46 protein-coding genes, 1 tRNA gene and 1 pseudogene (1 of these 48 running past the window's edge) are annotated in these 57,671 nt (G+C 46.2%); 25 read left to right on the forward strand and 23 right to left on the reverse strand.

What is annotated here, in order from left to right:
- Positions 1-100: 100 nt before the first annotated feature.
- Positions 101-700 (forward strand): hypothetical protein, encoded by a 600-nt coding sequence (locus NDI48_12410; GenBank protein ID MEP0832007.1) that lies wholly within the window; start codon positions 101-103, stop codon positions 698-700.
- Between the two features lie 24 nt (positions 701-724).
- Here NDI48_12410 and NDI48_12415 read toward each other — a convergent pair whose 3' ends face one another.
- Positions 725-2,839, reverse strand: coding sequence for an ATP-binding protein (locus tag NDI48_12415; protein ID MEP0832008.1), 2,115 nt, complete (start codon positions 2,837-2,839; stop codon positions 725-727).
- A 504-nt stretch (positions 2,840-3,343) separates the two neighbouring features.
- Here NDI48_12415 and NDI48_12420 point away from each other — a divergent pair.
- From NDI48_12420 to NDI48_12430, 3 genes are all read left to right on the forward strand, one after another.
- Positions 3,344-4,234 carry a pentapeptide repeat-containing protein gene (locus NDI48_12420; protein MEP0832009.1) on the forward strand — a complete coding sequence of 297 codons (891 nt, stop codon included), beginning with the start codon at positions 3,344-3,346 and terminating at the stop codon, positions 4,232-4,234.
- Between the two features lie 271 nt (positions 4,235-4,505).
- Positions 4,506-7,664, forward strand: coding sequence for a PAS domain S-box protein (locus NDI48_12425; protein MEP0832010.1), 3,159 nt, complete (start codon positions 4,506-4,508; stop codon positions 7,662-7,664).
- A 292-nt stretch (positions 7,665-7,956) separates the two neighbouring features.
- Entirely contained in the window at positions 7,957-8,592 is a 636-nt protein-coding gene (locus NDI48_12430) for a rhomboid family intramembrane serine protease (protein ID MEP0832011.1), read from the forward strand.
- A gap of 217 nt (positions 8,593-8,809) precedes the next feature.
- On the opposite strand, the gene NDI48_12435 is transcribed toward NDI48_12430, so the two are convergent.
- Together NDI48_12435 and NDI48_12440 are read right to left on the reverse strand one after the other, a co-directional pair.
- Complete coding sequence (locus tag NDI48_12435) at positions 8,810-9,844, reverse strand: hemerythrin domain-containing protein (GenBank protein MEP0832012.1); 1,035 nt, start codon at positions 9,842-9,844, stop codon at positions 8,810-8,812.
- A gap of 387 nt (positions 9,845-10,231) precedes the next feature.
- Positions 10,232-10,600: a DUF2993 domain-containing protein gene (locus NDI48_12440; protein MEP0832013.1), complete on the reverse strand. Its 369-nt coding sequence runs from the start codon at positions 10,598-10,600 to the stop codon at positions 10,232-10,234.
- 197 nt (positions 10,601-10,797) lie between these two features.
- On the opposite strand from NDI48_12440, the gene NDI48_12445 reads away from it, so the two are divergent.
- From NDI48_12445 to NDI48_12465, 5 genes are all read left to right on the forward strand, one after another.
- The gene (locus NDI48_12445; protein ID MEP0832014.1) at positions 10,798-11,433 is read left to right on the forward strand and encodes a DUF1003 domain-containing protein; all 636 of its coding nucleotides are present in this window, start codon (positions 10,798-10,800) and stop codon (positions 11,431-11,433) included.
- Positions 11,434-11,554: 121 nt separating this feature from the next.
- The gene (locus NDI48_12450; protein MEP0832015.1) at positions 11,555-12,298 is read left to right on the forward strand and encodes a DUF2993 domain-containing protein; all 744 of its coding nucleotides are present in this window, start codon (positions 11,555-11,557) and stop codon (positions 12,296-12,298) included.
- A 483-nt stretch (positions 12,299-12,781) separates the two neighbouring features.
- A complete protein-coding gene (locus tag NDI48_12455) occupies positions 12,782-13,303 on the forward strand; it encodes a DUF2231 domain-containing protein (GenBank protein ID MEP0832016.1) in 522 nt (173 codons plus the stop codon).
- Positions 13,304-13,700: 397 nt separating this feature from the next.
- Complete coding sequence (locus NDI48_12460) at positions 13,701-14,129, forward strand: peptidase (GenBank protein MEP0832017.1); 429 nt, start codon at positions 13,701-13,703, stop codon at positions 14,127-14,129.
- 155 nt (positions 14,130-14,284) lie between these two features.
- Positions 14,285-14,632 carry a DUF3082 domain-containing protein gene (locus tag NDI48_12465; protein ID MEP0832018.1) on the forward strand — a complete coding sequence of 116 codons (348 nt, stop codon included), beginning with the start codon at positions 14,285-14,287 and terminating at the stop codon, positions 14,630-14,632.
- An 88-nt stretch (positions 14,633-14,720) separates the two neighbouring features.
- Here the strand turns inward: NDI48_12465 and NDI48_12470 are convergent, their stop codons facing one another.
- A complete protein-coding gene (locus NDI48_12470) occupies positions 14,721-15,137 on the reverse strand; it encodes a hypothetical protein (GenBank protein MEP0832019.1) in 417 nt (138 codons plus the stop codon).
- A gap of 492 nt (positions 15,138-15,629) precedes the next feature.
- Between NDI48_12470 and NDI48_12475 the strand changes: the two genes are divergently transcribed.
- Positions 15,630-17,027: a TldD/PmbA family protein gene (locus tag NDI48_12475; protein MEP0832020.1), complete on the forward strand. Its 1,398-nt coding sequence runs from the start codon at positions 15,630-15,632 to the stop codon at positions 17,025-17,027.
- Positions 17,028-17,393: 366 nt separating this feature from the next.
- Here NDI48_12475 and NDI48_12480 read toward each other — a convergent pair whose 3' ends face one another.
- The 6 genes from NDI48_12480 to NDI48_12505 form a co-directional block, all read right to left on the reverse strand.
- Positions 17,394-18,179, reverse strand: a complete 786-nt coding sequence (locus NDI48_12480) for an ABC transporter ATP-binding protein (GenBank protein MEP0832021.1) — start codon at positions 18,177-18,179, stop codon at positions 17,394-17,396.
- 43 nt (positions 18,180-18,222) lie between these two features.
- Positions 18,223-19,284, reverse strand: a complete 1,062-nt coding sequence (locus NDI48_12485; protein MEP0832022.1) for an ABC transporter substrate-binding protein — start codon at positions 19,282-19,284, stop codon at positions 18,223-18,225.
- A gap of 260 nt (positions 19,285-19,544) precedes the next feature.
- Positions 19,545-19,745 (reverse strand): hypothetical protein, encoded by a 201-nt coding sequence (locus tag NDI48_12490; GenBank protein ID MEP0832023.1) that lies wholly within the window; start codon positions 19,743-19,745, stop codon positions 19,545-19,547.
- 201 nt (positions 19,746-19,946) lie between these two features.
- Positions 19,947-20,192 (reverse strand): DUF4278 domain-containing protein, encoded by a 246-nt coding sequence (locus NDI48_12495; GenBank protein MEP0832024.1) that lies wholly within the window; start codon positions 20,190-20,192, stop codon positions 19,947-19,949.
- Between the two features lie 248 nt (positions 20,193-20,440).
- Positions 20,441-21,361: a response regulator gene (locus NDI48_12500; GenBank protein MEP0832025.1), complete on the reverse strand. Its 921-nt coding sequence runs from the start codon at positions 21,359-21,361 to the stop codon at positions 20,441-20,443.
- Positions 21,358-25,665 carry a PAS domain S-box protein gene (locus tag NDI48_12505; GenBank protein ID MEP0832026.1) on the reverse strand — a complete coding sequence of 1,436 codons (4,308 nt, stop codon included), beginning with the start codon at positions 25,663-25,665 and terminating at the stop codon, positions 21,358-21,360. Before NDI48_12505 ends, NDI48_12500 begins: the two co-directional genes overlap by 4 nt.
- Before the next feature lie 236 nt (positions 25,666-25,901).
- On the opposite strand from NDI48_12505, the gene NDI48_12510 reads away from it, so the two are divergent.
- Positions 25,902-28,289: an NACHT domain-containing NTPase gene (locus tag NDI48_12510; GenBank protein ID MEP0832027.1), complete on the forward strand. Its 2,388-nt coding sequence runs from the start codon at positions 25,902-25,904 to the stop codon at positions 28,287-28,289.
- Positions 28,290-28,381: 92 nt separating this feature from the next.
- Here NDI48_12510 and NDI48_12515 read toward each other — a convergent pair whose 3' ends face one another.
- Entirely contained in the window at positions 28,382-29,563 is a 1,182-nt protein-coding gene (locus NDI48_12515; GenBank protein MEP0832028.1) for a DNA cytosine methyltransferase, read from the reverse strand.
- A 200-nt stretch (positions 29,564-29,763) separates the two neighbouring features.
- Here NDI48_12515 and NDI48_12520 point away from each other — a divergent pair, with 200 nt between their 5' ends.
- On the forward strand, positions 29,764-30,261 hold the full coding sequence (locus tag NDI48_12520; GenBank protein ID MEP0832029.1) for an ureidoglycolate lyase: 498 nt from the start codon (positions 29,764-29,766) through the stop codon (positions 30,259-30,261).
- Positions 30,262-30,318: 57 nt separating this feature from the next.
- On the opposite strand, the gene NDI48_12525 is transcribed toward NDI48_12520, so the two are convergent.
- Positions 30,319-30,975, reverse strand: coding sequence for a hypothetical protein (locus NDI48_12525; GenBank protein MEP0832030.1), 657 nt, complete (start codon positions 30,973-30,975; stop codon positions 30,319-30,321).
- Positions 30,976-31,312: 337 nt separating this feature from the next.
- Here NDI48_12525 and NDI48_12530 point away from each other — a divergent pair, with 337 nt between their 5' ends.
- Positions 31,313-31,501 carry a DUF4089 domain-containing protein gene (locus NDI48_12530; GenBank protein ID MEP0832031.1) on the forward strand — a complete coding sequence of 63 codons (189 nt, stop codon included), beginning with the start codon at positions 31,313-31,315 and terminating at the stop codon, positions 31,499-31,501.
- Positions 31,502-31,749: 248 nt separating this feature from the next.
- Entirely contained in the window at positions 31,750-32,136 is a 387-nt protein-coding gene (locus NDI48_12535) for a response regulator (protein ID MEP0832032.1), read from the forward strand.
- A 32-nt stretch (positions 32,137-32,168) separates the two neighbouring features.
- On the opposite strand, the gene NDI48_12540 is transcribed toward NDI48_12535, so the two are convergent.
- Positions 32,169-32,241, reverse strand: a tRNA-Ala gene (locus NDI48_12540).
- Positions 32,242-32,408: 167 nt separating this feature from the next.
- Between NDI48_12540 and NDI48_12545 the strand changes: the two genes are divergently transcribed.
- Together NDI48_12545 and NDI48_12550 are read left to right on the forward strand one after the other, a co-directional pair.
- Positions 32,409-33,317, forward strand: coding sequence for a rhodanese-related sulfurtransferase (locus NDI48_12545; protein MEP0832033.1), 909 nt, complete (start codon positions 32,409-32,411; stop codon positions 33,315-33,317).
- Positions 33,318-33,333: 16 nt separating this feature from the next.
- Positions 33,334-33,744, forward strand: coding sequence for an ester cyclase (locus NDI48_12550; protein ID MEP0832034.1), 411 nt, complete (start codon positions 33,334-33,336; stop codon positions 33,742-33,744).
- Between the two features lie 18 nt (positions 33,745-33,762).
- Here the strand turns inward: NDI48_12550 and NDI48_12555 are convergent, their stop codons facing one another.
- From NDI48_12555 to NDI48_12565, 3 genes are all read right to left on the reverse strand, one after another.
- A complete protein-coding gene (locus tag NDI48_12555; protein MEP0832035.1) occupies positions 33,763-34,551 on the reverse strand; it encodes an EcsC family protein in 789 nt (262 codons plus the stop codon).
- A 253-nt stretch (positions 34,552-34,804) separates the two neighbouring features.
- Entirely contained in the window at positions 34,805-35,002 is a 198-nt protein-coding gene (locus tag NDI48_12560) for a hypothetical protein (protein MEP0832036.1), read from the reverse strand.
- 2 nt (positions 35,003-35,004) lie between these two features.
- Positions 35,005-36,288 (reverse strand): DUF4231 domain-containing protein, encoded by a 1,284-nt coding sequence (locus tag NDI48_12565; protein ID MEP0832037.1) that lies wholly within the window; start codon positions 36,286-36,288, stop codon positions 35,005-35,007.
- Between the two features lie 1,044 nt (positions 36,289-37,332).
- Between NDI48_12565 and NDI48_12570 the strand changes: the two genes are divergently transcribed.
- From NDI48_12570 to NDI48_12590, 5 genes and pseudogenes are all read left to right on the forward strand, one after another.
- Positions 37,333-38,079 (forward strand): D-Ala-D-Ala carboxypeptidase family metallohydrolase, encoded by a 747-nt coding sequence (locus NDI48_12570; protein ID MEP0832038.1) that lies wholly within the window; start codon positions 37,333-37,335, stop codon positions 38,077-38,079.
- Between the two features lie 42 nt (positions 38,080-38,121).
- Positions 38,122-39,045: pseudogene (locus tag NDI48_12575) on the forward strand (transposase).
- Between the two features lie 743 nt (positions 39,046-39,788).
- Entirely contained in the window at positions 39,789-41,654 is a 1,866-nt protein-coding gene (gene ltrA, locus NDI48_12580; GenBank protein ID MEP0832039.1) for a group II intron reverse transcriptase/maturase, read from the forward strand.
- Positions 41,655-41,990: 336 nt separating this feature from the next.
- Positions 41,991-42,686 (forward strand): 3-oxoacyl-ACP reductase FabG, encoded by a 696-nt coding sequence (gene fabG / locus NDI48_12585; protein MEP0832040.1) that lies wholly within the window; start codon positions 41,991-41,993, stop codon positions 42,684-42,686.
- Positions 42,687-43,044: 358 nt separating this feature from the next.
- Positions 43,045-45,381: a PAS domain S-box protein gene (locus NDI48_12590; GenBank protein ID MEP0832041.1), complete on the forward strand. Its 2,337-nt coding sequence runs from the start codon at positions 43,045-43,047 to the stop codon at positions 45,379-45,381.
- Positions 45,382-45,387: 6 nt separating this feature from the next.
- On the opposite strand, the gene NDI48_12595 is transcribed toward NDI48_12590, so the two are convergent.
- Positions 45,388-46,080, reverse strand: a complete 693-nt coding sequence (locus NDI48_12595) for a hypothetical protein (GenBank protein MEP0832042.1) — start codon at positions 46,078-46,080, stop codon at positions 45,388-45,390.
- Positions 46,081-46,428: 348 nt separating this feature from the next.
- On the opposite strand from NDI48_12595, the gene NDI48_12600 reads away from it, so the two are divergent.
- Both NDI48_12600 and NDI48_12605 read left to right on the forward strand, forming a co-directional pair.
- A complete protein-coding gene (locus NDI48_12600; protein MEP0832043.1) occupies positions 46,429-47,379 on the forward strand; it encodes an ABC transporter ATP-binding protein in 951 nt (316 codons plus the stop codon).
- 83 nt (positions 47,380-47,462) lie between these two features.
- Entirely contained in the window at positions 47,463-49,334 is a 1,872-nt protein-coding gene (locus NDI48_12605) for an ABC transporter permease (protein ID MEP0832044.1), read from the forward strand.
- Between the two features lie 13 nt (positions 49,335-49,347).
- Here NDI48_12605 and NDI48_12610 read toward each other — a convergent pair whose 3' ends face one another.
- Positions 49,348-49,533, reverse strand: a complete 186-nt coding sequence (locus NDI48_12610) for a hypothetical protein (GenBank protein MEP0832045.1) — start codon at positions 49,531-49,533, stop codon at positions 49,348-49,350.
- Positions 49,534-49,559: 26 nt separating this feature from the next.
- On the opposite strand from NDI48_12610, the gene NDI48_12615 reads away from it, so the two are divergent.
- Complete coding sequence (locus NDI48_12615; GenBank protein ID MEP0832046.1) at positions 49,560-50,246, forward strand: phosphoribosyltransferase; 687 nt, start codon at positions 49,560-49,562, stop codon at positions 50,244-50,246.
- Positions 50,247-50,341: 95 nt separating this feature from the next.
- Here the strand turns inward: NDI48_12615 and NDI48_12620 are convergent, their stop codons facing one another.
- Positions 50,342-51,193: a DUF72 domain-containing protein gene (locus NDI48_12620; protein ID MEP0832047.1), complete on the reverse strand. Its 852-nt coding sequence runs from the start codon at positions 51,191-51,193 to the stop codon at positions 50,342-50,344.
- 315 nt (positions 51,194-51,508) lie between these two features.
- The gene (locus tag NDI48_12625) at positions 51,509-54,136 is read right to left on the reverse strand and encodes a PAS domain-containing protein (protein MEP0832048.1); all 2,628 of its coding nucleotides are present in this window, start codon (positions 54,134-54,136) and stop codon (positions 51,509-51,511) included.
- 650 nt (positions 54,137-54,786) lie between these two features.
- Here NDI48_12625 and NDI48_12630 point away from each other — a divergent pair.
- Positions 54,787-55,095, forward strand: a complete 309-nt coding sequence (locus tag NDI48_12630) for a dienelactone hydrolase family protein (protein ID MEP0832049.1) — start codon at positions 54,787-54,789, stop codon at positions 55,093-55,095.
- Between the two features lie 134 nt (positions 55,096-55,229).
- On the opposite strand, the gene NDI48_12635 is transcribed toward NDI48_12630, so the two are convergent.
- The 3 genes in view from NDI48_12635 to NDI48_12645 are tightly spaced (at most 8 nt apart) and all read right to left on the reverse strand, a layout consistent with a single transcriptional unit that may run on beyond the window.
- Positions 55,230-56,039, reverse strand: a complete 810-nt coding sequence (locus tag NDI48_12635; protein MEP0832050.1) for an ABC transporter ATP-binding protein — start codon at positions 56,037-56,039, stop codon at positions 55,230-55,232.
- An 8-nt stretch (positions 56,040-56,047) separates the two neighbouring features.
- Complete coding sequence (locus tag NDI48_12640; GenBank protein MEP0832051.1) at positions 56,048-57,094, reverse strand: iron ABC transporter permease; 1,047 nt, start codon at positions 57,092-57,094, stop codon at positions 56,048-56,050.
- Positions 57,091-57,671 carry the 3' portion of an iron ABC transporter permease gene (locus tag NDI48_12645; protein ID MEP0832052.1) on the reverse strand. Its footprint extends 454 nt past the window's final position, so only the last 581 of its 1,035 coding nucleotides appear in the window; its start codon lies beyond the right edge, outside the window; it ends in the stop codon at positions 57,091-57,093. The genes NDI48_12640 and NDI48_12645 overlap by 4 nt, the downstream gene beginning before the upstream one ends.

Below are 57,671 nucleotides of genomic sequence, written 5' to 3' on the forward strand. Positions count from 1 at the left end.
CTTTTAAAGTTTCTTCCGGTTCTATTATGTCAATTTTGACGACCCCTGACATGGAAAACTTATTCTCCTTAATTCTCATAACTAAGTGTAGCAATGTTTAATGAAGTTGGTATTAGGGGCGCAAGGCTTTGCACCCCTACCGGATAATATTCCCGATCTGATGCTGAGTTACTTAAACGAACTCAACCGCGATGTAAACACCGATAAACTCGACAATCGCATGATTCAGGAAGATGCTAAAGCACTCGCCTGGGAATGCTTGAAGGGAACCTATCGTCCTGCCACTGCCAAACGCAAAGATGCGTTAGCGAAGCTTGCCGAAGGCATCGCCATCTTAAGCGGAGACGATGCAGAAGCTCGCCTAAAATATTTAGAACACCGTCTGCGTCTAATCCAAACCATTGGCCCTGCTCAAGACCAAATCCGCTTTGCCCTCGATCCCCTCGCCGAATACCTCGCGGCTTTGCAGTTGATTGAGAATTACGGCAAAAATCAGGGACAGTGGCGCAAATTCCTCAGCCAAGCTGCAACCCTGCCGGGAGCACCCGCTGCCATTCAAGGCTTCCTACTTGCCGTGCACGATTGCTGTTTACGTCAGGGGGCAGAGGTTAAGGTACCTGACTTTGTTGCCCAGGAACTCAAGAAACAGGCGGGTTTAGCCAGTCCCACAGGACAAACTCAGATGGCACAACGCCCCTAAAAATCGGACTAACAGTACTAGGACTTAGCTTGAGCAAAGCTGCCAATTTTTCGCAGACAATTTGTGTGGTTCTGAAGTCTCTTGACGGCTAGTACAGCACTTTCGATGGCACTGCTGAATGGGAATCTCAATAATAAACTCCGTACCTTCTCCGGGTGCGGATACACATCGTAATTGCCCCCCGTGTTTCGCCACAATAATTTGATAGCTAATCGACAACCCAAGGCCCGTTCCCTGACCGATAGGTTTGGTTGTAAAAAAAGGATCAAAAAGCAGAAGCTTCACCCGTTCGGTCATGCCGGGGCCGTTGTCGATGATCCGGATAACGATACTCGCTGAGTTTGAAGGGCATTGCCTCACATTTAGCAGTTCTGTGTGAATCTGAATCTGAGGATAAGGATGAGCCATGAGCCTCTCACTTTCGCTATTTTCACTGCTAATTATCATCGAGTCCAAAGCATCAATGGCATTCGCCAAAATATTCATAATGACTTGATTTATCTGCCCAGAATAACACTCAACAGAGGTTATTTTCCCGTAATTTTTTATTACCTCAATGGCAGGGCGTCCCGGCTTTTCCTTCAATCGATGCTGCAAAATTTGTAAGGTTGTATCGAGACCTTCGTGAATATTAACTTGCTTCATTTCTCCTTGATCGATGCGCGAGAATGTCCGCAGAGAGGCGACAATATCACGAAGTCGCTCGGCTCCCACTTTCATCGATTGCAATAGCTTAGGCAAATCGTCCATGACAAAGTCCAAATCTATCGTCTCTGCATACTCCTGAATCACAGATACCGGATTTGGATAATGCTCTCGATAGAGATTGACCAGCTCCAGCAGGTCTTGGATCGATTCGCTGGCTGGGGTAATATTCCCGTAAACAAAACCGACTGGATTATTAATTTCATGGGCAATGCCAGCCACCATCATGCCCAAGCTATACATTTTTTCACTCTGTACTAGCTGGGTTTGTGTTTCCTTAATCTTGTTCAGCGCTTGCTCCAGTTGAGTCGCTTGTTCTCTAAGTTGAGCTTCCGATCGCCGCAGAGCCACCTCCGCTTTAGAGCGCTCGTGCTGGAGAGAGAGTGCTGCCGCCGCTGCCCTTAACAAGTCCACTGCCGATGCTGACCATACCTTTGCTGTTGTACAGTTGTCGAAGACAATGAACCCGAAGAACTGATCGTTCACGGATAGGGGCAAAACTAATAGAGATAAAATCCCCATTTGCTCCAAAATAAAACGCTCTTGTTCAGGAAAGTCGCTGACGAGTCCCATAATGGTTTCACCCCGTGCCAAAATCTGAGTCCATCGGGGTAAACAGGTTTCATAAGGCAAATACGGACATTTGGCACTGTCGCTTTCATCGTAGAGGTGAGGAACATACCATTGGGCGCAGGGACGACTCCACAACTCGCCCCTACTATCGTAAAAATTCTCAAACACATAAACGTGACTGGCTTTAGCTGATTGTCCCAGCAGCTCCAGAATTGAGGTGTAGTAGTTTTTATCCCCTTTGAGAGATAACAAGCGGTGCTGCACTTCGGCTAAGGCCGCCAAATATCGTTCGCGCTCTGCCAACGCTGACTCGGCTAACTGGCGCTCCATGATTTCAGCTTGCAAAACTTCATTGGCTCTTGCCAGTTCTCTCGTCCGTTCGTCCACTCGTTGTTCTAACTCTTGTTTCGCTCGGCGCAAGGCATACTCCGCTTCCTTACGCTCAACAATTTGTTTTTCCAGAGCAACGTTCGCGGCTTCGAGTTCGGCTGGACTGGGTAATGCTAAAGCCTTTGGGATCAGAGGCACTAATTCTGAAGCCGTATACAGGGAAACTATCGCGGTAATTCCTTTCATCAGACCCGAAAGCCAATAAACGGGGTGCCAAAGTGTCCATATTTCTAGTAAGTGACCCGTGCCACAGGACAAAATAAAGGCACTAAAGAGTAGGAAAATTCCTTGGAAAGGCACATCCTGACGCTGACGCACAAAATAGAGCAGCATCAGAGGAATCGAATAGTAGGCGAGGCCAATCAAGAAGTCCGAGCCGGCGTGCAACCACACTAATTCTGGCTTCCAGAGGAAGCAGTAGCCGTGTGCCATGAAATTTCCAGAGAAAAAGTCTTGTACAGATTGCAGCATGGGCTATTCAAAAGTAGCAGAGTTGCAAAGGAGCCGATTAGTGATTGTTGAGGTTGCAAGCTAAGGACAGGAAGAAAGTTGGGATACTTGGGGTGACCTGTTTTGTGAATTTTTATTGAGTTATTTTGAGGAAAGATTAAGTTTGTCGAATAGACCGTTTAGAACATAAGGGTTTACACCCATTGTTCTCGAATTCTCGCCTCGCGAGATCGGAGTAAATACGGAACTTTTCCAGCTCTGAGAAATTACTGAAGCTTTATGAATTTTTGATGAAGATTTAAATGGGAGCGCTTCTTGAAGGACATGAGAGATAGAAGGCTAATGACGAATAGCTGTTAAAACTGAGTGGAGCAAGTGAAGGCAAATAAACTTAAGATATGTAAAGCAGACTCCTCCATGACCCTCTGGGTAAGGGCGGATCACAAGGGTGCATCAGGTTTCGGATCTTTACAGTAAATAAACTCATTCGACTGTTGGCAATTAGAACACAACAGATATAAACCCATGAATCCTGATGAACTCTTGAGGAAATATGCCGCGGGAGAAAGAGACTTTTCTCTAGCCAACCTAGGTGGAATCAACCTTAAACAAACGAACCTCAGGGGAATAGATTTCTCTCACGCCAATCTGAGCCAAGCCAACCTATCACAGGTAAATTTAATCCGCGCTACTTTGGGGACAGCGGATTTACAAGGCTCAGACCTAGAGGGCGCTAACCTGCAAAACTCAGACCTGAGCGGTGCTGATTTGATGGGTGCTAACCTGAATGCCGCTAACCTAAGTTTTGCGGATTTAACAGGTGCAGATTTAACGGGAGCCAATTTGATGATTGCTGGATTGGTTGGCGCAGATCTCAATGCAGCCAATCTGTATGAAGCGAAATTAATTGGCGCTCACCTCCAGGGAGCGTCGCTGATTGGAGCCAATCTGTCTCGAGCCAATCTCTATGCCAGTTACTTATATGAAACAGATTTGAGTGAAGCCAACCTCCATCAGGTCAACTTGCAACGAACTCTCTATAACCCAAGAACCCAGTTTCCTCCATCGTTTGACCCAGTTGAGGCGGGAGCCTACTTGATTGCGCCTCAGGTATCGCTGTCAGGGGTCAATTTGAGAGGCGTGTTGCTTTCGGGTGTCAACCTTCATCGAGCCAATCTGAGTCGGACAGACCTAAGTGAGGCCAACTTAATTTGGGCTGACTTGAGTGAGGCCGATTTGAGTGGAGCCAATCTCAGTGGAGCGAACTTGAGTGGAGCCAATCTCAGTGGAGCGAACTTGAGTGGAGCCAACCTCGATGATGCTAACCTGAGTGGTACGACAATGCCCAATGGTGAATTGCACAACGTCCAAAGAATCGGGCGAGCTGCGACAAATTCTTCCTCGAAGTGTAGTTAGAACATCGGTTCAGTAATATTCCATAAAGGTGATTCCCTTGCGGTGGATGCAGTTGCGTACTCTCAGGCATTGCCGATATGAGTAACCGCCGAGCCAAGACTTCAAGGTCAGCCGCCATCGGCTTGCAAATATTTCATGCTTATGTGTATGACTTAAGATAGATGCGACACGAGCATCTTGTGTCACTCTTACGGATTGAGCCTTTGTTGGAATGAATGCTCCTAAGTTCCCTATCGAAGATAATGAATATTCTGCAAAGGCAGAATCTGCTTTGAATAGATTTCTGACCTTATCATTCGACTTATTCTGCATCACCCAGGACAATGGCTATTTCCAGCAGATCAATCCAGCGTGGGAAAATGTGCTGGGATGGACGGTATCTGAGTTACAAAACAGCCCTTGGCTTGAACTTGTTCATCCCGATGATGTGGAGTTGACGCTGAATAGCGAAAAGCTGTATTTCCAAAACAGCTTCGTCGAATATGAAAATCGCTATCGCCACAAAGATGGAAGTTATCGTTGGCTATCTTGGCGGGTATCCAATACAGAAGATGGACTCGTCTATAGAGTAGCGAAGGACATTACTGCGGCAAAACAAGTAGAAGAGGTAGCTGTTTCCAGTGCTGAAGGTCGTAACGATTGTACACTTCAGCCAGCGGAATTGGATTTGCAACGAGCCGTTGCAGAATTAACCGAATGGAAAAATCGCTATGAAGCAGCCGGTCAAATTAATGGTTTGTTGCTTTATGAATGGAATAGTCAGACAGAGGAAATTATTTGGGGTTCTAATGTTGAACAAGTCTTTGGTTATGCCGAGGAAGAACTCTCAGGCTCTTTAGAATTGTGGATGGAGTTAATTCATCCCGATGACCTAGAAAAAGTTATCCAAGAGCTTAACCGAGTTATTGCCACTAAAGAACGACTCCATGTTGAATATCGGATGCGTCAAAAGGACGGTAGTTACATCATCCTGGAAGACAATGGAAGGTTTTACCCCGATAGTGCGGGTCAGCTCAATCGCATGGTGGGATTTATTGCTAATATCACGGAGCGCAGGCGGGCACAAATAGAGCTAAAAAAAGCCTATCAGCAATTGGAACTTTTAGTCGATAATTCGCCTTTAGCCATTCTGGAGTGGGACAAGGACTTTCGCTTGCAGCGTTGGTCGAAGCAGGCAGAAAAAATATTTGGCTGGAATGCCACTGAGGTTCTCAATCACCATCCCCAAGAATGGCAGTTCGTCTATGAAGAAGACGCTCCAAGGGTCGATCATATCCTGGGTCAATTACTGGATGGAACTCTACAACGCACCGTAGACGAAAATCGCAACTATACCAAAGAGGGAAAAATCGTTTATTGCGAATGGTACAACTCTGTACTCTTCGATGAGTCGAGCAATTTGGTGTCAATTTTATCCCTAGTCTTGGATATTAGCGATCGCAAACAGACTGAAGCCGTACTGCAACAGGTGATGACTGACTTAGAAACGAGAGTCGAGGAGCGTACAGCGGAACTTCAGCAGATTAATGGGCAACTGAGTGCAGAGATTACTGAGCGCCTGCGGACAGAAGCAGCTCTTCGTCACAGCGAAGAACAATTCCGCCGGGTGTTTGAAGAAGCCCCCATCGGTATGGCACTCGCCAGTAAAGACAAGCGCTTTTTAAAAGTAAATCAAGCCTTACTTGAAATGCTGGGGTATAGTGAGTCGGAATTCATGAGTCTAAGCTGTGAGGCTATCACCCATCCCGAAGACTGGGAGCGAATACCCCCCTATCTTGAGCAGATCAATCAAGGAGAAATTGACGGCTTTCAGGTAGAAGAACGTTTCCTAACCAATCATCAAGAAATTGTTTGGGGAAATTTAACCTCGATGGTGTTGCGGGATGCATCGGGAGACATCCTTTACAGGCTAGAAATGGTTGAGGACATCACGGAACGTCGGCAAGCAGAAGCGGCGGTTCGCCAGAGTGAAGAACAATTCCGCCGTGTGTTTGACAAAGCACCGATTGGCATGTCTTTAGCTAGCTTGGATAATCGTTATCTCAGAATCAATCGCTCCTTTTTTGAGATGCTGGGGTACACCGAATCTGAACTCATGGCGCTTAGCTTTATGGATATTACCCATGGGGAAGATTTAGAGTTGGAAATTCCCTTTATGGAGCAACTCATCAACGGGGAAATTGACCGCTTTGCCTTAGAAAAGCGTTACCTCAAAAAGAATCAAGAGATTGTCTGGGTGAATTTAACGTTGATTGCTTTGCGCGATCAAGCTGGGTTTATCCTTTATACATTAGCCATGATCGAGGACATCACAGTCCGCAAGCAAGCCCAGGAAGCTTTGCAACAAAGTGAGGCTCGCTACCGCGCCATTATTGAAGATCAAACCGAATTGATCTGTCGATATCAGCCGGACGGCAGTCTGACATTTGTCAATGATGCTTACTGCCGCTATTTCCATAAGCAGCGTTCTGAGCTGATGGGTTACAGCTTTATGCCAGTGATTCCTGAAGATGACCAACCATTGGTTACCCAGAATATTAGTTCTCTATGTGTAGAACAACCTATCGTGGCTCACGAACACCGAATTATTCTTCCTGGTGGAGAGATTCGTTGGCAACAGTGGACGAACCGAGCCTTGTTTGATGAGTCTGGCAATATCCTAGAGCTTCAGGGTGTGGGACGGGACATTACAGAACTCAAGCAAGCTGAAGCTGAAATTGTTAAAGCCTTGGAAAGAGAAAGAGAACTGAGCGAATTGCGATCGCAATTCGTGTCTTTAGTGTCCCACGAGTTTCGCACGCCCCTAACTACAATTCAATCCTCAGCGGAACTGCTTGAACGCTACAACAACAGATTATCTGAGGAGAAGAAACAAAATCACTATCGGCGCATTCAACATGCCGTGCAACGAATGACTCAGTTGTTAGAGGATGTTCTGACGATTGGCAAAGCTGAAGCGGGAAAACTCAAGTTCACGCCGTCCCCCATGGATTTAGTCGTTTTTTGCCGTGACTTAGTTGAAAGTTTGCAAATGAGTGCAAAGCCGCAACACCAGCTTAACTTTGTGGTGATTGGCGATGGTAGTGGTGCCCAAATGGACGAAAAACTCTTGGGTCATATTTTGACGAATTTACTCACTAATGCGATTAAATATTCCCCGGATGGAGGGACTGTTCAATTCGATTTAATTTGCGATCGCACTTGGGCTATTTTCCGCATTGAAGATAGTGGAATTGGCATTCCCCACGAAGATTTAGAGCGTTTATTTGAATCTTTTGGGCGAGCGAGCAATGTGGGTGCCATTCCTGGGACGGGACTAGGGCTAGCCATTGTCAAACGGTGTGTGGATTTACACAAGGGTGAGATTACTGTAAAGAGTGAAATTGGAGTAGGAACAACCTTTACGGTTACGCTGCCGTTACAGCCTTAATCATCCATAGATGTTATAGAGAGTTGTGAAGATCAGGCATGTTGAAGGTTCGCGCTTAGCTGAGCGACTCTTGTGCCAGGGGCAATCATCCTTAGTTGAGATTTTGCATAAGTGGTATGAGTACAAGCAATACATACCTATAGCTACGCTGCCTCCCCTAAGCTTCGCAGTCAAATGAAGGGGAAAAGTGCGATCGCCTAACGGGCATCGGCGAAACGAATTACCTTAAATTTGCACAAATCTTGGTAGGCGTCGTGGCAGAAATTCTTACGCAAGAGTCCTATCAACACTTATGAATCGCATCGAAATTTTTATTTATACGCTATGCCTTAGTTTAATCCTTAAAGGCGGCATCACTCCTGAATTTGAAACTCAATTCAGAATTTTATGTGAGTTAATTGTCTACACTTGGAGCTTGGGAATTGTTAATTGGGTCTTCTGCGGCGGAGCGCTCAGAAAGCTGGGTATTCGTCCTCGCACCTCCCTCGGATTATTAGGTATCTTGACTTCGCCTTTCCTGCATAGCAGTTGGGAACACTTAGTAGGAAACACCATTCCTTTCTTCATCCTGGGTTCGTTTGTCATGTTAGGAGGAATTCGGGACTTTTTCATCCTTACAGTGTTTACACCGCTTTTTAGTGGGCTGGGAATCTGGCTGTTCGGTCAACCCTACACGAACCACATTGGTGCTTCAGATATTATTTTTGGCTATTTAGGTTTCCTGCTGGTACGCAGCTATTTTGCCAATGATGCCCTGTCAATTGTCTTGACAATAGTTGTCGGCTTTATGTACGGGAAGATTCTCTGGGGTATTTTTCCTGGAGAGGAGGGCGTATCCTGGGAAGGACATTTTTTTGGCTTGATAGCCGGTGTACTCGTTGCCAGTTTTCTAGATGTGTTTCGGATGATGTTACCTACGTCAATGTAATAGAAAGTTTTAGCTAGTTCCCACGAGCGCATTAAAAAAATTATGTCGGCCTATTAGCATTACACAAGACTAGGACATGGATTTAATCGATTTGTTTGTCAAAAAAATCTTGGAAGGGTCTTCTGCTGAAAAAACTCCCACCATTCAGATGGTGGGAGTCTCTTCGTTCACCTAATTATTTACAGCTATTGGATTGTCGCTGAAAGTTAACAGGCTACTACTTTGCAGAAGCTGCCATTTGGTCTTGCAACTGGCTTTTAACGGATTTGAATTCAGTCGCCATTTGCTTCTGCTGCTCGTGGCTGAAGTTGTCGCGCAGTTTGGGGAACATTTCGTTCTCTTCTTGCTGCACATGAGACTGAACAGCTATCATCAATTGCTCAACGTTAGCTTTGAAGTTGTCAATTGAAGAAGGATCTAAAGACTTAATGTGCTCCAGCATTTGCTTCATTTCAGCTTGCTCAGAATAAAGCTCCTGAGTGTCTTGGTAGTAAGAGCGGATTGCTGGGTAAACAACTTGTTCTTCGGCAGCGGAGTGGGCGCTTAAATCTTTGTAGATTTGACCGAAATACTCTTGTATTTTTTGAGGATCATTGGTGCCCTGAACTTCCATGAACAGGGTATTGACTTTGGTGTGATCCATGCGGAGGAGAGCACGGATGTCCATCTCATCATCGCTACGAGTGACGGCGCTTCCAACTACACCACTCAATGCGGCAACAGCATCTTGAACGCGGCCCCACAGGCTTTGATCTGGCTCTTGCCCAGTCAATTCACGGGTGCCCAAAATTTCTAGAACTCCTTTGAGTTGCTCTTGATGAGCGCGGTTATCAAAGTTAACCGCATTCAATGGCCCGATCGCGGCCATAACGTCAGCACCAACAACCTGTGCACACTTGTGGATCAGGAGTCCAGCCATTGTTTGTTTATGCTTGAGCAGTTCGTGCTGAGCTACTTTTTCATATAAAGTCAACTCAGAACCTTCCATGAGTTTCTGAACTTGCTCAATCAGCATCTGAGTGGTTTCTTTTGGCTCTCCTTTGACACCATACTGAACCATCACTGTGTCCAGAACGCCTAGGTTTTTCTGATCGTCTTGGATAAAATCTTGCAGACGCTTCCGAATCTCTTCATCCGTGCAGGCTTGTATTAGTCTCTGCTCATTGGCAATAAGCAGATTCTGAAGCGCTTTCATGTCAGCGAGTTTCTGGGCGATCGCAATACGTTTGGTATCATCAAGTGTTACTGGCATTTGTTGTTCTCTCTTTTAAGGATATTTACAAAATTCAACTCTTTCAGTTTGTCGCAGTGATTGAATTGCTTCATCCTTCTCTTGATGGATTCACGATCTAAGTAGCCAAAAACACCCAAATATTGAAAGCTTCTACTATTGACCGTTTTTTTGCTTTTTCTTATTGTTCATATAATTTAATACCTGAGGTAGATGATTTTTAAGTTTTATTAATTACGCCTAAAATAAATTGAATTCAAGTTAATCTCAGCCAATTAATATTGGCTTTCCCTTCTTTTTAAACCATCTCAATTCGGTTCAAAATTGTATGGAAATAGTCTTTGGTTGCGAAAAATCTTATGAATTCCCAAAGAGTAGCTAGAACAAGTAACTTAATTCATCGCCTACTTAAGAAGGGGTTTCGGGAAGTTGGCGGATGTAGTCTGAGTCTAAGGCACGGTTGAGGTCTTGTTCTGTGAGTACCACACGCGCAGTGGCATCCAGGGGTTTTTCCAGTTCAACCTGACCGAAAATCGTGCGAAGGAGATCGATGGCAATGCGATCTGTATGTACTTCCATCTCCTGCACGCGGATGTCTTTCTGCATGACCACACCCTGAGCCGCGATCGAGACAGAATCCGCTTGTCCCTGAACCATTTTCAGCAAATCGGTGTGGACTTCTACGTCTATATTTTCGACCTCATCGAGTTGCGCCGTGATCGCCATCTCAGCCGCTTCGGAGAGCGCCTGTTCCTCCAACCGTGGCTCATCTGGCATGACTCGTAAGCTCCTCGCGTGCTGCTACTGCTTACTCTAGACCTTGAGTATGAGGCCGGGAATCTGTATCAAGGAATACGCAAATTGGCAGACAAGCGAGCTGTGTACAGCACCGTTAACCACTATGCGATTTAATTGGTTGCTAAACATCTTTACAGTAGTGAGTAAAACCCAAAAGGTCATTAGTACTACCCGTTATGAAAAGCAACCGCACAGGAAAGCCTGAAAACGCACTCGAAGAAATCCAGACAGTACTTCACACCACCAAAGTTGTTATCCCTTCGGTTCCCTTACCTGACCCCCTTGCTCAAAATATTGAGGCAATTATCGCCTTGCAAGCGAAAGCAGAAAAAGACTTGTCCCGAACTCAGCGAATCGTAGAAGCTATAACCGCTTTTTTCGCTGATCCGAAATTTCTGTACTGCATCCTGCTGGGTGTGACGCTGTGGATGGTGGTCAATCTCTTACCTCACGGCTTCGGCATCCCGGCATTTGACCCACCACCGTTTGAATGGCTGGAGCATTTACTCGGTCTAGGTAGTTTGCTAATCTCAACAGGAGTGCTGATTACGCAAAATCGGCAAGAAAAGCTGACGGAACAGCGTATGCAACTGAGCTTGCAACTCAACCTACTGTCTGAGCAAAAAATTGCCAAGCTGATTGCCTTGGTTGAGGAACTGCGCCGCGATCTTCCCAATGTTAGAGATCGACATGACCCGGAAGCGGAGGTGATGAAGCAACCCGCCGATCCCCACCTTGTTCTGGAAGTGCTGGAAAAGACCTTAACTGAAGAACTGGAACAGCTTCAGCAAAAAAATTCATCCGATTCCTGAGGGAATAAAAGTCTATATACCTTAAGGCATCCCACCAATTCCTTATGTCGTCAGGTAGATTCACGGCTCAGAAGCGATCGCCTAGATTGTGTGAAGAATATTTAAGACAGGACACTAAATCGTGACACTAGGCAAACCCGATATTGGCGAACAAGCACTGAGTAAAGCCGCAGAAATTGGACTATCAACCCAACTGGATGAAGTGGAAAATCTGGACGTTGATATCCGTACTGACCCAGGTAAACTCCTTCAAGGACAATTAGATTCCGTTGCCATTGAAGGCAAAGGTCTGGTGATGCAGAAAGACCTTCGTGCCGAGGAATTGCAGATCAAAACCAGCAACATTGCGATCAATCCGCTGAGCGCGGCTTTTGGGAAAATTGAATTGACGCGTCCCACAGATGCTGACGCTCATGTTGTTCTCACCGAACAAGATATTGAACGTGCTTTTAACTCTGAATATATCCATAACAAGCTGCAAAACCTTACGGTGCATGTCAATGGTCAACCGTTGGTAATCGACACACGTCAGGTACAATTGCGCCTACCCGGTGACGGAAAAATTGTACTTACCGCTGAAATTCTCTCGAAGGAAACCGGAGAAACTCAGCAAATCTCCTTCTCGACTGTACCGCACCTGACTCCGGGCGGAGAACGGATCGCATTAGAGGACATTCAGTATGCCCAAGGCAAAGAGTTATCGCCAGAACTGACTACGGCACTCTTAGAGAGGGCAAGCGAATTGCTGAATTTACGTAACTTTGAACTAGAAGGGATGTCACTGCGCCTCAAAGGAATGGATGTGCAAAAGGGCAAACTAACCCTTCAAGCTACAGCTCGTGTCGAGCAATTTCCTGATTCTTAATGGCATTGCTCCTAACAAGGGCGGTACGGGGAGAGCCACGAGAGAGAGCAGAGAATAGGCAGCTAATAATTTCTCAAAAAGACAACAATTAATCTCCCTTCCTGGCTCCTGACTCCTGTTTTAATTTTTGAGTTTTCAGGTCTTCTGTTCGCTTATGACGACCTAAATCTCCCTTTTGGAAGACGTTTCATAAATGCCTTTCCGTCAAAATTCCTGTAAGAAACCGCCACGCGACTTTCACAAAGAAAGGCAGAGAGCAGGAGGCAGAGGGCAGAAGGTAAGAAGAAAAAAGAACTCTCTTTCGTGGAGAGAGAAGCCCACGATTGAAAGAACAAAGTTGGGAAAAAGGGACGATTATCGTCTCTTGAATCCTAATATCCTTTTTCCATCCCCCGCTTGTTAAACGTGGGAACATCAAAACCCTCTGCCCTTGTACTTCGGCCTTCTGAACTATAGAAATCTGAAAAATTAAGCAGACGAATTATGACACAGACTCCCAATATCCCGCCCATAATTGAAAGTGAAGAGAGTAATTATCGAGATACTGGTGTGCCCAGTACAGTAGCGGTTGCAGGGCATCCGCTCCATCCCGCCATCATCACTTTACCCATTGGTCTTCTGGTCAGTGCACCTGTAACAGATATAGCCTACTGGTTTCTGGGTGACGTTTTTTGGGCACGCGCTTCATTTTGGCTAATCGTGGCTGGGTTGGTCACGGGTCTAGTTGCTGCCATTACCGGTCTGCTAGACTTCATCAGAATTGGTCGGGTTCGTAAGCACACAGCCGGTTGGGCGCATATGTATGCTAACGTCACTGCACTTGTTGTTACAGCAATCAACCTGGGGTTAAGAGTAGGCGACCCCGTTGAAAATCTTTTGTTCACAGGATTAGTGCTCTCGGTAATTGTGGCAACACTGCTTGGCATTTCGGGTTGGTATGGAGGCGAACTGGTCTACCGTCATAAAATTGCCGTGATTGGCTACGGTGACAAAGATGAACGCTAGACGATAGCAAGGGGTCAAGAACACGCGTAAACCAGTCAGGAGCGATCGCGCCAAGCACAGCGCCAAAACCTAACTTGCCTAAGGGGAGCGACGGCGTAGGAATTAAGGCGGCGCTAGAGGTGAGTTTACGCCTGCTGTCTGATTGTCACTTGTGCGTCACAAACACACACTAATCTCTTTTTTGTACTGGTAAAAAGAAGATCTGTCTTGCTACTGGCACTCCTGGCAATTAGGCTCTCTCGACGGACAGGCGGGAGAGTATTTTTGTTGCTAACATAGGCTAAAAGAAATTCGCCTAAGCCGTTTCACATAGTTGGCTGTCGCAAAAACACCGATAAAGCCCTAGAAAACGATTAGGAAAGAAGGCGCGTTGACTCAGTTACAGTTTTTTCACACCATGAGCGCTATCTCCATTGCTCCCATCACTATGTTTGCTGTTGGTTTGAGTGCTGTAGTAGCTACCGCACAAGTTCAGCTCTACCAACCGATTCCTCTATCCATTGGTAATTCAATTAAAGATGCTCTTTCAGACAAAGATATTCCCACGGGCAAAAAGGGATTTGCCAAAGACTACATCGTGAAGTTGGCGGCAGGAGACCAAGTGGAGATCGCAGCCTCATCTGATAACTTTGATACTTTTGTCTCACTCATAGCGGCTGATGGTTCTGTCCTTGAAGAGAACGATGATGACCCCGAAGGCAGTACCAATTCGCTACTGGTTGTTAAAATTACCAAAACAGAAAATTACATTATTCGAGTACGAGCTTCGGGTGAAAATAAGGCTCATGGATCTTTTACCCTCAACGTTAAGAAATCATCGTCTTAAGTACACTTCGCCTGAAACAGGGATGGAATTCAGCGGATTGTGCGATAACACTCTCGGTGGGCAACGCTTCTCTTTTTTGTTCCTCAGCACTTGGGTTGTGTAATTTTTCATAGCGATCGCGTTTTTATTAGATTGAATCTGATTAATATAAATTTATGACAAATCCAACTCCCACACCCAACACAGACCTCCAGTCCACTGAGGGGCAAGAAACACTACCGAATCCACTGCAATGTTTGAGTGGCGCGTTAATTTCGGGAGGATTTGCGATCGCGCTTTACTTCCTAACGTCCTCGATTGGTAACACCTTTGCCGGTAAGCCTCTTCCCTCTTCTAACCAGACAGCGATTCAGATTTCAATTGCGGTTCGTACTCTAGTTGTGGGCATTAGTACGCTGGCAACTGCCCTTTTTACGATCATCGGCGTTGGTTTAATGGGTGTAACCATTTATCTGTTCGTTCAACAGCTCAAAAATCGCACCTCTCCCCCCTCTAAGGTGTAGTACGTTAACAGGCAATGATTTGAGCCTCAACAGGGAGAATGGTTAATCCCTTGAACAACCTCTGTAGAGGTAGAAGGCGGTTGGCAAATTACCAGAGAACTCTGACGCCACCCTCTCCCGTATCCTCTGTGTTAACACTATTCGTATCTATTTGTTGAGTACCGGGAGTGTTGCGATTATCTATTTGTTGACCGCCCGTAGTACTGCGATTATTGAACTGTTGAGTACCGGGAGTGTTGCGATTATCTATTTGTTGACTCTCGCTGGTGTCACCCTCCTCCATTCGCTGACGGTTGATGGTACCATCATTTCTCAATTGCTGCTCACTGACGGAACCACGATTATCCCATTGGGGGCCTTCGGTAAAACCACCATTATTCGTTGAGCCATCATTCTGTGTTGTCTGTGCTGAGACAGGTAAACTTAGGCAAAAACTAGTAATCGCAACTCCTGCTAAACTTGTCAGCATTTTAATTGACCATTTTTTATTATTCTGTGCGCTCATGATTATCCCTTTGATTTGAATGAGAAGTATTCTGAATTTCTATGCCATTTTTATGAAAACCGCTCAAAATTCGGTTATTTTTAGGGCTAGGCATAAAGGCTTCAACAACCGAAATTTAGAGACCTATTTTTAGAACTCACTATTTAAACTAAAAGGATTAATTTTTCTGATCTTCCCTCTAAAGATCCATCTTATATTAATTTTTTTGTCACAATAAACAGAGGAATGTTTTGAAAAAATGTCCTGAATCCAAAAAAATTGAATACTTCATGCTGGAGAAATAGGCAAGAAGATAGATAAGACAAAAAATAAAGAAAGAACTCAGAAAACTATCTAGAGTTTGGATGAATCTTGGTAATCAAAGCATTCGCCGACAAGCCGGGATTCGGAAAGAGCTGTAAATGGGTATCAAGAAACAAACGTTGTCAACTGTGGCGCTCAAAGCCCGACTCATTGCACAATAAAGGCAGTTCCTTGAGCGGATTAACTCTTATGTCGACTGTACTCGCTGATGCCAAAAATCTGCTGTCTGACCTGATGGTTCGCTATGGCTCCCGCGTGGATTACTTAGCGATTCGTCTTGAGGAATCAGAAGGAACCAGTATTTTGTTGCGGGGTGACAAGATAGAAACCCTGAGTGAGGGTTTAGCCATGGGTGGGCAGGTACGGGCTTGTTATAAAGGGGGCTGGGGATTTGCCAGTTTTAACCAGCTTTCGACGCTAATCGAGCGAGTTGAAGAAGCGATCGCGGCAGCCCGAATTGTTGGGGATGAGGAAACCATACTCGCTCCCGTTAAGCCCGTGGAGGCGATTTGCCAACTGCCCCTGATTGGCACGAACCCCCGCCATGTTCCGATCGCTCACAAAAAACAATTGTGCGATCGCTACAACGACATCCTCAAAAGCATTGACCCCCGAATCACCAGCACCTCTGTGCGCTATGGTGATAGTACCCAGCGAGTGATTATTGCCACGTCCGAAGGCACTTTGATCGAGCAATCCTGGGCGGATATGGAAATGCGTTTCTCTGCTACCGCCCGGAACGGTGAAATTGTGCAAACGGGACGGGAAACCACCGGCTCTCGCAAGGCTTACGAAGACCTAAGCAATCTTGACGAACAGGTACGAAATGCTGCTCAACGCGCCGTAACCGCCCTCTCCCTGCCTCCAGTCAAGGGAGGTGCCTATACAGTCGTGATTGACCCAATTCTCACAGGTTTGTTTGTTCACGAAGCCTTCGGGCACCTTTCCGAAGCCGATATGGCCTACGAAAACCCTGACTTATTAGAAGTGATGAGCATGGGGCGTCGATTTGGCCCGGAAGAGTTACAAATCTTTGATGGTGCAGCACCGCCGGGACATCGGGGTAGCTATTTCTACGATGATGAAGGCACCCCCGCCACCACCACTCAGCTTATTAAAGATGGCATTTTAGTGGGGCGTCTCCACTCACGGGAAACTGCTGGCAAGTTAGAAGAGAGTCCGACCGGTAACGCCCGTTGCCTCAACTACCACTATCCCCCCATCGTCCGCATGACCAATACCTGGATTGAGCGGGGAGAAACGCCAGTACAGGACTTATTCAACGGGATTAAAGAGGGGGTTTATGCCCGCAACTGGACGGGTGGCATGACGAATGGCGAAATGTTCACCTTCAGCGCTGGGGAAGCGTGGATGATTCGCAACGGCAAGATGGCTGAACCCGTGCGGGATGTTACGCTTTCGGGTAATGTCTTCAAAACTTTAGAAGATATTGAAGGGGTTGGGGATGACTTCTACTGGGATGAATCCGGCGGTTGTGGTAAGGGAGGACAAAGCGGTTTACCGGTAGGTTGTGGCGGGCCGAGTTTGCGGATTCGCGATGTGGTTGTTGGCGGCGAAGCGGCTTAAGCTGATGTGGCTTCAGGTTTCATCAGACTTGCAGAAATACTCAGAATCCCTCCCCGTTTCGGGGAGGGATTCAAATTGATTTGATCTGTTCATACCAAATTGCATTCAAACAGATAACTCTCTCTTTCTCTTACCTCAGCGTACTCAGTGCCTCTGTGGTACGTTAAATTCTACCTTATACCAAATCCGTTTTGATGACCCCCAAATTGTTTAACTGCTAATTGGTAATTGGTAATTGGTTGGGAGTTCTCATTACCCATTACCCATTACCGATTACCCATTACAGAAGGATTAAAGGGGTGTACGTGCCGGATTTAGTATTAGACAGCAACTCGGTATCACGTCCTACAGCACACCTGCGCTTTCTCAAGGAACACTCGTCATCGCTGCCATCAAACGCGCAGAGACTTCACGGCAATACTCATTACACAAGCGAGAGGTGCGAAATTCCTCATTGCGAGGATAAGAAGCGTCAATGGTAATATCCGCTACCACTCGCCCTGGACGAGGAGCCATCACAATCACGCGATTCGACAAGTACACCGCTTCGTAGATATTGTGAGTGACAAACACAACCGTCCAGCGTTTTTGCTGCCATAGATTCAGTAAATCGCTGTTCAATTTACTGCGAGTCATCTCATCGAGTGCACCGAACGGCTCATCCATCAGCATGATATCTGGCTTCGTCACCAGTGCCCTCGCGATGGATACCCGCATTTTCATGCCGCCGGATAACTCGCGAGGATAGCTGTGTTCAAATCCCGCCAAATCTACTAAGTTAATTGCCTCTTGCACGGCGGCACGGGACTGATGTTTCGCGACACCCGCTAATTTCAAAGGCAGACGCACATTCTCAACCACATTCGCCCAAGGCATCAACGCCGCTTCTTGAAACACGAAAGCCAGTTCGGGTTTTTGTGTACCTTTCCCCAGTTGAATGTGACCAGAACTAATTTTGCCTAACCCTGCAATCAGCCGTAGTACCGTACTTTTACCACATCCTGATGACCCAACCAAACTCACAAATTCACCTTCGCCGATGCTCAGGTTCATGTCTTGTAAGGCTAGAGTTCCATTGGAGTAAAGCTTGTTGACCTGATCAAGGGCGATCGCGCAGCGCTGCGTGGCATAATTCGCAGGGTGAGAGTTCATAGCTTGAGGCAGTGGGTAGGGAAATCTCAGGAATAGACAATTCTCAATTTTTGTAAGCTGCAACACCCTGATTGACAAATTTCAGACTAAACGCATTTTGAGCCTTGGTATCTGACTTAAACATGCCGCCCTTTGCCATCGTATCGAACAAGGACTGCCAGCGAGCTTCTGTCATTGCTCCAATTCCCAATTTTTCAGCGTCTCCAGAGGTAAGAATGCCATACTCTTTCAACTTTTGCAGCCCATAAGCGAGTTGTTCATCCGTCATTTCTGGGTTATCTTTCTTAATCAGCTCATTCCCAGGCGCAGGATTTTCTAAATAGCTGTACCAACCTTTAATTGAAGCATCGACAAACCGCTGTACCAAATCTGGATTTTTCTCAACGAGTTCTCGTTTGGCTTCAATAGTCGTGGCGTAAGGAGTGTAACCGTAATCCGCCAACAGAAACACAACCGGCTCAAACCCGGCTTGCTTGCTAATGATTCGGGGTTCAGAAGTGAGGTAACCCTGTTGAGCAGAAGTCTTATCCGCCAGGAAGGGACCCGGATTAAAATTATAAGGACGCTTTTGATCATCAGTAAAGCCATACTTGCCCTTGAGGAAAGGCCAATAAGTCGTATTCGCCGCTGCCGAAACAAAAATTGGTTTACCTTTGAGGTCTTCTAAGGTTTTGACGCCTGTATTCGGATGAGCAATCAGTACCACGGGGTCTTTTTGGAAGATAGCCGCTACAGTAACTTTAGGAATTCCTGCTTCTACAGCTTTGATGGCATCCGCGCCATACCCCATGAATAAATCTACAGCACCCCCCATGAGTAACTGAGTACCATTAACCTGAGGCCCTCCAGTTTTAATCGTGACATCTAAACCATGTTTTTGATATATTCCTGTGGCAATGGCTTGGTAGAAGCCGCCATGTTCGGCTTGAGCATACCAGTTAGTGCCATAAGTCACTTTATCGAGTTTGTCACGAGAAGCTGGGGAAGTCTGCGGTGAGGGAGCTTGATTGCTAATATTAGTACAAGCAGCAACAATTCCCGACCCAAGTGTCAGGGAACTGTATTGGAGAAACTGGCGGCGATTAATTCGATAAATTTTACTCATAACCTTACATGAATCTAACCCTGAAAATATCAGGAACACTTGTTAGAATCAAGGCTCAGTAAACCATAATTTTAGGCTTATATTCTGCTGAATAGAGGAAGTATCCTTTTATTTAAATCTTTTATAAAAATACTCGCGGTGCCAACTTCATGCCACCGAATCTGATATCCCAGAAAAGTCTACAGCCATCCCTATCCTGCTCTGATCAAGATGGCTGTAGCGCTCACCCCTAGGATCTGCCTGTTTGCACTGGGTTAAAATTACATCCCTGCCTGGATTTGAAATCTCCAATTTAAGGTACGCGGCGGACAGTACATGGGGATGTATTGAGATGTAGAAGTAGGCTGAAAACTTTCACCCGTCATTTGCCTGCGCCAATTTAAGGCATTCGGCTGACGATAGGCTGGGATAGGACGAGGAGTGTAGTTAATAGCGTATCCCCGGTAAATTAATTGCATCATCTGAACCTCTAGATTTAATTATTGTGATTAATTAAAAACTTGCGGTAATTTAGGGGTGTAATGAAGCGCTCACATTCCAGGTTGCCAGGAAATCGCCTACTATCCCTTGGGGAAAAATCGGTTTTATTTTGTACTGTAAACAGGATTCATTCGCTCATTCTGTCACCTTGCATGACCTGCTCAAATCTGATCTAAATCTTTTTAGAAAGAGCCTGCGGTGTTGGGTTCGGTAACAGGAATTCCCCTGGGTTGGCTAGCCTGCTTACGCTTAGGAGAAACACCTCGATAATACAGGTTGTACATGGCTTTAACCGCTAGCCCCTTCTTCGGTTCCACATGAGTGTGTCTCCAAGGCAAGCCCCGATATTTGCCACCTACTTCACCCTCAAAGATTTCGGCAGGAATAGGGTCATAGTCGTAGAATACGCCGCGATAGCACAGTTGCATAGCCTTCAAGTCCTCTGTTGTTCAATCTTGTTCGGCTGTCTATATTTCTAGTATTAGAGTCTGATGTTTGCGATCGCGTTCAACTTCTGTTCAACTTGTGTATAAGCTATTTACACTTCGTTACATTTTGGGAGACATCTCTCATCTGGAATCTGCATGAGCAAAACGAGCCTACGAGTGTCTACGGACGAACAGATCAAGCTCTCACGGCATCGAGGGTTGGAGTTGTTAGCCAGAACCTGAGACTCTCATTTATCGCGGTAGCCAAGTGTGAGCGCTATCAGATTTGCCACATCAACCAAAACATCTACCATTTCCCCTTGCCAATCCCTAGAGTCCGAGTCAGCCGCTTCTAGCAGTCCCCACCACTCTCCTCGGACAAAAACGGGTACCATCAGCACAGCCTTCATCCTTACCTGCTTCAGACGCTGGACAACAGTAGCAGATACTTCTGGCTGCTGGATATCCGAAATAGCGACAATCCTCCCAGCCTCAAACTCTTGAGCATATTCCATCTCCCAACCCGACTCTTGACCAGAGGGTTGAAACCGAGAAGTTCCGTTCTCGGAGAGAGACTTTACCGCCAAATTTCCATTTTTGTGATATAATGCAAGACTATCTACATCTAAAAACTCTCGAATTTCATTGACACAGGGGTTGAGAATTTCCTCCAAAGTCAGAACCTGAGCCAGACGTTGAGTAAGGCTTCGGAATAATATCTCCCGCTGGAGCTGCCTTTGCAACGCCTCGGTGACTTGTTGAACTTGGGTGAGCGACCGATTCGCTTCCAAAAGACGGGCAACACGCTGACGCAGCACGGCCCAATGGATGGGTTTCGTGACATAATCCGTCGCACCAGCCGCAAAAGCCTGATCGACCGACTCTTGATCGTCAAGTACCGTAATCATCAGTACAGGCGTGTACTCCGCCGTGGGAAGAGTACGCAATTGGCTACAGCAGGTAAAGCCATCCATCACCGGCATCACGGCATCGAGCAACACAATATCCGGTGTGAGGCGTGCAAATTGAGCCAAGCAGTTCTCTCCATTATTCGCTTCTGCCACTTGATATCCTTCTTCTTCCATCGCAAAGCGAAGCAGCGTTCTGAGGGAGCGGTCATCATCAACGACCAGAACCAGGGAAGAATCTGGGTGAGATGGAAGGTTCATGCAGAAATTTGCTTATATTCCAATTGCAAAGCCACTTTTACTTTCTCATACTCTGCCTCTACCTGCGCTAACCACTCCGGCCCACCCGTAGTGGTACCAGCACGCCCGATCATTTCTAACTCTTTGCAGAGATGGGAGAGATTCATTGCGCCCAGATTGGCACTACTGGAACGGAGGCTATGGGCGGACTGGCGCAAGGATTGAGCATCCCCAGCCGCCACAGCATCCCGGATGTCTTGCAGCTGTTGAGGAGCCTCTTCTCGGTAATGTTCGATGATTTGGCGTAAGAGCGTGGCGGCTTTAGTACCCGCCATCTGCCGCAGGGAGTTGAGTACCCGGCGATCGAGTACGGGTGGAGCATCAACATTCACAGGAACTACCCAGCGTTCCTGTGTGGGCGGCTTTCTGGGCTCACAGACTGCCGACTGGCACAACTGTAAGGCTCGAATCAGCTCCTGCTCTTGGATGGGTTTACTGATATAGTCATCCATCCCAGCTTCAAGGCACTTCTGGCGATCGCCCGCCATGGCATAAGCCGTCATGGCAATAATTCGGGGACGCGGGGATTTTGCAGGAGTGGTTAATACATCTGTTTGAGTAACTCGTGATTCTTTGCCAGCATCCTCTATCATTAGGTCGGCAGTCCATTCTTGGCAGATCAGACGGGTAGCCGTCAATCCATCCATTTGGGGCATTTCCACATCCATCAATACCACGTCATAGGGCTGACGACGCAAGGTTTCGAGGACTTCTCGACCATTACTGACCACATCGGCTTGATATCCCAACTGTTTCAAGGTGAGTAGGGCAACCTGCTGGTTTACACGATTATCCTCCGCCAGTAGAATCCGTAACGGCATCAATTGTGAGGGTTGAGGGATCTGGGGGGTTAGTTCAGGGAGTAAGCGATCGCCTAAAGGGCGCTGCCAAATGCTATCGCCCAGATCACGAAAGCGGGTGAAGGGATAACCAGGGGCAACGATGGTGAAATAGAACGTAGACCCTGAGGATGTTGGAGGCAGAGAGAACTTGTCAAATTCAACTGTATCTAAGCCCTGCTCATTTCCCAGGCGATTGCCCAAGGGGCAGTAGCGTTCCCGGATCGTCTCGTAGAGAAGCCGATCACGATTTTTCCAGCCCAAATCGTCAGGCGGATTTCCAGCACACACCCCCTGACTTTCAACCCACATCCGACCCCCCATCAGTTCGCACAACCGTTGGCTAATCGCCAAACCTAACCCTGTACCTCCATAACGTCGGCTGGTTGAAGCATCCACTTGGCTAAACGGCTTAAACAGGCGATTCATTTGCTCTGGGGAAATGCCGATGCCTGTATCTTGGACGGCAAACTGGATCTCATAAAGCCTGGGGAATGGGGGATGGGGGCTTAAGACTAAGTTCGATGGTTCGTTATTTCCCAATGCCTGGGCGGTGACTGAAACCTTGACTTGACCCGCATCCGTGAATTTGACAGCATTACTCAGGAGATTCAGTAGGATTTGGTGCAACCGGGTCACATCTCCCACCAGAGTGAGCGGAGTTTGTGCATCAATTTGGTAAGTCAAATCTAAGCGTTGATCAACGGCCTTCGGAGTCAGCAGATTCACCGCCGCCTCAATACAAGAAAGCAGCTCGAACGGTTGATCCTCCCACTCCAGCTTACCGGACTCGATTTTAGAAAGGTCTAAAATATCGTTAATAATCCGCAGTAAAGCATCGCTGCTGCTGCTGATTGTTCGCGCAAATTCTTGTTGGTCTTCTGTGAGTGAACTATTGAGCAGCAGATTCTTCATGCCAATAATCCCGTTCATCGGTGTGCGGATTTCATGGCTCATCATCGCCAGAAATTCACTTTTGGCTTGGTTGGCGACTTCTGCTGCCTGCTTGGCCTGCTCTAGTGCTACATTTTGTTCAGCCAGTTGCTCACGCTGCTGCTTTTCTTGTTCTAAAAGGCAAGCTTGGGCAAGGGCAATTCCCACCTGATCGGCTACGGCTTCGAGCAGCTCGATTTCATCCTCACTCCAGCAGCGGGTAGCGTCACACTGGTGTACATTAATCACACCGTTTGGTTGACCCTGATAGGAGGTGCGAACCGTTAACAAGGATGGCACACCTAGGCGATGAAACAGGCGGAGAAAGGGTTGCAACAATTGATGATCATCGACATGAGTAACGGGGATTGCTCGGTCTTGAGCCAATATCTCCTCTAGGTAAGGATTGCCATTTACTGCAAGCTCTAATAAATCGAGGAGTGATGTATGCTTTCCCGCTAAATACTCCGCCACACAGACTAAGCGAGAGGGTTGCATCGCCTCATATCTAAACAATAAACAGCGATTGACGCGCAGTGCCCGTCCCACTTGCATGGCTGTCGTCTGTAAAATTTGTTGAGTATCTAAACTTTGGCGAATTTCCTGGGTAATTTGTTTGAGCAGTAACGCACGATGGAACTGTTGTTGCAAGGCATCGGCGGCTTGTTGCCGTTCAATTTCACCCCCAATCCAGCGCGCCATCAGCTTCAACAATTCCCGTTCCACCGCTTTGAAGTTGCGGTTGCGTTTGCGACAACTCCAAAAGCCGAGGGTGCCGTAAACCTGACCGGCGACAGTCACTGGGATACGCAGATAAGCCTCCATCGTCGCGATGGACTGTGCTGGATCGGCGTACCATTGAGCCGCCACAGCCGACTCCAGGTTCACCAACCCTGCGGCTTGCCAAATCTGCTGGCAATTGTTCGGCTTCCAATCAAAAACGCCTCCTTTGGCAAGTATGGGTGTGGGCAAAGCTGGGTTGGAGGTGGAGAGACAAGCGTGATGGTGTCCAGGCTGATTCCCTACTGCTAAATCAGTGGTTATAGCCTTGGGCACCGCTGCAAAAGCAGCGATGGCTTGATAACAATTTTCGTCTAAGCGTCCCAAAAGCCCAATATCAAGGCCAAACCATCCACATCCAAGTTCTAATAACCTCTGGAGGCGTTGGTCAAAGGTCAAGTCTTGAGCGGCTGTCACTTCATACAACGCTCGAATGCAGGCTTCACTGTAGCGCAGCTCTTGCTCGGCTTGCTTGCGCCGAGTAATGTCAAACCCAGCACAGACAGCGGCTTGGCCTTGCAGGTACTTTTGGGCAACAATTAGATAATGGGAAGGAACACCATCGACTTGCCAGTCTAATTCCAGTGAGGCTTCTGACTCCGAACTCGCAAAAAATTCACGCAAGAACTCGCTAACTTGTGAACCGGGCTGGAGAAAGCCTATGGGTTTACCCACAAAAAATTCTGGGGGTTGGTTGAAGCTTTTAGCTAAATAGCGATTAACGCCCAGGTAGTTCAAATCGGAACTAATCCAACTAATACTCCCAGGTACGGCATCCAAAACGGCTCGTAGCTGGTCTCTGGCCTGCCGCAACTCCTTTTCTATCTGTTGGCGACGGGATATATCCCGAATGGCCACGACCCGCACGAGGCGATTGTGGTAAGGAATCAGTTTGGCTTGAATTTCAACGGGAAATTTAGAGCCGTCTTTGCTCAAACCAACGACTTCGTAAGGTTCTACATAAGCGGCCTGAATCTGCTTCAAGGCGATATCTCGCGATTCGGGAGCCAGCAGTTCAAAGCCACTCATCCCAATCAGCTCATCGGTTTCGTATCCAAACGTGTGAGCGATCGCTTGGTTCGCGTCGATAATCATGCCGTGATCATGGATTAAAATTCCTTCATAAGTGGCTTCTGATAGACGACGGAACCGTTCCTCGCTCTCCTGCAAAGACTGTTCAAATTGCTGGCGCTGTGTAATATCAGTAATGAAGCCTTCGATGGCTAGCACTTCCCCTTGGGGAGAAAACACTCCACATCCCTGTTCCCAAACCCACTTTTCTTCGCCTGTCGCGGTGATCATGCGGTAGGTCAATTGGAAGGGTCGGGACTCTTGCAAGGCGGCTTGAATCTCGTTCCATACCCAGTTGCCATCATCTAGATGGATGAGTTGCCCGTAGGAGACTGTTCGGTTCCCCATCAAGTCGGTGGGGTGATAGCCTGTCAGTGGATAGCAGCCCTCACTGACAAATTCTATTGTCCAATTGCAGTCGTTCTTACATCGGTAGACCATGCCCGGTAGGTTGCTCATTAGGGTCACTAATGTGCGCTGGCTCTCCCGTAGGGACTCCTCGGCTTGTTGGCACTCTTGGAGATTGTGTGAACAAACGTTCTGACTCTCTTGAGGGGAGGCTTTTTTGCCCCTGCCCCAGAAATAGCCAACGAGCAAGCCTGTTGTTGCTGCACTGATGATCTGGAAAACAATGTCCCACATGATTTAAGCCGTTTTCCCAAGTCTTTTAATAAGAATTTTTTCAGAAAACTATTTTTTCAATTTCTCTTCTTATCCTTTCATTTTCCCCTTTGGGAAAAGTTAAAGAAATGTGACTAATGAATCGTGATCAACACAGAGAGATAGGACACAATTTTGGATATAGTTGTTAAGGGACTCCCAGAAAAATGTAGCGATACATACCATAATTGACCCAAAAGTGGAAACAATTGTGACCAATGGTAAAGCGATCGCTCCGAGCATCTACAGTAGGCATTGAGCAGGCCAAAAAAGCCTTCCAGCGTAAAGGATGGACGCAAGAGTATCTCGCGGGTGAAGTGGGGTTAGAGACGCGCCAGTCGGTTTGGAAGTTCTTCAAAGGTCAGCCAATTGAGCGCCATATTTTTATCGATATCTGTTTGAGCCTGGATCTGGATTGGCAAGAGATTGCCGACTTACAGTTGGACTCAGCACCACCCGCTCAAAAGATAGCACCGATTGTACAGAAATTAACGGTGGAATCTGATGTGGATGCATTAGTGGCACAGGTGCGATCGCTCCTCGATTCCCCCATTCTCGCCCAGTGTGGTACCTTGCGGTTACTCGATATCGCTTACTCCATACCACTAGATGACATTTATGTCAATGTCAGCATTCTCGAACAACTGAGCTGTCAACAATGGCTAGAGGTGTCTGACTTACAATCAGCGACAGTCAACCCGTTTGACCGCTTAGGCTTGACTCAATCGAGACAGAAGAAAGTTCCAGCGCTGGATACAAGCAGCTTGGCGGATGCCCAAAGGATAATCTCGACTTACCCCAAACTGATGGTGATGGGCAAGCCGGGAGCCGGGAAAACAACCTTTTTACAAAAAGTCGCACTTCAGTGCATTCGAGGGGAGTTACCTTTACCTAGAATTCCTATTTTTATTCAACTGAGAAACTTAGCGGAGGAAACGCTAGGTAACAATATCACGACTGGGGATGATTTTAGTTTATTAGATTATATTAATCAAAAATTAAATGATTTTGGTATTTCGGTACAGCATGTAGAAACCTTGCTCAAACACGGCAAGGTGTTAATCTTGCTGGATGGGTTAGACGAAGTCCGAGCCGATCATATCGATACGCTGCTCAAACAAATCACTAAATTCTCTGAAACCTATTATCAAAATTCGTTTATTATCACCTGTCGTTTTGCCGCTCAACCGTATCGTTTTCCTGGCTTTACTTATGTTGAGCTTGCCGATTTTGACCAAACTCAAATCGAAGCCTTTGCCAAAAAATGGTTTAGGACAGCAACGTCTAAACCGAACGAAGAGAAAGGTTTAAATCTAGCCACTCAGTTTATTGACAAACTAAAACTACCAGAAAACCAACCAATTCGAGAATTGGCGAGAACACCAATTTTACTGAATTTAACCGTAAGTGTATTTCAGGCTAAGGCAGATTTCCCCAAAAAACGCTCCAAGCTCTATGAAGCGGGATTAGATATTTTATTGGTGCGCTGGGATGAAGCGCGAGGCATTCAACGAGATGAAATTTATCGAAATTTGTCGTTACCTCACAAAATTAAACTCTTGAGCCATATTGCGGCTACGACGTTTGAAGAAGGAAATTACTTCTTTGAACAAACTGAAATTGAGCAACACATTGCTGACTATCTAACAACTTTACCAGAAGCCAATATAGACCCAGAAACGCTACGCCTGAATAGCGAGGGTGTATTGAAAGCGATTGAAGCACAACATGGTTTATTAGTAGAACGAGCGTTAGGGGTTTACTCATTCTCTCATTTGACATTTCAAGAGTATTTAACCGCCAGAAACATTGTCGCTAGTCCGGATACGGCAACACTCAGGGAAGCGTTGCAACGGTTGAGTACTCACATCCGGGAACCCCAGTGGCGGGAAGTTTTTTTACTAACCGCTGGATTGTTGAGGAATGCAGAACTCTTGCTCAAGCTAATGAAGCAGCAAATTGATAGATTGGTGGCAGAAGATTGTCAGTTGCAGGAATTCTTGGCGGGTATTAGTCAAAAATGCTATTTGCTGCAAACCCCTTACAAACCAGCGGCAGTACGTGCCTTTTACTTTACTCTGTTTTTAGACCGTGATTTGGGATTGGCGGTGGCGCTGGATCGGAACCTCGCTCGCGATTTGACACCGGAGTTAGCTTTGGATTTAGAGTTAGCGCGTGCTTTCTCTTTAGTGCAGAGTCTGACACACAATCCTGAGATTCAACAAATTTTGGCGCTGGGTTTTGCTTTAAACTTGGAGAGACTTTTGGAAAGAGAATCTGAGTTAGGAGGGAAAGAAAAGCGAGCGCTATTGAGCCAATGTTTCCAGCAGCTCAAAGAGCAATTACCTGATTTAGGAAAAGGTCGCGATTACTCGCTCCAATGGTGGAAGGCTTATGGTCAGGTGTGGGCAGAGCAATTTCATTCTATGCTTATAGAGTATCGCCACATTGGTCACGGTTGGCAGTTAACAGCTTTGCAACTACAATTACTCAAGCAGTATTACCAAGCCAATCAGTTATTGGTGGATTGTCTTAATAGTGACTGTCGATATAGTTCTACCATGCGAACCGATATTGAGGCGACTTTATTAAAATATGAAGGATGAAGGATGAAATTTAGTATATTTTTAAATATTAATTGATTAGCTTTAGTTGGGTTAACGTAAAAGTAAACGCTTCTTGTAGTTATTTGTATTGTTTATATCAAGGAATGACAAGATAAATAATAAGACATCTGCCATTCAGTTGTCTCCAGAAAGTCAATGATGGTTAAGGCAATCGCCTTCGAGGCTAGATAAGGAACACCATTGCCAATCGTCTTAAACATATTACTTAAAGATAGATGAGCGGGCAAAACAAAGTCTTTCGGTAAAGATTGTATGGCTAGCGCTTCTGCAACTGAAAGTCTACGGGCTTTATAGGGATGTAAATGAACTTCATTGTTTCCATAACAAGCCGTAGGGGAATAACGCCATCGGTGCAGACGCTTGTATGATTTTTTAGAATCATCTCCCTCATCCACAGACTCAAATCGCTTGAGCCCAGCTCTAGGTGTAAAACAATGTTGAGCATTAGGATGGTTGAGGACATCATTTTTTTGAAACCAGTACTCAACGGTTAATTCTTGAGGAATATGCTCAGGGCAAGGAATGATAGAATTTTCTTGAAATAAGTTAGTCGTAGGCCAAGGGTAAGAAAAAACTTTATTTTTAGGATATATGACATACTTATCCCAAGGAAAACAGTCAAATAATAAATTATGTTTATTTGTAAACTTTATTCCTAAGTCTTGAATCACATTATTCCGAAATCCAATCAGAATAATCCTATCTCTATTTTGAGGTAGCCCATATTCTAAGGAATTAATTAGGCGCTCTGTTAAAATATAACCTGCCTCGCTCAGTTGGCCTTTAAGCTGCTCAAAAAAACTACGATGTTTTTGGGTACTCCATAAGCCTTTGACATTCTCAAACAAGAAAAAATCAGGCTGATGCTGACAAATTAATTGAATGTAGGAGGCGGAAAGCTTGCCGTTATCTCCTTCTTGCCCTCGGTTTTTTCCACCTATAGAAAAATCGGGACAGGGAGGGCCGCCGATAAATCCAACAAGCTCATTGCTCCAACGACAATCTTTGATTAAATCCCCCAGACGGAGTGCTGTTTCTCCCCTAGTTAGGTTAATGATATCTGCTTCTTGTCCTTCATGGTATCCATATCTAGGTGCAGGTAGGTTAAGACATTGCCTAGAGTAGCGATAGGCTGCCAAGAAAGGGGAGTGAATTTCGCTTACATAAGCTATGTTAAAACCACTGAATTCAAATCCTAAATCAAGAAAACCAGCTCCAGAGAAAAAGGAAAAAATACTGATGTTTTGAGCCATGCGACAGTGTTTCTACAACAAGCTGCATTATTCTACAAATTATTGCCATTAATTGTACAGTGAATGTTTCAGCGATAGCCGTCATACACCTGCCAATGGCGATGAGATTTTCCCTGTATTCAACGTTTAGTCTGGTGAGTTATCCTCTTTGTAAGGCCATATTCAGAAGATAATAAACTGTAACTAACAGAGGTCAACCCATGAGTACAGCCAAGACCATTCAACAGTTACCTGCCGAATGGATTACGCCAGAAAGATTCCGACCTTATGGTCAAGTCATTTTTGCTAGTCAAGATGGCAAATCTTACGATGCTGATGATGCTCAGTTAAACCTCCAGAATGGAACACCTCGATTCTATATTATGCGCCTGCATCACAAAGGCCGTAAGTTTCACAAAATTACTCGCCATATCCAATGCACTCAATGTTTAGGTTCTCTGGAAGGAAAAGACTGGTTAATTGCAGTTGCCCCGCCGAATCCTGAAGCTGACAAACCAGCCTTAGGAGATATCGTCGCATTCCACCTTCCCGGCAATTGCTTTATCAAGTTAGAGATGGGGACTTGGCACGCAGGCCCCTATTTTAATCATGATTTTGTTGATTTCTACAATCTAGAACTCAATAATACTAATGTTGTCGACCATTTTACACATGATTTTCTCAAAAGCCATCAGCTACAATTTGAGATTCAAGTATGAAGAATGAAGTCAGAGAGAAAATGTTTTTGATTCTTCAGACTTCATTCTTCATCGTAGTTAATTCTTGGCTTGTAATTCTCTTAGAAGGATGCTGGCTCTAGGAGCAAATCCATCTCCGTAATCGGCGGGGAAATGCTCGGTAACGCGAAAAGCTTTACCCTTATATTCGCCAATATAGACAGTTCCCATAATGCTTTTATTGCCTTGCTTTTGATCGAAATCAATTCTTTCTTTAGCCCAGCGATAGGGAACATTTTGAGTGCGGCGCTTCACCGTCCATTTATTGGTTTCCATCAAACCACGTTTTCCAACAACTGATCTTCTCATCCCTTCTAGGTTTGGAGACTTAGCTGGAAAGAAAAAGTGCACGTAAGCTGACTGATATTTTTTACCACTTGCCTTGGAATAAAACCAAACACCCATACCTTCATCCGATGCCGCAGATTCAACAATAAAGTCATTTTCAGGAAAGTAAGTGGTAAAGGGAAATCCGTTTTGGTTAAAAAGCTTGACTGGAATTTGTCTCTGCGTCCATTCATCAGTGACGGTTTTCTTATTCGGTCTAGATTTTGACGCTGTACTTGAATCTATAAATGTAACTGTTGGAGTATTGGGATTGGTAGCCCTGTTTCCTTGTTTCTCGGTTTGAGATAGACAAGCCGTGGATGTACTCAAAACCAGTATGCCACTCAGTAAGTAAAGTAAGTTTCCCATGATCAGAAGTAATTCTATATTCTATGTTCACAACATAGAGCTACAAGAGCCATCAAGATTTTTCCGGTTATGTTTAATAATTTATGTATTGTTGTTGGGAATACTATTTTTAATTAAAATACGCTTCACCCAGTGGATTCACCCAACTGGGTGATTTGAAAATACAGCGTAACCACCAAAGGTTATAAACTACTAAAAGTTAACTACAAAACTATGCGATACCCGTAAAACCGAGCTATCCGCATTAGATAAATCACCTTCAGAATGATTTTCTTCCCTCATTTTTGTGGGTAGAGTAAAATTGTCACAACTCTTTGACCTAGGAAGCTAGCCATTCATGCCTGAAGAAAGCCTAAATATAGCTGACTATGTGGAGCAAACCGCTCAACTGATTGATTTACCACTTGCTCCAGAATATCGCCTCAGCGTAGTAGAGAATTTTGCCAAAATTGCTGCGATCGCAACTCTGGTGGTAGAATTTCCTCTACCTGAAGATCTTGAGAGCGCCCCAGTATTTGAACCCTGAAGTCTATCTGTTCCTCAGACTGAGTAAAAACACTGAAGCCACTGTAACTCTGCTGACAATTACGTATTTTCTCGGTAGCCAGAGCAATCGTTACCCAGTAATTTGGAGGAAGACTCCATCAAGTTAATCGTTAATGAGCCGTGAGAAACACCGTTTAGCGATTGAACTAAAGGCTACGCAGTAACTTTCCTGAAGCTGGAAGGTATTCAATAGTTTTCCAGGGTGACAGCTAAAAATTTTATTGACTTATGAACCAGAATTCCGCAAAAATCCTAGTCATTGAAGACGAAAAAGAAATTAGAGAAAATCTGGAAGACCTGCTTTCAGATAAATATGAAGTGCTTGTTGCTTCCGGCGGAAGAGAGGGGCTGGAAATAGCGTTACGAGAATTGCCAAATATTGTACTTTGTGATGTAACAATGGCGGGAGTAACGGGTCATAATGTCCTCACAGCCTTACGCTCTAATCCAACCACTGCCAACATTCCTTTTATTTTTCTGACAGCCAAAGTCTCTAAAGATGATATGCGATTGGGGATGGAACTAGGAGCCGACGATTATTTAACTAAACCTTTTACTCGAAAAGAATTGCTCAGTGCGATCACAGCTCGGCTCAAACGGTTTGAGAGGATTTAAATTAAAGTAAGTTGTAACTTGTTGTACAGAAATGGAGGTTAGCGGACTCGAACCGCTGACATCCTGCTTGCAAAGCAGGCGCTCTACCAACTGAGCTAAACCCCCATAGCCAGGAATGAACTGTTTAGTCACCTTCGTTATTGTAGCTTCTACCGATGAATTTAAAAAGGGGGTCAACCCAAAAATTTCTAAATTCATCTAAAAGTTGGCGTTTGTCAGGTTAAGTTGTAAACCAGAGCAAAACCTTGCTACACATCTAGTTGAGTGGGGAAATGACCCAAGTTGTTGCAACATTCTATAAATTCGTCAAGTTGCCGGACTTCGCACAGAAGCAAGCCCCCCTGTTGGCTTATTGCCAAGCACAGAGCATCCGAGGCACAATTTTGCTTGCCGCAGAGGGCATTAATGGCACGATCGCAGGTTCCCGTCAGGCGATTGACTCCGTATTATGCTTTTTGCGCTCCGATCCACGTCTAATTGACCTAGAACATAAAGAGTCTCATGCCGATTCTCCCCCGTTCGAGCGCCTAAAAGTGCGGTTGAAGAAAGAAATCGTCACTCTAGGATTGCCCGAAATCGATCCGAGCGATCGCGTCGGCACCTACGTCAGTCCTCAGGAGTGGAATGCGCTAATTTCCGATCCCGAAGTAACCCTAATCGACACCCGCAATGACTATGAGGTGAGTATTGGCACCTTCAAAGGAGCGCAAAATCCCAAAACGGCTTCATTCCGCCAATTTCCCGACTATGTTCGCACCCACCTTGACCCCAGCAAGCATAAAAAGGTGGCGATGTTCTGTACTGGCGGTATTCGCTGTGAAAAAGCAACATCATTAATGATGGCTCAAGGGTTCCAAGAGGTTTATCATCTCCAAGGCGGCATTCTCAAATATTTAGAAGAAGTTCCACCAGAAGAAAGCCTGTGGCAAGGAGAATGTTTTGTCTTCGATCAACGAGTCGCTGTAGAGCATGGGTTGGAGACAGGAACTCATGAGATGTGCCGCAGTTGTGGGCATCCGATTGCTGAATCCGATAAAACCTCACCCCATTATCAGGAAGGCATTTCCTGTCCCCATTGCTTTGATAGCCTCACTGAGGAGAAACGCGCACGACAGCAAGCCAGACAACGACAAATTGAGCCTCGTAGAGTAGGCTATACCCATCCTACACGACCTTCTTAATTTCTCTGAGAGGTACATGAAAACACCGAAAGAAGTCCTTCAGCTTTGGGTCGATGCACTCAACACTCGCGATGCCCAGGCCGCCGCTGCACTTTATCATGATGATGCAACTAACATTCAGGTAGCGGCTGATCACCCCGTTCAGGGAAGACAGGCAATCTTTGAGGATTTTGTAAAGTTCTTCCAGGCTTTTCCCGACAACTACACTCACATCGAAAATCTCTTTGAAGATGGAGAGTGGGCGATTATCGAGTGGTCAGGTGGGGGAACCTTTCTGGGTGAATTTGCTGGAATTCCCCCCTCCGGGAAGAGTTTTAGTTTACGGGGTTGTGGCTTTTTTCAGATTATAGAAGAAAAGATTCGTTTCCAACGGGGCTACTGGGATAAGGCTACATGGTTTGGACAAATCGGTATTCCACTCCAGTGATATCCTCTCCCGCTCACGCTAGGAGTTAGCCCCATTCCCTACTACACTCACCTCTACTGGTCTAGTAGAATTTTTCTTAGCATCATAAAATTGGCAAGCAACGTGTCCGAGGGAGTAAAGCAGAGCAGCGTTGCTCGACGCTCCAACCCCAGCACCAATGATAGGTAGGAGTTCCACAAAGCTCAGTCCACCTTTCAGGACTCCTGAGCCTCCCACGGATAACCCAAAAATAGCAAGAACCTCACCTCGCCGCGCTGGATCTTTCAGCGAAAATCCGTAGGCTGCTGCAATGCGATAGATCATCTCAGATTGGAGTGCTGTAACCGCCGCGAGTTCAATTCCAAATAGAGCGAGTGCCAAAGGAGGGACAAAGTTAGTGAGTAATCCAATGCCACCGCCTTTCAACGCCGTATCGACAATGATGCGGTGAGCAATCTGAGCGGCTGATTCTAGAGGATAGTCCTGGCGCAGCTTGTCTACCTCAGCCTGAGCCTTCTCCAGATCAACCTGACCGAGTGCAGCCATGAGTACGTTGATGCCCGGAACTTTTGCAGCATATTTAATCAGGGGATTTTCCGCGATGGGAGTAACGATTTTTCCTACCGTTTCCGTTCCCTGTTCCACGAATTGCTGAGCCGCCGGTACAACTGTCTTGCCTACAGCAGCCGTCGTATTGGCAACGTTGTCAGCCGCAACTTGGGCTACGGCAGTAGCCAATTGACGCGCTGAATTAGCCATTTGATTGGCTGTCGCCATGGCTTCACGCATGGGGTCCGTGCCTGAACGTTCTTTACCTTGTACTGCCATAGGTCTTTCTTGACTTCTACAGGGGTTATTCATTTAACCCTTACTGTAAAAGAGCAAAAACTTTATATCCTCTATCCACTGACAGTGATTGGCTGATCTGAAAGTTAGAGGCTGATATTTCATCCGGATTTGGTATCACTGGTTCGGAATAAGAAAGTAAGAACAAAGGTGAGCCATGCCCACCTTTTACCTTAGATACAGATATAGCCTGTCTGGATATCCCCCAAAAGAATGGAGCGCCACCAAAAATCCACTACCGAAGCAACAGCCGCTCAATCACGGTCATCTGGCGCTCAAGTAGACTCATCAGTCGGTCATGGTTTTCGTGCTGCTTCTCCAGAGTCATGGTAAGCTTGTCCAATCGCTCGATGAGTACTTCAGTCTCTGAGCGGGGAACTCTGTAAGAGTCTGAATAGGGTTCTGAATAGCGCTCGGAATAATCTTGTTCCATTGTTAAACCTCACTTAGAAACAGCTTTTTCTCCATCTCTCGGCGCTTCACCAACCCGGGCAGCACGCGCCCGCCTCCCTTGTTCCACAAGAGAAATCCCTCAGCCGCCCCCCGATAATCTCTAGCTTCTAGCTTGCGTCGGATGGTCATGCCTTCTGTGATCGGCTCCATTCCGCAATTGTAAGTTAAGCTAACCAACGCACTAAACTGATTTTCGTTAAGAGGAATGTGGCTGAGGATTCGCTCAACTCCCTTCTCAAACTCGGTCAGTTCTTTCCTGAGCATCTCTTCCGCTTCGGCTTCACTAATGGTCATACCGGGACGGATTCCCTTGGTGCAACCATAGCCAATCGTCCACACTCCTGCGGGACACTTGTATGAATTTAGATACAGTCCCTCACATTCCTTCAGGATTCTCATTCCCGCCGCATTCATTTTTCGCCCCGTCGGGTTCCCGTTGGTCGAGCCATTTTGAGGTTGCAGCTTGGGTTCTGGCTTGGTTTCCGCCGGTAAATCGATCACGTTCTCCCAGATGCTGAGATCCACTTTGGGCAGACCATTGCCATTCGTCTCTTTCACCACCACTGTAGACGTTACGGAGACGAGTTCGGGTTCTCCTTGAGGTGTTGATGTTACCTCTTGCGGTGGTGGAGGGGGGGCTAATTGGCGTTCTTTTTCTCTCTCTTCCAGAATCTGATTGAGCCGTTCCACGGTAATGGCAGTCGTTGTAGTCGCCATTTCTTTTGCTTCCTGCCTAGCTTGCCGTGAAGCTTCATCAGCAAGCTGTACCTGAGTGAGATATCCATCGATATCTTGCTGAATCAGCCCTTCTACGCGACCGGCAAACTCTACGTAGGCACCTGAGTGAGAGCGGTAGCGATTGTAGTGTCCGGTGAGCTGAAAATACTGCCACCCTTCTACCTTCAGACCCTCAGCCGTGTTTCGGAAGGTACGGTAACGAATATTAAAGCCAAAAAGCTCCTCAACGGCGGCGGAGATGGCAACCGCTTGAGCCATTCCGAACGCCGTCCAGGTAAACACCTCCCGGATTTTGAGTTGACCATGATTGAGAGATACAAGCGCAGGAGTGATGACCCCGCCGACAATGGTGATCAGTCTCAGCGTATAGAACCGTGTCTTCGCTTTGGCTGCGCTACTCTCTAGCCACAGGAGTTGATCTAGCCATCGGGATTTCAGGGCATCCTTGCGAAATTCGTCCAGGTCGAGGCGATCTATCATGCCCGATAGGTTACGCTTGAGGAATTGCTTATAAGACTCTTTCGCCATATAACCAAAAGTTTTTTATTGGAACACAATGCGGACTAACACAAACAAATAACTAGACAAAAAATGAATCTACGACGTAAGAATTGACCAATAGAGCGAAATCTGTAGTGGAAGAGATTGTCACCCCAATGAACTCTACTACCTATCTCATGGGTGAACCCACGTTTATTCATACAAGAATCAGGCGAGTGTCAGGTAAAAATTTAAGAGATGCACAATCTAGAAGTTTGACGTATCACAATTAGGTCTTTTTGTACAGTATTAAACGAGCTGACCTTCGAGTGATACGGGTAGCCTAGGGACACTCAGACCAATCGACTTTATAAAAATGGTTCCAGCGAACAACGGAAATCCCTGGTTCCTCCCTTGCACCCTTTTGCCCCTTCTTCCCCGGCAAAAGCTAAATTTTAATATCTACCTTTAGGGGGTTGGTAAAACTGCCACTAGAGATATTCTGTCATAGTTTTTCATGGAGGAAGATAATTAATGTTTTTTTACAAGTCTAGCGGCATCGGCAAATGGTGCACAAGAGCTGAAAACCCTTGAGCTACTGTAGTGAATAGCGGCAGAAATCCCGATGGGAGAGTGTTTGTCAACAAAAGCACCCTTGACACGAATTGTTTTCTGGGAAAACATCAGTGAACAGTCCGAGTTTTATTCTCTGTAGGAAGTATTTCGAGATTTGCGCTCGCCTTGGGCACGAGCGTACAGCCCTTCGGGCATGAAAACCGCGTAGCGTCTCGCAGAGAAGCTGATCGCCCCTTGACACTTTTCTCCTCAAAGGTCAAAACAGAGTTGTAACGCTATTTCAATGAACGCAAGGGTCACAGTTTCCCAAACGTGAGTGATCTGCGCTACGCCGCAGCGCCCTTGCTAACGCCTCGCTGACGCTCCTTCGTCGCGATCGCTTCGCTAACGCTAACGCTATCGCGCCATGAGTCAGCCTTAATTTCACCGATTAAATTGGAAACAAGAGAGTGAGCCTTCAAGGATATCTCTCCTCGTTGAAAGTTTTATCGTGGTCACCTACCAAATTTGAAGAGTATGCAATTCCCCAAACTTACTGGATTGAACGGCACAATCGAGCTTGAGCGGATTAACGACAGAGAACTGGCGCAGGAGATACAGACTCTACTGGTCAAAGGTAAATTCCTCAATCCTGGAAAGCTGACATTTGAGCAAACTAAACAGGCGTTTGACCAGTTTAAGCAATACTTTCATTTGGATTGTCCGGGTCTGTTAGGCGAGTCTACCGCCAAAATCCTACTCGATCTGTATGACCCCGTAGATGAGGACAGCCCAAACAACAGGCCACAAGATATGCCGGTGCCACCAGAAACGAAAATTAGCGCACCGGATCGAGGCAGACCCATTACTATTCCCAAGTTGGAGGTTGTGTACTTAGGTGAACCCATCCTTAAAGGCGGACACTTTAGTTGGGCAGAAGCAACCAAGAACGGAACCCGAATTCCTGCATCCGTGGGAGTCGTAGACGGAATTCTCAAGGTAGCTGAGGCAATGGAGGAAGTCCGGGACTATATGGGCGGCAAATCCATTACGATCAATTCCTGGTACCGCGACCCCGCCAGCAATCGAGCGGCTGGGGGTGCGACTAAATCGCGCCACTTGTCTGGTGATGCGGTTGATTTCGTCGTCAGTGGGGTACATCCCAAGGAAGCCCATCGTCGATTGGAGTCGTGGTGGGGCAATCGAGGAGGCATTGCCTCCGCGTCCTGTTTCACCCATCTAGACTGTCGAGGTTATGCCGCCCGTTGGAGTTATGGGTTTTAACTCTTCCGTGCGGGAAGTCCCTCCTCGTATGAACTCCGGGTGCAACTCAAATCAAAGCATGGCAGGCAGTCTATTCAATACCCTCAAAACGTTCAGGTGATAGGTAATGCTGTCAAACTACCAGGAACGGTTGGCACAGTAAAAGCCAAGCTTCATAGAACTATTGAGGGAACAATCAAGACGGTCACTGTCACCGCATACCCGTCGGGAAAATACTATGCGTCTATCTTGTCCGAAGTAGAAGGGGAGAATCCCGCTCCTTCAACAGAAGGTAAGGTAATTGGTATTGACCTGGGGTTAAAGCACTTTGCTGTTGCTAGTGACGGCAACAAAGTGTCTAAGTATGACAATCCTAGACATTTAGCAAAGCATGAAAAAAACCTCAAACGCAAACACCAGAAGCTAGCGAGAAAGGATAAGGGAAGCAAATCTAGGAATAAATACAGAAAAGTTGTTGCTAGAGTTTACGAACGAGTGAGCAACTCAAGAGCGGATTTTCTACACAAGCTTTCACGAAAGCTCGTCAACGAAAACCAAGTTGTCGTAGTAGAGAATCTTCATGTCAAGGGCATGGTTCGTAACCACAATCTAGCCAAGGCAATATCTGATGCTGGATGGGGAATGTTCATCAACTTCTTGGCTTATAAGCAAGAGTTGAAAGGTGGGAAGTTAGTTGAAATTGACCGATGGTTCCCTAGCTCCAAACTTTGTTCTAATTGTTACCACCAAGTCGAAGAGATGCCTTTAGATGTGCGGGAATGGACTTGCCCTCACTGCGGCACTCACCACGACAGGGATGGTAACGCCGCAACGAACATTAGAGCAGAAGGCATCAGAATGCAACTATTGGTGGATGGAACGTCCATCTCTGCCAGTGGAGGGGAAGTAAGACCGAAGGGTGGACGCAAGTCCGTTCTGAGGCATTCCCCCATGAGACTGGGTGCGATTCGTTCTGGAGAAACCTAGAAATGGGGGGATTCCAGGCTTCAGTAGAGTAACCCACCAGGGTAGAGTTCGCACTTTAATCCTCTGCTGATGACAACTTACTATCCATGCAGGTGAAGACACCTAGCCGAGCAAAAGCAAAGACAGCTAGGGGAAAACGGGAAAGATGAAAGGGTCACGCCGACATCATAACCTAATCCAGAAAACACTAAATCCTACCGTCCGGGTGCGGGACTGAAAGCACACAAACTACCAGATAACTGGTAGCCCCTATAGAGGAGACTGACCATCAAATCTATAAAGCGGGGGTGAAAGCAGGAATAGGTGGTAATAGCTGAAAGCACCTACTGCAAAGCAAGAGTTCTATGGGTAGAACAAACGAAGTATCGATGACCCATCGAAACATGGGAACAGGGGACATAAGCTAGTAGACTCTATCTACCTCCTGTGTTGGAAACATCTGGCAAGGGTAAGGTCTATCAGGATGCCGATACCGAGATAGCGCACTACCTATAACCCCGGTGGATAGATACGCCCTAAAGACTCACACAATGGATAGTAGGAACGAAGTAACCTCCTAAAAGCTCCTCACCAAGGTTTATTGATGAGGTAGGCAGTCAAGCCAGAAGCCAAGGGTAGGTGGGATGGTTTAAGAAGCAAAAGCCCAACCCGAATCAACGGGTAAAGCCTGAAAAGGGATGGCGTAATTGCCGGGATAAGCAGACGTAAACCGCAATGTGTGAAAGCTAGAGTCAGGAGTAGTAATGAAAAAGCCTAAATCTGATTCACAACTGAATACAGAGGGATGGAAGGCGATTGATTGGCGCATAGCCGAAAGGTATGTCTTCAAGTTACAAAAGCGAATCTACGCTGCTTCACGTCACGGCGATGTCAAACGAGTACGCAAACTCCAAAAGACGTTGATGAGGTCTTGGTATAACAGGGTCTTATCGGTACGACGGGTAACACAGGACAACACTGGCAAGAAAACAGCAGGAGTGGATGGAAAAAAATCTCTGTCCCCAGCAGCACGTTTAGAGCTAGCAGGTCAACTCAAACTAACAGGAAAATCCCGCCCTACTCGTAGGGTGTGGATTCCTAAACCTGGAAAAGAAGAGAAACGACCATTAGGCATCCCCACAATGTACGACCGAGCTTTGCAAGCGGTAGTTAAAGCTGCCCTTGAACCGGAATGGGAAGCGGTTTTTGAACCTAATTCCTACGGTTTTAGACCAGGGAGGTCATGTCACGATGCGATAAAGCACATCAAAAATTGTATTCAAAGCAAGGCTAAATTTGTGCTAGACGCAGATATAGCAAAATGCTTTGACCGCATCAACCATGAGGCATTGCTCCGAAAGATAAAAACAAAAGGTAAGGTCAGGCAACAAATCAAAGCTTGGCTGAAATCTGGAGTAATAGACCAAGGAGCATTTACTGCTACATCTGAGGGAACACCGCAGGGTGGGGTCATCTCCCCATTACTTGCAAATATAGCCCTCCACGGCTTAGAACAACACATAGAAAAACAATTCCCAAAGGATTCGTCTAACCGAATTCGCAACTCAATATCACTATTTGGGAGAACAGTCGGAAGCCCTACTTTAATTAGGTACGCTGACGACTTCGTGCTTCTATGTGAAGAGAAAGCTATAGTCCAAAGATGCCGAGAACTAATCTCGGACTGGTTAGTTGACATAGGCTTGGAATTGAAACCTGAAAAGACGAGGCTAACTCACACACACTATCCAGAGTTAAGTGAGGATGGTAAAGCTGGTTTTGACTTTCTAGGTCATCACATCCAGCAATACCCTGCTGGTAAATACCAAAGTGCAAAAGACACCAAAGGTAGGATATTAGGCTTCAATACACTCATCACCCCATCGAAGAAGGCGAGTAAGGCTCATCAAGAGGAAATCGGAAGGCTCATCACAAAACATAGGTCATTGCCTCAAGCGGTTCTCATAAAAAACCTTAACCCTGTCATAAGGGGATGGTCTTCTTACTATCAAAACTCCGATGCTCAATTGGGCGGAGAACTATCAAGACAAGATTACCTCACATACCTGAAACTCCGACGATGGGCAAAACGCCGCTGTGGAAACATCAGTCATGGTCACACCAAATACTGGACAACCATCGGCGGTAATAACTGGGCATTCGCAACCAGTTCAGGGGAAGCGAACCCTCTGTGGTTACTAAAACATAGTGAATTCAGTAGCAGTAGTACTGACTATGTGAAGGTTAAAGGCGATAAAAGCCCGTTCGACGGCGATTCAGTTTACTGGAGTTCAAGACTAGGGACACACCCTGAAATGCCTAGTCGAAAGGCTAAGTTGCTTAATCAACAAAAGGGCAAGTGTTCTTGGTGCGAATTACACTTCCAAGAATGGGATGTGATGGAAGCAGACCACAAAACCCCCAGAGCATTAGGCGGCAAGGATGAGTGGGAAAACCTACAACTATTACATCGACACTGCCACGACGAAAAGACCGCCCAAGACCTCATAGAAATCCGGAAAAAGGAACACTCAGATTTTCGCAAGAAACTGGCTCAACAATGGAGCAAATATGAATGGGAGTGGATAAACGACATTCCGGTCATAAAAGGTCAAAAAAAGCAGTCATAAGTCCTGTAATGACAAAAGGAAACACGTTGAGTAGCCGAGTGCGATGAAAGTCGCAAGCGCGGTTTCGGATGGGAGGGGAGAAATAGCAATACTTCTCCTCGACCCAAACAAGCTCAGGGTGTAGCGTTAGCGCAACCCTGAGTAGTTCACGAGATAGCTAGCACCATCCTCAATAACAGTCACTCTGTCTTGAGAATAGGGATAGGAAGGATTTCGCGTTGTTTCAGCCTCTATTTTCACAACAGGTCATGGGTTCAATCCTCATCAAGAACGACAAGTACCGATTCCCTAATGTCGAGGTATGTTGAGGATGGTGTGAAGCACAAATCAACGAACATGAAAGGGAAGCAAGTTTTACTCACGGGCGGTACTGGCGGTTTAGGGATGGGCGTTACCTCAGTTGTTCTGGCACAAGGTGCAATAGTCACCATTCCCTATATCGTTGACTCAGAGATAGAAGGTCTAAAGGAAAGGCTTTCACCCACCGATTTTTCCAAAATTCGCTTCGTATCCGTTGACCTCAGCAATGAGGCGGCTGTAGAACGACTCGTTGAGGATATGGAACGGGTGGATGTTCTGATTCATCTCGTGGGCGGCTTTTCCATGGGTAAAACCCACGAATATAGTTATACACAGTGGAAAAAAGACTTTGACTTAAATCTGAATACGACGTTCTTAGTCTGCAAGCATAGTCTGAAGAAAATGCTGGAACACGGCTATGGGCGCATTGTAACTGTGGGTTCAAGAGGTGCCGTACAACCCGGAGGACAACTGGCGGCTTACTGTGCATCAAAGGCGGGGGTGGTAGCGCTTACCAAAGCGATCGCAGACGAAACGAAAGGAACCAACATTACAGCGAACTCCGTCTTGCCAAGCGTGATTGATACTCCTGCCAACCGACAGGCCATGGGTAGCGAAGAGGCAGACCAATGGGTCAAACCCGAATCATTGGCGCAAGTCATCTGTTTCCTCGCTTCGGAGGCGGCAAAAGACATGCGCGGCGCAGCCATTCCTGTTTATGGAAGTATTTAGTTGCTTGCAAGAACGATTCTTTGATCGGGTTGCTGGAACATCGAAAGTCGAACGGAAATTCGACTAATTTGGAATGGTTATTTAATGACTTATTCTCCCAACATAGACTAGACTGGGACTACTCACTGAATTACCGTAAAATAAGCCAATATTTATCCTTTTGGGGTGCGGGTGAGTCAGCATGTCGTTGCAGGTGAGTTTCCTATTGATTGCAGGCTTCTCTCCTGGACGCATTCAAGATTTAGATTAAGAGATAGCAAGCCGCGATCGGTTCAACAGGATATCTAGCTGACTTCTAGCAATTAGAGGGTTCTGTTTGGCAGTCAATAGGGCTGAATTCTTACACCAAAAAGCGCAGATGAGTAGCCTTTTAAACAAACTTCTGTCCCTTTTAACCATACGCCGCAAAGAATACCTCACGATTGATCGAGATTTTAATATTTTAGAAACCTCTATGGGCATACAACGGTTTGCTGAATCGCCTGAGGAGGTCACAAAGGGACAGGATGTACGTCTTGGCTTTCCCGAACTGCTGGGTCTGGAAGAGATATTACTTGATATTCTTGAAGGACGGCAGATAAATTTTGAAATTCAAGCTATCGCACGGACTTCTGAAGCAGGAAATCCTATCTATGTCGATATTTGTATCATTAAAAATCACATTGATGAAGATTTAAATCCTTATTTAATCATTTTTTTGGAAGAAGTAACCGAAAGAATGATCTTAGAGCAGAATTTAGTTCAGTCATCCAATGAAAAAAGTCTTATATTAAGTGCTTTAACAGCTTCCAAAGCTTATATTGAAACCATTATTGTCTCGATGGCAGATGCTTTAATTGTGACCACGCCATCCGGAATTATTAAAACTATCAATCGAGCCACTCAACATTTATTCGGTTATAGCGAAGAAGAACTCGTCGGTCGGCCGATCTCAATCCTGACTCGTGAGGATGGCATATTACTCGCGGCGACTCAGCCGCCTCTTTTATTTCAAGAAGCTTTGAATGTTGTAGAAGTCATCTGTCAAACCCAAACCGGAGAAAAACTGGCGATCGCATTTTCCTGTTCTGCGATTCAGACTGATGTCGAGGGCGTACAAAATTATATCTATGTGGGTCGGGATGTTACCGAACGTCAACGATCGCAAAAACGACTCGCTGTTCAGTATGCAACCACTCGCATCCTGTCCGAGTCCGCAACTCCTAGCGAGGCTATCCCTAAAATTCTCCAAGCCATTGGAGAAAACCTGCTGTGGGATTTGGGTGAATGTTGGACAGTAGAGGTTCAAAATTCAACACCCCAATTGCAGTGCGTGGACACTTGGGTTAGACCCTCCCTTTCTATCTCAGAGTTTATCGAAAAAAGCCGTCAAACGATTTTGGTTCCAACCGTTGGATTAGCCGATCATGTTTGGGATATTGCGTCCGGTTATTGGAGTTTTGATATCGTCGAAGATATCCACTTCCTACGTTCCGAACAAGCCGCTATTGCCGGACTGCAAGGAGCATTTGCTGTTCCCATCCAAAGTGACGGTGAAGTTTTGGGAGTGATAACCTTCTTTAGTGGTGAAAAACAGCCTCGCGATGAATTTTTACTTCAAGTTATGGTGGGGATTGGTAGCCAACTCGGTCAATTTATCAAGCGTAAACAAGCCGAGGCAGCGCTTGCCGAGAGTGAAGAACGATATCGAGACTTGTTTGAAAATGCCACTGACTTGATTCAGTCTTGCAATCTCAATGGTCAGTTTTTGTATGTTAATCGAGCTTGGCGAGAAACGCTGGGATATAGCGAAGCTCAGGTGTATAAGATGAATTTGTTGGACATTTTGCATCCTGATTGTAAGGCGAGCTTTCTGGAAAGTTTATCTCGTGCAATTGAGGGAGAAAAGATTGAGCAAATTCAAGCCGCATTTATTAGCCAGGACGGCACAAAAATTTCGGTTGAAGGGAACATTAACTGTAAATTCGTTGAGGGAAAACCTGTCGCTACCCGTGCCATTTTCCGAGATATTACCCAACGACTACAAGCAGAACAAGCACTGCGCTATCAACAAGCACAAACCGAACGGCTGTTGCTGAATATCTTACCAGAGCCGATCGCCGACCGCCTGAAACACGATACACGCACGATCGCAGAAGACTTTGCCGAAGTGAGTGTGATGTTTGCAGATATCGTTGGCTTTACCCAAATTGCTGCTCGTCTGCGTCCAATTGAACTGATCAATTTACTCAATCTAGTCTTCTCAGCATTTGATCGCCTGAGTGAGAAGCATGGCTTAGAGAAAATTAAAACAGTGGGTGACGCTTATATGGTAGTGGGAGGGCTACCCGTGCGCCGACCCGATCATGCGGAGGCGATCGCAGAAATGGCACTGGATATCCAAGCGGTAATCCGTCAATTCCGCCGAGAAACAGGTAAAGAATTCAACATCCGCATTGGCATTAATACCGGGCCAGTAGTGGCGGGTGTAATTGGCATTAAAAAATTTAGTTACGATTTATGGGGAGATACCGTTAATATCGCCAGTCGTATGGAATCCCATGGTGTCCCTGGAAAAATTCACGTAACCACTGCTACTTACGAACGTTTACAAGAGCAATACTTATTCGAGAAGCGAGGTGTCATTCAAGTCAAAGGGAAGGGAGAAATGACGACTTATTTTCTCAAGGGCAAAAAATTCTCTGCTAGCGGTTAAAAATGCTTAATAGATATAATTATTTACATATTTAATAAAATCAGAAATAACTTGTAATTGTGCTTGATTCAGTATTTCAAAATGAGATTGAAAATGTCTACTCTGATTCTCCAGCGCCCACATTAAAGAACTTAAACTATTGGAAGAAGAGGCTTTAGGTTCTTTGAGGCTCCAAACCATATAGGCGGGAATATAATATCGAAATCCTTTAGGATCTAAATAAGGAAAGATATCCTGAAATTGCATAAGCCACTTATGTGGTACCTCTTGCCATTGGGTATCTCGATCCATTTCCCGCCCTATTTTTTTAGCCTCTTCAAGACTACTCCAGTCATCAAGTGCCTGCGCCGCGTGTAGCGAAATGCCATCTTGGCGAGATACACCATCAAAAGCAGCAGTAATTTTTTCAATTAGGGGTAATCTGGTTTTTTCTGCCAAGGTGTCAATGGTTTCCCAGCCTGGAGCTCGCTGATCATTGCAGGTGGGATGACGAACATCCTTCAGCCATTCGCTTTCGCAGGCACCAAATTCAATAAAGTTACGTTGTGCTTGACGTAGCGAAACTCGGTTTGATGAGTAACTTTGTTCTGCATCATCTTCCCAAAAGCAAATTGGACAGATGATGTAAGTACCAGGGGGTTCTTGATTGAGTGTCATGTAGCCACAACAAGGACAAGGGTAAAGAATTTCAGCATTCATCGTAAAACTAGGATATTTTTCAAGAATTTGGACTCAGGACAATATCTAATTCGTCACGCTAAGGGTGCGGCTTTGTGTCTATCAGGGCTAAGCTATCGAAAGTGAAACAAGCGTTGGACAGAAAACTGGGTGTGATTGACGGCCTGCGATACACAGGAAGTCAGCAACAAGATGGCATCCCGTTAATAGACCAAATTTTTTGTCCAAAATAAAACTAAAACTGCATAAGTTTCACTGGGTCAGAGATACATCCACAATAGAGAAATTTAGAGTTCCGGAAAATAACTCTCTATCGCTGTAGTGAAAAATCTCACAGACAACACCCCCAATCCCCAATTCCCGGCACTTATGAGCAAAGAACTAGCCATTTCTACGCGTGCACTAACCAAGCAATTTGACCGCCACATTGCCGTTAACGATGTCGATTTACAAATCGAGTCGGGTGAAGTTTATGGACTAATTGGGCCAAATGGTGCAGGCAAAACGACCTTGATTCGGATGTTAGCGGCGGCAGAGGAACCGACAACTGGAGAAATTTATATTAATGGCGATCGCTTACTCCGCGACCATAGCAATCCCACCCTGAAGCGGCGACTCGGCTACCTTCCCGATGACTATCCTCTCTATGACGACCTCACTGTCTGGGATTACCTCGATTATTTTGCACGGCTGTATCGTTTACGAGAACCCCTTCGCACCCAACGACTCCGGGAAGTTTTGGAATTGGTACAGCTAACCAATAAGCGCAATAGCTTAATTTCCACCCTTTCACGGGGGATGAAACAACGCTTGAGTCTCGCGAGAACGATTATTCACGAACCCATTCTTCTACTCCTAGATGAACCGGTTTCTGGATTGGACCCGATCGCTAGGATGCAATTTCGGGAAATCATTAAAACCTTGCAAGAAGCTGGGATGACAATTCTAATTTCGTCACATGTCCTCAGCGACTTAGCGGAACTTTGCTCTTCAGTGGGAATTATGGAACTCGGCTATTTGGTGGAAAGTGCCTCTTTACAGGAACTCTACAGTCGTCTGGCACGACAGCACATCGTGATGTCTACCTTGGGGAATTTAGACGCACTGACGGCTGAACTGAAAAATCATCCTTGGGTGGAAGAGTGGGAGGTTATACCGGGAAGCAAAAATGTGCGAGTTCATTTTTCTGGGACTCCAGAAGATAGTGCGAAATTATTGCGATCGCTGGTTAAATCTGGCATCCCTTTAACTGAATTTCACTGCACCCAAGAAGACTTGGAAACGATCTTCCTCAAGCTAGGACACCAGCAAGCTTCTTGATCAGGTTGAAGATTTAAAAAGTTGAAGAGTGAAAGTTCTATCTTGACACAATGGGCTAACTCTGTATCTGGAGATTGTAACGAATGCAATTTAATTTTCTAGACCGCATTGGTGACTGGAATCCGCAGGTATTTCGAGAAATTAAAGGTCGCCTGAATGTTCGGAATATAGCCATTGCCGTGGCCTCATCCCTGCTGGGTCAACTTCTGCTATTCCTATCTTGGTTGAATCAGCTTCCTCACTATCCTTACTCTCAAGATCAACCTTACTGCCGCCTGCAAAAGACTTTTTTGGCGACTCAAAATCAAAGGTACCAACTGGATAACCAATATCGCCAACTTCAAGCCCAATTCAATCGTTATAGCAGCCCTAAAGACTATGACCTGGAAAAAATCCAACAACTCAAAGGCAGCATAGCAGAAGTCAAGGAAAAAATTCAGCATGTACAAGGCGTGCTCAAAAATAATCTTTGCCCATCTGACGCGATTGATATCCCTCTGTGGTGGCAAGACCATTTTCCGAAAATGTTCATGTCGCTGAGTGTATTTGTGTTGTTCATCATGTTAGGGGTGGGTATCTACATGCTCATCAGTAATTTGGCGAATGAAGAACGTCGTGGGACTCTCAATTTTATCCGACTCAGCCCTCAATCTACGCTGAGTGTTTTGGGCGGCAAGCTGCTGGGAGTTCCTATTTTGCTCTATTTAGCCGCTATTCTTGCTGTTCCGTTTCATCTGTGGTTAGGATTTTCTGCCCAAATTCCTGGCTTCGAGATTTGTACTTTCTATGCGGTTCTGATTGCCAGTTGTGCGTTCTTCTATAGTGCGGCGCTGCTGTTTGGCTTAGTGACTCCTTGGCTGGGAGGATTTCAGTCTTGGTTAGGGAGTGGTGCTGTTGTGCTGTTCTTATTAATGGTTAATTTCAAACCGATTGATCACAGTCCGCTGGATTGGCTGAATCTGTTTTCTCCGGTTGTGGTTTTACCTTATTTAGTCAATCGGATGGGAACAGAGTATACGGGTGGAGACTTTCCTTTCTCTATCGGAAAAATCCAAGGGTGGGAATGGTTTAATTTGCCCATTGGTGCAACTGGAATTAGCCTCGCCATTTTCGCGCTGCTGCATTACGGTTTATGGACAACATGGATTTGGCAAGCTCTCAATCGACACTTTCACAACCCCAATAGCACCATCCTCAGCAAGCACCAAAGTTATTGGCTAGTTGGCTGTTTTGAAGTTGTGACGTTAGGATTTGCCATGGGAGAGCCACGGGGGAATTTCTGGGTTTCACCCTATTCATTTCTCACCAATCCCGTGTTGCTGGCGTTCTTCAACGGTGTATTGTTTATCGGTTTAATCGCAGTTCTGGCACCTCAACGCCAAGCTTTACAGGATTGGGCGCGTTATCGCCGGGAGAAGGTGGCAACACGCAAGGGATTTTGGAATCGTGCGCTGGTACAGGATTTGCTTTGGGGAGAAAAAAGCCCAGAACTACTGGCAATCGCCCTGAATTTAGCGATCGCAATGACTCCTTTCTTGGTATGGATTACCTTCTTGCCGGGTGACGCTGTTGACAAAACCAAAGCGCTTTTGGCGGTTGGATTCTTTGTCAGCTTGGTGATGATTTATGCTTCGGTTGCCCAGCTCATGTTATTGATGAAAACGAATAAGCGATCGCTTTGGGCTGTGGGCACCATCGCCGCTTTGCTGGTTGTGCCTCCGATGAGCCTCTCTATCCTGGGTATTGAACCCATGGAAAATGCCACTCTCTGGCTAGTGTCAACGTTTCCCTGGGCAGCTATAGAACATGCGGCTACGACAACCGGATTGATGGTGCTCTTGGGTGAGTGGACTGTCTTGGTATTGCTAAACGTCCGGTTGACGCGTCAACTGCAACGCGCTGGTGAATCGCAAACTAAAGCTTTATTGGCAGGGCGTCCTGTATCAACCAACTAAACTCACATTACAGTTAAAGATACCGTTGGCAAATTAGTGAGGGGTGTGACCCCTCCCCCAGCCCCTCCCCATTGCGGGGAGGGGAGCCAGAGGATTTCAGTGGAAGTCCTGCTTTTTCCAGTTGACGAGGCAACAGATAATTTTGAGCGATCGCAATTTTCTCCGGCTCAGAATAACCCGATAATTCAATAATTTCCAAAACAAACAAGGGAAGGGGGGAGATTGATGAACATGCAATTTCGAGACCGCACCGAAGCCGGTCAGTTGCTGGCGAGAAAACTCACAGCCTATGCAAATCGTTCAGACGTTCTGGTATTGGGGCTGCCTCGTGGTGGTGTACCTGTGGCCTTTGAAGTGGCAAAGGCACTAAAAGCTCCTTTAGATATCTGCCTAGTACGCAAGTTGAGGGTACCCGGACACAAAGAATTGGCGATGGGAGCGATTGCTAAAGACGAGGTATTGGTGATTGATAAGGGAACCCTCGAATGGCTCGGTATATCCAGGGAATTGATAGAGCACGTAGCGACGATTGAGCGGCAGGAATTGCAGCAGCGCGATCGCATTTACCGAAGGAACCGCTCCATGCCCAATGTACAAGGGCGCACCATCATCCTCGTCGATGACGGCATTGCTACAGGCTCAACAGTGCGTGCGGCTATTGCCACATTGCGACAGCAGCAGCCTGCCCAGATTGTGGTGGCGGTTCCCGTGGCATCCGCCTCAACATGCAAGGATTTGACAACAGAAGTGGAAAACGTGGTCTATGTCCAAGCACCAGAGGCGCTTGGTTCCCTTAGCCGTTGGTATGTCCATTTCTCGCCAACCACTGACGAACAAGTGTGTAGTCTGCTGGCCCAAGCGAATAATGTGCAAACAACGGCATCACCCACTAGGAACCTGAGTTCGACGTAAGCCAATGAGGTCAAAGCTAGCTGCCAATGTGCTTACAGACAAAATTCTCACAGCAGTTACTTGTCAATTAACTCAAATTCATGACCATTCCCAGACTACGAAATGCCAGCCCCTACAAGGGTTTTCAACCTTGATGCGTTGAGAACCGCGTTTCCACCCCCGTCGTTGTTGAAGTAGACGAACACGCTGTACCCCTTTTCTTCCCACTCACGAAGACGGCTTGCCCACCAGTGCAGGTCTGCCTCGGAGTAGAAACCTGCATAGAGATGATGGGGGTCAGGTCCGTGCATACGCACATACACGAATGATTCTGTTGCGCGAAGAATGCAGGGGAGGTCGGCTCCGCTCATGACACAGTAGGCAGCGCCATTTTGTGACAACAGCGAAAATACCTCTTCTATGTGCCAAGAAGGATGCCGGAATTCAATAGCCACTTTTAACCAGGGTGGCTTCTGCTCCAGGAAGTAGGCCAGACGAGCATAGTCGTAGCTAAACTGGGGAGAAAGCTGGACGAGCAGAATCCCAAATTTGTCGCCCAGATGGCGCAGTCCGGAGCAAATCCTTGAAAGCCACTTTTCCGGCGCGTAGAGACGTGCGCTATGGGTCAGGCCGCGAGGTGCTTTGACACTCATGAGGAATCCATCAGGCAGGCGTTGTCGCCAGCTAGCAAAGGTGGAGTCAGTTGGCCAACGGTAGTAGGTGCTGTTGACTTCGACGGTGTGATAGTGCTGACTATAGTAGTCGAGCCTCAAGCGCGGTAGTAGTTGTTGGGGATAGAGTACACCCTGCCAGTGGTCATAGCTCCAACCTGAGGTGCCAATGTGAATAGCCATCACCCTTTTCCCACAACCTTTTTCCTTCAATACTACACAGTTGGAGCAATTGCTAGAAAATAAATTGGGTTTTGGGGGTATGGGAGATGTTGGAAAGTGCTGGAAAGGCGACAAGCACTCAGGGCAATGGGTATATCCCGTTTTTGTAAAAATACAGTCGGCGGGGGAGATTTTAGATATAAACTAAACTCTCCTCACGCTTCTTTAAAGGGTAGACATTTGAGATGCTCCCATTGCCCTCAAAACTTCAACTCAGAGTGAATAAAAACTTGTAACCCAAGCTAGGCGAGACTAATATTTACAAGGTCAAGGTAATAATACAGCCGTAAAAAGCTAATTTCAACAACAGAACAAGTACAGGAATTATGTCAGCATGTCTTAATTTACAAGGAAACTTAACTTTTGAATAGCTTATTACTAAAATTTTAGTTAACTTAGCCCACAAAAATTTAAGCTAAACTCTGTACCCCAACGAGAGTTTACTTGAAGTGTTCCTTCAAGTTGCTGTACTAAAATCTGCACCAACTTAAGTCCCAGTGAATTAACAGCTTTGAGTTCCCAATTCGGTGGCAATCCTATCCCGTTATCCCTAATAATTAGGGTATAATGATTGTATTCTTCAACATGAAGAACGATATAAATTGTTCCTTTAGCATTGTTGGGGAAAGCATATTTCAAAGCATTTGAAACTAGCTCATTGATAATCAAACCACAAGGAATAGCTGTATCGACATTGAGAGCAACTTTATCAAGCTCTAACTTCAGATTTATGTGATCTACATCTACTCCGTAGCTTGAAAATAAGTAGCTGCTCAAGTCCTCAATATATTCAGCAAAATCGATTCTTGCAAAGTCTTTAAATTTATACAACGTTTCGTGAACAAGCACCATTGCTCTGATGCGGTTGGAACAATGCTTGAAGAGTTCCAGCGTTGCTTGCTCCTCTATTTGCTGAGATTGTAAGTCGAGCAAGCTTGATATCACCTGTAAATTGTTTTTAACCCGATGGTGAATTTCTTGGAGTAAAACTTCTTTTTCCCGTAATGATTCCTGAATTTGTATCTCTGCAATCTTACGCTGCGTGATATTAGTAGCAACACCAAGGACTTGACGAACTTGACCATCGCTTGAAAAAAGCGGTTTTTTAAGAGTTTGAAACCACTGAACTTCACCACTCTGGGTGTGGTAAGGCTCTTCTGCAATCAATATTTCCTGTAAAGTAGTGAACACTTCCTGATCTTGAGCAATGAACCGTTTTACATCTTCTTGATTTGGATGTAACTCAGCATCTGTAAGCCCTGTTATGTTTTCGACATTTCTTCCAAAAACCTTAAACCAGGTTTGATTACAGAGTACAAACTTTCCTTCCCTATCTTTAACAAAAATTGCATTCGGATTAGTATCAAGAATATTTTGGAGCAATTCATGCTGAGCTTTGAGTTTTTCCTGAGTAAACTTCCGCTCTGTAATATTGTAAGTAATACCTAAAATTTGATAAATTTCTCCTCGTTCATTTAGTAACGGTACATAACTAACAACAAAAGTGATTTGACCAACACTTGCCAAACTTATAGTGCATTCTGCTGTCTGTGAGGTTTGTGTTTCCACAGCCTTAAGCAGATACGGCAGATAAGCATCTGTAATCTCTGGCGGGTGTATCTCCTCATCCGTATGACCGAGCAGTGCCGACTCCGGCAACCCACCTATCCTAACTCCGTGTGCATTCACAAACTGGAATCGCCGATTAGCATCGTAGATAACAAAGGTATCAGGGAAGTGATCAACGGCCAGCCGAAATCGCTTTTCTGAGAGGCTCAGTGCCTCATTTGTCTTTTTTAGGGCGGCAAAAGACTCTTGCAACTGTTGTGCCATTTGGTTAAAAGATTGAGCCAAAATCTCCAGTTCATGGATGCCCTTTACCTCAACTTTGGGGTCTAACTGACAGCTGGCAAAGTCCGACATGGCAATCCGCTTGGCTAAGGCACTAGATGCTTTGCTCAAACGGAGAATAGGACGGCTAATCCAACGAGCAGTGACAAGTCCTAGAAGCGTAGCTAGCACCAATGCCAAAAGACACAGCAGGATAGTGGTACGGGTGTTGGCCTTGATTTCCTTCATGAAATCGTCTTCTGGAACAACCACCACAATTACCCAATCCAACCCATGAGTATCAGCAAAGGGTGTTACCTGTAGTAATTGCCGCTTGCCATCAATTTTGAAGTCAAGCTGCTGACTGCCATGAATTCCACTGAGGTCACCAAAGCGTTCTATCAAGTACTGTCCTGTGAGACGAGTTAAACGGTTGCTGCTGTGGATGGCCTGAAGTCGTTTTCGTTCCTCTGTTTCTCCTTTCTTGCTAATAGTAAAGAGCTTCTCGGTCGTTGAACTCGCCACTAAGTCTCCAGAGCGCTCCACAATAAATGTTTGTCCACACTGACCAATTTTCAAATCATGTAAAAAGTCACCAATCTGCGACAGAGATAGTGTTGCATTAGTGACTCCAAGCAAAGTGCCTGTTCTGTCGTCGTACAAAGGTCGGGCAGCACTGATGGCGAGTGACGATGAAGAAAAATATGGGTAAATCTCACTCCAAGTTAGTTTCCCGGCTTTGACAGCAGCCTTATACCAGGGGCGAGTTCGAGGATCGAAAGTTTCATTAACTTTAATTAGCTGGGCGCGATACCCCTGGTTATCCGTAGTGTAGGTATGATACTTACCGCCAGTAGACTTGTCCACGACTCGAATTACCAGCGTACCATCAGCGAGGCGGTCAACCGATTGAATTTCTCCCTGTTCGTTACCAAAAGCGATGGGACGAAGCGACTTAAACAACTGCATTTGGTGCCAAAAGTGACGTTCTAGGCTGGCTGAGTCCTGTATATTCAACTGACCAAGACGGACGGCATCAGCGTTAATTTGAGCAACTATGTGCGGTGTCTGCATATAGGTGGTCATCTGTTGCCGGATGTGGGCTGTAACTTCAATTTTCAACTGTCTGGCAATCTTATTGACATGTTTCTGTCCGTTGCGTAACGATAACCACCCTGTTAATCCCACAGATGCAAAGATTTGGATTAAAAATGGCACTATTAAGACGAGGCATAGCGGGATTTTTCGCTTAGTTTTTGAACTTTGATGCTCACTTATTAGCCGCGTCATAAATGATTTGGGTAAAGGGTTCTGTGTTTGGGTTTCATTGCCTTGTTGGTTATAAGTTTTTATAACTCCCCACACCGATGGATGTCCAATTTTCCCAGATCGGATATAAGTGAAGCTTCCCCCTAGTGAATGAATCGCCTGTTGGCTTCACTCCGATGAAGAGAGTTTTTATAGTTCAATTGTGTATTTGATCAAGGAGGTCTGGTTAATCTGAGACAGCCACATGAGTCATTGCTCAAAAAAACTTTAGTTGACTTAAACTATCCCAGAATAGTTGTTCTAAATCCATGTAGATTGATTACCCCACAACCTCAAAGCTGAGGCTCCAACCTGATCAGTTATTTCTGCGTGGGTGCATCAGAGGTTTAGCTCAATCGCTTTACCCCCAATTCTTTACCCTCAAAATTAATTGAGGTGGGCTATGATCGTTCAACCGTATAGACTCTCCAGGTGAAACAGAGCATAGTCCTAGCGCTAGCACACTCACTAAGAGCCGATCACATACGTCCACATCACAATCCATTCCAATAAGGAGTGCGGTGGCTTTGATGGCGGCGGCTCAATATCCAGAGGTCATTCGTGCGATTGTCTCTAGCGGCGGTCATCCCCACTTAGCTGGCTCCGCTTTATCTCGTGTCAAGGCACCAACCCTCCTGATTGTGGGCGAAAATGATATCCCAGTCCAGGAGATGAATCAGGAAGCACTTAAACATCTGCATACCGAAAAACAGCTTGAAATTATTCCTGGTGCAAGCCACTTATTTGAGGAGTTACGGACGCTAGAAAACGTCTGCGAGTTGGCCAGTCAATGGTTCGAGCAACATCTCACGCCAGCGCATCAATCGATTCTGCCTTGATTTAGGGGCATCCAAAAACCAATCCATGGTTGGTAGGGGCACGGCAACCGTATGAATCTCCATAAAGACCCAATATTAGTCTTGTCTTTCTAGTAGCCAGTCCATTAGCGTAGCCCAGGCTGTCACTTAAGCCTTCAATCCTGCATTACCTTCACCTTACGACCTACCGGAACACACATCGGCGTTCCCGCCACTGGGTCTTGCATAATATGAGACTCCAAGCCAAAAACCTCGCGCACCATTGTCTCTGTCATCACTTGCATTGGTACACCTTGTGCATAAACTTGACCCTGCCGCACCGCCACTAAATAATCGGCATAGCGGCACGCCTGGTTCAGGTCATGCAGTACCATCACAATTGTCCGCCCCTTGCTCTGATTTAACTCGTAAAGCAAATCCAGCACCTCAACTTGATGCGCCAAGTCCAAGAACGTCGTTGGTTCATCCAGTAGCAAAATCTCAGTATCCTGCGCTAATGCCATGGCAATCCAAGCACGCTGACGCTGTCCACCGGATAGGGTATCCAGTCCTCGGTCTGCTAAATGGAGCATCCCCGTAATTACCAACGCCTGTTCTACCAGTAGTTCATCGTCTTTAGACCACTGCTGCAACCAGTTTTGGTAAGGATAACGACCCATCGCCACCAAGTCCCGCACCGTCAACCCTTCGGGAGCAACGGGGCCTTGAGGCAAAATTCCCAGTCGCTTGGCTACGGCTTTTGTGGATAACTTGAAAATGTCAGCACTATCGAGGTAAACTTTGCCAGCACGAGGTTTCAGCAATCTTGCTAGCCCCCGCAGCAAGGTTGACTTACCACAGCCATTCGGTCCAACTAATGTTGTAATTTTCCCCACTGGAATTGCTAGGTCGAGGTCTGTGATAATGGGTACACCATCATAAGCTAGGCAGAGTCTACGGGTTGACAGAATTTGCGTTGTGTGCATTGGTGATGTCATCGCTTGCGGTTGCGGATAAGCAAGTAGAGAAAATAAGGAGTACCGATCGCGGCTGTCACTACTCCACAGGGAAGCTGGATTGGCGCAAATAAAACTCGCCCCAGCCAGTCAGAGAGAACAACAATCACTCCACCGATAAGTGCCGCCGTAGGTAGCAAGCCTTCATGAGTTGGCCCCACTAGCTGACGCCCCAAGTGCGGTGCCATCAATCCGACAAAGCCAATCGTACCAGCCACGGCGACGGCTGCACCTGCCATTGCTGCACTACTGAGTAAGAGCAACCCGCGCTGCCACTCAACCCTAGCCCCCAAACTTTTAGCAATATCGTCTCCCAGAGAGAGGGTATTCAGTGGCATCGCAAGTACCAACGATAAGGGGACGAAAACAGCCAACCAAGGCAAAATTGTCCCCAAATGTTCCCAACTGCGTCCATAAACACTTCCTGCTAGCCAAACCAACGCCTGACTGACATTATTGATCTCCCCAAAGGTGATGATTAATGTTGTTAACGAATTGAGGACAGCCGCAAAGCCGACACCCATTAAAATTAAACGCAGTGGGGAACTGCCCTTGTCCCAAGCCATTAGGTAAATTACGATAGCAACGGTCAAAGCACCAACGAAGGCAGATAAGGGTAGGACAAATAGAGGAATCTTAGGAAAGAGAACGATTAAACTGACAGCAGCCAAACCCGCACCCGCATTCACACCAATAATGCCAGGGTCGGCTAAGGGATTGCGCGTCAAACCTTGAAGTATAGTCCCGGAGAGAGCTAAACCAACTCCAGCCGTGAAGGCAACTAACGTCCGGGGTAGGCGCAATGTATTAATAATGAACGGATAATCTGGGTTAGCGCTCGGCAATCCCAAAATCGTTTTGAGAACTTCCAGGGAAGGAATTGGATACTCGCCCTGTCCGACGTTGAGGACAATTGCCATCAGGGTAACCAATCCTAACACCAGCAGCACCATGGGTACACGCTGATCCAAGTGAAAAGACACTGGCAACTGTTGGGGACGAATAACCAGCCAGTTTTTTCTCATCGTTTCACTTTCCACCGCGCTAGGTAGATAAAGAAAGGGGTACCGAATAAAGCCGTCATGACTCCCACAGGTAGTTCCTGGGGCTTAATGAGCAAACGAGCAGCTATATCGGCAACGAGTAGTAAAACTGCCCCAAAAACAGCGGAATACGGCAAAATCCAGCGATAATCAAACCCCACGAAAAAACGAACGATGTGGGGAACGACTAGACCAATAAACCCAATGGGGCCGGCGACGGCGACAGCACTGCCTGCAAGCAAAACCACACTAATAGCGGCAGCAACTTTTACCCAGGCCGTCTGTTGACCTAAACCTCTGGCAACATCCTCACCTAAAGATAAAGTTGTGATGGGTTTACCGATGACGAAGGCCACAACTAGTCCCATCGCCATGTAAGGCAGTACTTGCAAAAACAACGTCAAATCTCTTCCCGCTACTGAACCCGCTAGCCAGAACCGGATTTCATCGAGTGTCCTTTGACTAAGGATAAGGATGCCAGTCGTGAGTGAGGAAAGGAGGGCAGTTAAGGCGGCACCCGCGATCGTAATGTTGAGGGGGGTTAGTCCTCCACGACCCA

Source organism: Microcoleus sp. AS-A8 (genome assembly GCA_039962225.1).
Taxonomy (GTDB): Bacteria; Cyanobacteriota; Cyanobacteriia; order Cyanobacteriales; family Coleofasciculaceae; genus Allocoleopsis.

What these genes read in the sequence shown, in the direction of transcription:
- NDI48_12410 (MEP0832007.1), top strand. Translation starts at nt 101, where the DNA reads ATGAAGTTGGTATTAGGGGCGCAAGGCTTTGCACCCCTACCGGATAAT.
- NDI48_12415 (MEP0832008.1), bottom strand. Translation starts at nt 2,839, where the DNA reads ATGCTGCAATCTGTACAAGACTTTTTCTCTGGAAATTTCATGGCACAC.
- NDI48_12420 (MEP0832009.1), top strand. Translation starts at nt 3,344, where the DNA reads ATGAATCCTGATGAACTCTTGAGGAAATATGCCGCGGGAGAAAGAGAC.
- NDI48_12430 (MEP0832011.1), top strand. Translation starts at nt 7,957, where the DNA reads ATGAATCGCATCGAAATTTTTATTTATACGCTATGCCTTAGTTTAATC.
- NDI48_12435 (MEP0832012.1), bottom strand. Translation starts at nt 9,844, where the DNA reads ATGCCAGTAACACTTGATGATACCAAACGTATTGCGATCGCCCAGAAA.
- NDI48_12440 (MEP0832013.1), bottom strand. Translation starts at nt 10,600, where the DNA reads ATGCCAGATGAGCCACGGTTGGAGGAACAGGCGCTCTCCGAAGCGGCT.
- NDI48_12445 (MEP0832014.1), top strand. Translation starts at nt 10,798, where the DNA reads ATGAAAAGCAACCGCACAGGAAAGCCTGAAAACGCACTCGAAGAAATC.
- NDI48_12455 (MEP0832016.1), top strand. Translation starts at nt 12,782, where the DNA reads ATGACACAGACTCCCAATATCCCGCCCATAATTGAAAGTGAAGAGAGT.
- NDI48_12460 (MEP0832017.1), top strand. Translation starts at nt 13,701, where the DNA reads ATGAGCGCTATCTCCATTGCTCCCATCACTATGTTTGCTGTTGGTTTG.
- NDI48_12465 (MEP0832018.1), top strand. Translation starts at nt 14,285, where the DNA reads ATGACAAATCCAACTCCCACACCCAACACAGACCTCCAGTCCACTGAG.
- NDI48_12470 (MEP0832019.1), bottom strand. Translation starts at nt 15,137, where the DNA reads ATGAGCGCACAGAATAATAAAAAATGGTCAATTAAAATGCTGACAAGT.
- NDI48_12475 (MEP0832020.1), top strand. Translation starts at nt 15,630, where the DNA reads ATGTCGACTGTACTCGCTGATGCCAAAAATCTGCTGTCTGACCTGATG.
- NDI48_12480 (MEP0832021.1), bottom strand. Translation starts at nt 18,179, where the DNA reads ATGAACTCTCACCCTGCGAATTATGCCACGCAGCGCTGCGCGATCGCC.
- NDI48_12485 (MEP0832022.1), bottom strand. Translation starts at nt 19,284, where the DNA reads ATGAGTAAAATTTATCGAATTAATCGCCGCCAGTTTCTCCAATACAGT.
- NDI48_12490 (MEP0832023.1), bottom strand. Translation starts at nt 19,745, where the DNA reads ATGATGCAATTAATTTACCGGGGATACGCTATTAACTACACTCCTCGT.
- NDI48_12495 (MEP0832024.1), bottom strand. Translation starts at nt 20,192, where the DNA reads ATGCAACTGTGCTATCGCGGCGTATTCTACGACTATGACCCTATTCCT.
- NDI48_12500 (MEP0832025.1), bottom strand. Translation starts at nt 21,361, where the DNA reads ATGAACCTTCCATCTCACCCAGATTCTTCCCTGGTTCTGGTCGTTGAT.
- NDI48_12505 (MEP0832026.1), bottom strand. Translation starts at nt 25,665, where the DNA reads ATGTGGGACATTGTTTTCCAGATCATCAGTGCAGCAACAACAGGCTTG.
- NDI48_12510 (MEP0832027.1), top strand. Translation starts at nt 25,902, where the DNA reads ATGGTAAAGCGATCGCTCCGAGCATCTACAGTAGGCATTGAGCAGGCC.
- NDI48_12515 (MEP0832028.1), bottom strand. Translation starts at nt 29,563, where the DNA reads ATGGCTCAAAACATCAGTATTTTTTCCTTTTTCTCTGGAGCTGGTTTT.
- NDI48_12520 (MEP0832029.1), top strand. Translation starts at nt 29,764, where the DNA reads ATGAGTACAGCCAAGACCATTCAACAGTTACCTGCCGAATGGATTACG.
- NDI48_12525 (MEP0832030.1), bottom strand. Translation starts at nt 30,975, where the DNA reads ATGGGAAACTTACTTTACTTACTGAGTGGCATACTGGTTTTGAGTACA.
- NDI48_12530 (MEP0832031.1), top strand. Translation starts at nt 31,313, where the DNA reads ATGCCTGAAGAAAGCCTAAATATAGCTGACTATGTGGAGCAAACCGCT.
- NDI48_12535 (MEP0832032.1), top strand. Translation starts at nt 31,750, where the DNA reads ATGAACCAGAATTCCGCAAAAATCCTAGTCATTGAAGACGAAAAAGAA.
- NDI48_12545 (MEP0832033.1), top strand. Translation starts at nt 32,409, where the DNA reads ATGACCCAAGTTGTTGCAACATTCTATAAATTCGTCAAGTTGCCGGAC.
- NDI48_12550 (MEP0832034.1), top strand. Translation starts at nt 33,334, where the DNA reads ATGAAAACACCGAAAGAAGTCCTTCAGCTTTGGGTCGATGCACTCAAC.
- NDI48_12555 (MEP0832035.1), bottom strand. Translation starts at nt 34,551, where the DNA reads ATGGCAGTACAAGGTAAAGAACGTTCAGGCACGGACCCCATGCGTGAA.
- NDI48_12560 (MEP0832036.1), bottom strand. Translation starts at nt 35,002, where the DNA reads ATGGAACAAGATTATTCCGAGCGCTATTCAGAACCCTATTCAGACTCT.
- NDI48_12565 (MEP0832037.1), bottom strand. Translation starts at nt 36,288, where the DNA reads ATGGCGAAAGAGTCTTATAAGCAATTCCTCAAGCGTAACCTATCGGGC.
- NDI48_12570 (MEP0832038.1), top strand. Translation starts at nt 37,333, where the DNA reads ATGCAATTCCCCAAACTTACTGGATTGAACGGCACAATCGAGCTTGAG.
- ltrA (MEP0832039.1), top strand. Translation starts at nt 39,789, where the DNA reads ATGAAAAAGCCTAAATCTGATTCACAACTGAATACAGAGGGATGGAAG.
- fabG (MEP0832040.1), top strand. Translation starts at nt 41,991, where the DNA reads ATGAAAGGGAAGCAAGTTTTACTCACGGGCGGTACTGGCGGTTTAGGG.
- NDI48_12590 (MEP0832041.1), top strand. Translation starts at nt 43,045, where the DNA reads ATGAGTAGCCTTTTAAACAAACTTCTGTCCCTTTTAACCATACGCCGC.
- NDI48_12595 (MEP0832042.1), bottom strand. Translation starts at nt 46,080, where the DNA reads ATGAATGCTGAAATTCTTTACCCTTGTCCTTGTTGTGGCTACATGACA.
- NDI48_12600 (MEP0832043.1), top strand. Translation starts at nt 46,429, where the DNA reads ATGAGCAAAGAACTAGCCATTTCTACGCGTGCACTAACCAAGCAATTT.
- NDI48_12605 (MEP0832044.1), top strand. Translation starts at nt 47,463, where the DNA reads ATGCAATTTAATTTTCTAGACCGCATTGGTGACTGGAATCCGCAGGTA.
- NDI48_12615 (MEP0832046.1), top strand. Translation starts at nt 49,560, where the DNA reads ATGAACATGCAATTTCGAGACCGCACCGAAGCCGGTCAGTTGCTGGCG.
- NDI48_12630 (MEP0832049.1), top strand. Translation starts at nt 54,787, where the DNA reads ATGGCGGCGGCTCAATATCCAGAGGTCATTCGTGCGATTGTCTCTAGC.
- NDI48_12635 (MEP0832050.1), bottom strand. Translation starts at nt 56,039, where the DNA reads ATGCACACAACGCAAATTCTGTCAACCCGTAGACTCTGCCTAGCTTAT.
- NDI48_12640 (MEP0832051.1), bottom strand. Translation starts at nt 57,094, where the DNA reads ATGAGAAAAAACTGGCTGGTTATTCGTCCCCAACAGTTGCCAGTGTCT.